Origin of the sequence: Cupriavidus pauculus (assembly GCF_008693385.1) — a bacterium.
In the GTDB taxonomy this organism is placed as follows: domain Bacteria; phylum Pseudomonadota; class Gammaproteobacteria; order Burkholderiales; family Burkholderiaceae; genus Cupriavidus; species Cupriavidus pauculus_D.
On sequence record NZ_CP044065.1, the window covers coordinates 1,196,805 to 1,254,078 of the forward strand.

Below are 57,274 nucleotides of genomic sequence, written 5' to 3' on the forward strand. Positions count from 1 at the left end.
TGATATGACGCGTTTCGCGCATATTTGCCAATTTGTTGCGTTGTAGGACGCCAGCGGACATCGGAGGCGCGCCCGCATGCCCACAATCGACTCGGGGGCGAGCAGACTTGGAGGGAGGGGGCGATTGTTGTTCAGGACATGGAGGGACTTCATCGGCGGCGGGTGGACGCCTTCGCCCGCCACGCTGCTGCTGTGGCTCGCGGTTTGCACGGTCTCGACGTCGGTGGCGCTGTGGATTGGCGCGCGCTACACGGACGACGTGATCGCCAGCCGTGAACGCGCGATCGCGTCCGATGTGGTGGGGGCCATCGCACGGATGATGGCGTCGGTGGAAACGCACGGAAGATCCCGGCTCGATACGCTGATCGGGCGGTCGTGCCCGGCCATCAGCGATGCCCTGAACGAGCGCCAGAGCTATATCCCCTATGTGCGCTCGGCCGCGACCGTTACCGATGGCGTGGCCTACTGTTCTTCCACGCGCGGCAGCATTCGCGTGCCGTTGAGCTGGTACTTCGGCAAGAACTTCGAGAAGGGCGGCAGCGCGGCAGGCGGGCGCCGCATCGCGCTCGTGGGTCACACGCCGTTTCGCGAGTCCGCGCCGACGCTCGTGCTGTTCGAGCCCTCGGCCGCGCAGGACGCGCGCCGCGGCATGCTGTATCTGGTCGATGGCGTCTACGTGGTGGACGCGCTCGCGCATGGGCAGGGCTTCGGCGCCGGCGTCGTTGCGGTCACCGTGGGCGGCGCGTCGATCTATCAGGATGGCACGTTTCGCGACGCGCCCGGTCCGCTCGGTTCCATCACGCGCGTGACGTCGCCGCAGTATCCGCTGACCGTCGCCGTAGTGGCGGCGCCCGAGTTCGTGGCCACCACTTCGCGCAAGTACGCGCTGATGTTCGGCGCGATCGGCCTGCTGGCCGGATTGCTCCTCGTGACGATGTTCCTGATGGTGGCCGCGCCGCGCCGGCTGCTGTTGCAGGCCGTGAGGCAGGGGCTGCGGCGCGACCAGTTCTTCGTGGTCTACCAGCCCATCGTCGCCGTGCGCACGCGCGAGCGCGTGGGCGTGGAGGCGCTGCTGCGCTGGCGGCATCCGCGCTGGGGCATGATCCCGCCGGGGTCGTATATCGAGACCGTGGAATCGACGCCGCTGATCGCCGACATCACGCGCTTCGTCATGCGGCGCGTGGTCGAGGATGTGGAGCGCTACCGGCCCGCCATGCCGATGCATATCGCGGTCAACCTGCCGCCGCTCAACCTGCGGCGCCGCGGTTTCGAGGCCGAAGCCGTCGCGTTGCAGGCGCGCATGCCGGACGGCGCCGCGCTCGTGCTCGAGATTACCGAGCGGCACCTGCTGGCCGATCGCGGCCAGGCCATGGAGGCATTCGAGCGCCTGCGGCGCGCGGGTATCCGGCTATCGGTCGACGACTTCGGCACGCGCAACAGCAACCTCGACCTCATTCGCAGCTTTCCGTTCGATTACCTGAAGATCGACAGCCAGTTCACGCAGTCGGTGGACGCCGATGCCAAGGCGCTGCTCGCGAGCATCGTGGCGATGGCCCATCATTTCCGGCTCGTGGTGGTGGCGGAGGGCATCGAGACCGAGGCCCAGCATGCGCTGCTTGCCGAGATCGGCGTCGATTGCGCGCAGGGTTACCTGTATCAGCGTCCGGCCAGCGCCGAGGTTGTGCTCGGCGCGGACGGCGAGGAGGCTTCGGCGCCCGAGGAGATGGCCGAAATTCGCTGATCCGGGGCTCGACGTCCCGAGGTTCAGGCCATAGCGCTTTGCGCGAGCAACACGACGTTGAGCAGCACGATGGCCCCGGCGGCAGACCACGCGGCGGCCAATGCGACACCCCGCACGCGCCACTCGCCCATCAGTTCGCGGCTGGCACCGAACGTCACGAGCGGAATCACCGCAAGCGGCAGCGAGAGGCTCAACACGACCTGGCTCGCCACGAGCAGTTCCGCCGAGCCATGCTCGCCGAACACCCCCACCGCCGCGAGTGCCGGCACGATGGCCACGGCGCGCGTGAGCAGGGCACGGCGCAGGCGCGACATGCGCAGGTTCAGAAAGCCTTCCATCACGGCCTGGCCGGCCAGCGTGCCCGTCACCGTCGAATTCAACCCGCAGGCCAGCAGGGCCACGGCGAACAGCAGGCTCGCGAGGTCCGAGTGGAGCAGCGGATCGAGCAGGCGGTGCGCGTCGGCCAGATCGCTGACCTGGGTCATGCCGTTGGCATGGAACACCGCGGCGGCGACGATCAGCAGCGCCGCATTGATCAGGAACGCGAAGCCGAGCGAGCCGAACGTGTCGAGGTTCACGCCGCGCAGCACTTCGAGCATTTCCGTCTTCCGGATGGCGCTGTACTCGGCGCGCATCTCGGTCGTGAGCCCGGGCGACGCATCGCCGGGTTCGGCGGCTGGCGCAAAGCGGCGCACGAGCGCGGAGTGCAGATAGAGGTTGTGCGGCATCACGGTCGCGCCGACGATGCCGGCGGCAAGCCAGAGCATGCCGGCATTGCGCACGAGTTCGGTCGAGGGCTTGAGCCCGCCGATGACATCGCGCCATTCGGGCTGGGCAAGGGCAAGCTGCGCGACGAAGCAGAGCGCGACGATCAGGATCAGCGCGGCCACGAGGCCTTCGAGCGTGCGCCGGCCTTCGCGCTGCACGGCCATGATCGCCACGGTAGCCACGGCGGCCATGAGCACGCCGACCCAGAGATTGACGCCAAGCAGCAGTTGCAGGGCCACGGCACTGCCGACGATCTCGGCGACGTCACAGGCGATGATCGCGATCTCGCTCGCGATCCACAGCACGATGCTGGTCCGGCGCGAAAAGCGTTCGCGGCTCAGTTGCGCGAGGTCGCGGCCGGTGACCACGCCGATGCGCGCGGCGATCCATTGCAGCAGCATCGCCACGATGCTCGAGGCGGCAATGACAAAGAGAAGCTGGTAGCCGTAGCTGGCGCCGCCGGCAATGGCCGTGGCCCAGTTGCCCGGATCCATGTAGCCGACGGCCACCAGTGCGCCCGCGCCCAGAAAGGCAAGCCGCGAACGCGGTTGCCCGATACGAAGCTGCGCGGGCTGGCGTGGCGGCATGGTGGCGGTGTCGAGGGGCGGCGGCATGTGCGGATCCGGTTCGCGGGTGTGCGGTTGATGACATTCTGTACACCCGCTGGCCGAAAGGCCAATTGGTTATCCCTAATGATGCAATTGATAATCATTATTATTTGACTATCGGAAGCGCCTCATCAGGCATGTTTCGCCGCCTTCTCCCCGGGGGGAGAAGGCGGCACTGGGAGCGTATGCCTCAGACTACGCCTGCCGCTTCATTGCGGCGAGCGTTTTTTCGGGAAGGAACGGTACCGACCGGAGCCGTGCGCCCGTGGCGGCGAACACGGCGTTGGAAATGGCGGCGGGAATCGTGGCGGGCGCCATCTCGCCAGCGCCCCAGGGCGGGGCTTCGGGGCGGTCGATCAGGCTGATGTGGATGTTGGGCACATCGGGGAAGCGGAGGATCGGATAGGTGTTCCAATCGACCGAGGTGATCTTCTGCCTGTCGAACTTCAGCTCTTCCATCAGCACGCGGCTGACGGTCTGGATGATGCCGCCCTCGATCTGGTTGCGCGTGCCGTCCGGATTGATGATCTGGCCGCAGTCGTGGCTGCACCAGATGTCGGTGACGCGGATCTGGCCGGTTTTGCGATTAACCGCCAGCTCCAGCACCGTGGCCACATACGTGCGATCGTTGTCGTAGCGCACGAACGCCAACCCGCGTCCACGGACGACGTCACGGGGGTCCCCCTTGCGACGGATGGCCTTGCTGGTACGGACATTCCAGTTCGACAGGCGCGCCACGTCCTCGAGCACCGCGCGGGCGCGCGGGTCGGGCAGGTAGTCGAGCCGCCATTGCAGCGGATCGGCGCCGGCCGCCATGGCCAGCTCGTCGAAGAAGGCCTCGTTCGCGAACGCGTTCTGCAGCCGGCCGGGCGAGCGCAGATGCGCGGTGCGAAACGCGCTGTCGGTCATGCGATTGACCCTGGTGCTGACGTTCGGCAGCGTATAGAGGATGTCCGCGTTCTTCGAGATATTGCCGGTGACGTAGGCGGGGCGCTTGATGCCGGACGTGACCGTGGCCAGCAGCGGAAACTCGGCGATCGAGCCTTTCTGCGCGGCCGCATAGAACTCGGACTGCCACGCCACGGGGCGCTTCTGCGCATCGAGGCCGCCCTTGAGGTCGATGACGGTGGGGGGGCTCTTGGGATCCCAGCCATGCTCGTCCGCGCGCATCCACTGCACGCGCACCGGCGCGCCCGCGAGCTGCGATACCAGCGCGGCGTCCGCCGAGCAATCCTCGTGGCCGTTACGGCCATAGCAGCCCGCGCCGTCGAGGTAGATCAGGCGGACCTTTGCCTTGTCCACGCCGAGCGTCAGCGCGATCTCGCCCTGCAGCGAGTGCGTCGACTGCGCGGCCGACCAGATCGTGCACTGGCCGTCGCGGAAGTCGGCGACCGCGCAGGCCGGGCCGATCGAACCGTGCGTGTTCGGCGGAAACTCGTAGGTGGCTTCCACGCGCTTGCTCGCGGTCGCCAGTGCGCCCGCGGCATCGCCCTTGTTGGCCGGCGTTTCGACGCTGGCCACGGGCAACGCGCGCCAGTAGCGATACAGATCGGCCTGCTCCGGAAAGTGGGGCGGGTCGTCCCATTGCACCTTGAGCGTCCGGGCGGCCTTGATGGCGCCCCATTCGGTGGGGCTCAGTACCGCGAGGAAGTCCTGCTTGCGGACCACGCGCACGCCCGTCATGCCGGCGACCGACGACTCGTCCACGCTCACGAGCTTCGCGCCCGGACCGGCGGGACGGATCACGCGCGCATGGAGCATGCCCGGCACGCGAAAGTCCTGCATATAGGTGAACTGGCCCGTGACCTTGCCGGGAATATCGACACGCGCGACGCTCTTGCCGACGAGCGCATGCTTTGCGGGATCCTTGAGCGGGACCTTGGGGTCGAGCGCGACTTCGATGGGCTTGCCCGCGAGCAGTTCGCCGTAGCCGATGCGATGCGCATTGTCGGGCGTGGCAATCACGCCGTCGCGGACCGTCAGGGTGGCGGGTTCCACTTCCCACTGCGCGGCGGCGCGCGAGACCAGTGCGCGGCGCGCGCTGGCGGCCGCGCGGCGCAGCGTGCCGCCGCCGTCCTGGATCGTCAGGCTGCCCGCGGTCTGGCCCTGGTCGAGCGTCAGCAGCGTATCGCCCATGACGAGATCGACCTGCGTGAACGCGACATCGAGTTCTTCCGCGACCATCTGCGCAAGCGCCGTGCGGGCGCCGGTGCCGAGGTCGACCTTGCCGCTGAACACCGTGACGCGGCCGTTGGGGGCGATGGCGAGCCACGCGTCGACGTCGCCCTTGGCGGCGGAAGGCCGTGTGACGGTCTGGCCGGCCGCATCGACGGCGCTCACGGATTGCGCGAGCGCCGGCGTGGCGGTGGCAACGAGCGTCGCGGGCAGCGAGAACGAGAGCAGCAGGCCGCCGGACTGCTTGAGGAAGGCGCGACGGTCCATGTCAGGCCTCCTTCGTGCCGGCGGCACGCTTGACCGCGCGGACGATGCGCGCATGCGTGCCACAGCGGCACAGATTGCCGGCCAGCGCGTCGCGAATCTGCGTCTCGGACGGCTTGGGGTTCTGCGCAAGCAGGCCCACGGACGTCATGATCATGCCGTTGATACAGTAGCCGCACTGCACGGCCTGTTCGTCGATAAACGCCTTTTGCACGGGGTGCGGCTGCTCCGGCGAGCCGAGGCCTTCGAGCGTCGTGATGCGCGCGTCGCCGACCGAGGACACCGGCAGTACGCACGAGCGCGTGGCCGTGCCGTTGAACAGCACGGTGCAGGCACCGCACTGGCCGAGCCCGCAGCCGAACTTGGGACCGTGGAGGCCGAGGTTGTCGCGGAGTGCATAGAGCAGGGGCGTATCGCTATCGGCGTCGACGGTCTGCAACTTGCCGTTGACCTGTAGCTGGTAGGTAGGCATGGGGTGCTCCTGTTGTTGTTGTCGTTGTTATGGCGCGCGGGAGGGCGCAGTGTCGAATCTAGGGCAGCGCGCGCGCGTCGAACAGCGAAATGAAGGGGTACAAGCGGTTTCAATTCCGTTTATCGGAAATACACCCGCATTCGCACGGGATTTTCTTCCTACACTGTGCGCACTCGACAACAGCGGGCTGGTCTTTCTTCATGCGTATTGCGATTCCCGACGATTATCAGGACTGCGTCCGCGGCCTCGACTGCTATGCGCGTCTGGCCGACCACGACGTCACCGTCTTCCATGACAACGTCAAGGAGATCGACGCGCTGGCGGCCCGGTTTGCCGATGCCGACGCCATCGTGCTGACGCGCGAGCGCACGGTCGTCACGGCGGCGCTGCTGGACCGGCTGCCGCGCCTGCGGCTGATCAGCCAGACGGGCAAGGTGGCCGGGCACGTCGATCTGCGCGCGTGTACGGAACGCGGGATCGCCGTGGCGGAAGGCAGCGGCTCCGGCGCGGCGACGGCCGAACTGACCTGGGCGCTCATGCTCGCAAGCCGGCGCCATCTGGTCAGCGAGGTCAATCGCCTGCGCGGCGGCCAGTGGCAGGGATATCTGGGCCAGCAATTGCGTGGCCAGCGGCTCGGCGTCTGGAGCTATGGCCGTATCGGCAAGCAGGTGGCGGGCTTCGGCAAGGCCTTTGGCATGAAGGTGTGGGTCTGGGGCCGGGAAGGCTCGATCGCCGATGCGCGCAAGGACGGATTCGAAGCGGCGCCCTCGCGCGAGGCGTTCTTTGCCGAGAGCGATATCGTCAGCCTGCATATCCGGCTCAACCGCGAGACCGAGGGCATCGTCGATGCGACCGATCTCGCGCGCATGAAACCCACCGCGCTGCTCGTGAACACGAGCCGCGCCGAGCTCGTTGCGCCGGGCGCGCTGGTTGCCGCGTTGCGCGCGGGCCGGCCCGGCTTTGCCGCGGTGGACGCGTTCGAGCGCGAGCCCATTCTCGGCGCGGACGATCCGCTGCTGAAGCTCGACAACGCCCTGTGCACGCCGCATATCGGCTTTGTCGAGCGCGACAACTACGAGGCGTATTACGGCGGCGCGTTCGAGAACATCAACAGCTTCTTCGCGGGGATGCCCGCCAATCTTGCGAATCCGGAGGTGCTGTCGCGACTGCGGCGCTAAGCCTTTTTTTCGTCCGAACACTCCTTGGGACGTCCGTGCGCGAACCGCGCGGACGTCCCTATTTTTTTGGTTCGCGTTCGTTTCCTGATTCCATGGGTTGGAATTGAAGGGGTGTGGGAAAAGGTCGGTTTGCTTACCCTGATCGCATAACGACAGGAGACATCCCGATGCAACAGATTTCCTTCCGCGCCGCGCTGGCAGCGGTATTCCTGATGTGCCTAGCGCCGCTTTCACAGGCGGCCAACGGCACGTTCCCCGACAAACCGCTGCGCCTCGTCGTACCGTTCTCGCCCGGCGGCGGCACGGACCTCGTGGCGCGCGCCGTGGGCATCGGCATGGCGCAGGAGCTCGGCCAGCCCGTGGTCGTCGACAACCGGCCCGGCGGCGGCACCATCATCGGCACGGACAACGTGGCCAAGAGCGCGCCGGACGGCTATACGCTCGTGATCGCGACGTTCGCGCATGCGGTCAATCCGAGCCTCCAGCCCAAGCTGCCGTACGACACCGACAAGGCGTTCGCGCCGGTGGTGCTGCTGGGCCGCTCGCCGAACGTGCTGGTCGTGCGCGCGGACAGCCCGTACAAGACCGTGCAGGACGTGATTCAGGCCGCGAAGAAGCAGCCCGGCAAGATCTCGTTCGCGTCGCAGGGGCCGGGCACGTCCGCGCATCTGGCCGGCGAACTGTTCAAGAGCCTGGCCAGGGTCGACCTCACGCATATCCCGTACAAGGGCGCGGGCCCGGCGATCACGGACCTGCTCGGCGGGCAGGTGGACCTGATGTTCGCCACCGCGTCGGCGGTCGGCAATCTGCTCGAAGGCGGCAAGCTGCGCGCGCTCGGCGTGACCACCGCGCAGCGTTCGACGAGCGCGGACCTCGCGCGCGTGCCGACCATCGCGGAGAGCGGCGTGCCCGGTTACGTGGCCGAGAGCTGGTACGGGCTGTTCGTGCCCGCCGGTACGCCCGCGCCCGTTATCGCGCGGCTCAACGCGGCCGCGACGAAGGCGGCCAATTCCGAAGCGTTTCGCAAGCGCGCCGAGGCCGAGGGCCTGACCATCGCGACGGGCACGCCCGAAGACTTCGCGCGTTACGTGCGCGCGGAAGAGGGACGCTGGAGCAAGGTCGTGAAGGACGCGCATATCTCTTTGAATTGAACACACCAAACGAACTGTCATGAGCGACTACACCCTGATTCAACTCGACGTACGCGACGGCATCGCCGTCCTTACCCTCAACCGTCCCGACAAGCGCAATGCGATCAGCGACGACATGCGCACCGAGCTGATCCACGCGCTCGAGCGCGTGACGGCCGACCGCAAGATCCGCGCGCTGGTGCTGACGGGCAGCGGCAAGGGTTTTTGCGCGGGCGGCGATGTGGCCGGCATGCAGAAGCGCATGGACGCGCCGCCGGGAGAGGTGGGCTTCAATGGCTGGACGCGCCAGCAGCGCGTGCATCATTCGGTCGGGTTGCTGCACAACATGCCGAAGCCCGTGATCGCGGCCGTCAACGGCGGCGCCAATGGCCTCGGCGCCGATATGGCGATGGCGTGCGACTTCGTCATCGCGTCCGACGCGGCCAGCTTTACCTGGTCCTATATCCATCGCGGCCTGATTCCCGATGGCGGCGGCATGTACTTCCTGCCGCGCCGAACGGGGCTCTCCACGGCCAAGGGCCTGATCTTCAGCGGCCGCAAGGTCGATGCCGCCGAAGCGCTGCAACTGGGTATCGCCGACCGCCTCAGCACCTCGGCGGAGACGCTCGTCGCGGAAGCGGTGGCGTGGGCCGCCGAGCTCTCGCAGGGTTCCGCCACGGCGCTCGCGCTCGGCAAGACGATCCTGAACCAGACGTTCGAGCTGACGGCCGATCAGGTCTTTGCGCAGGGCAGTCAGGCGCAGGGCATCTGCTATACGAGCGCGGAGCACCGCGCGTCGGTGGAAGCATTCCTCGCCAAGGCGGCTACGGCGGCGGCGGCAAAGGGGTAAGACGATGTCGGCGAATTCCCATCAGATTGCCCGTCTCGTCCGGCCGCGCAGCGTTGCCGTGATCGGCGCCTCGGCGGACCCCGCCAAGACCGCGGGCCGTCCAGTCTCGTATCTCACGCGCCATGGCTTCGCTGGCGCGATCTACCCGGTCAATCCGAAGGTCGAGACCATCGGCGGACTGCGCTGCTATGCCGATATCGGTTCGCTGCCCGAGGTGCCCGACGTGGGCATCGTGCTGCTGGGCGCCGAACGCGCGCATATCGCCGTGCGCGAGCTCGCGCAACGCGGCACCGGTGCCGCGATCGTGCTGGCCAGCGGTTATACGGAAACGGGCGAGGTGGGCGCGCGTCGTCAGGCGGAACTGCTCGAGGCCGCGGGCAGCATGCGGCTGCTTGGGCCGAACACCATCGGGCTCGTCAACGTGACGGACCGCATTCCGCTGTCGGCCAGTGGCGCGCTGGAGATGGAGAATTTCCCGGCCGGCAATATCGGCGTGGTGTCGCAGAGCGGCGGCATTCTCGGTGCGCTGCTGTCGCGCGCGGCCGCGCGCGGTATCGGCCTGTCCAAGCTCGTGTCGACGAGTAACGAGGTGGACCTCGATCTTGCGGACTTCGTTGACTACCTGGCCGACGACCCCGCGACGCAGGTCATCGCGCTCTATGTCGAGAGCGTGCGGCATCCCGAGAAATTCCGCGCCGCGGCGCTCAAGGCCGCGGCGGCCGGCAAGCCCGTGGTGGCGTTCAAGATCGGGCGCTCGGAAGCGGGCGCGCGCGCGGCCGTGTCGCATACCGGCGCGATGGCCGGTGCCGACCGCATGTACGACGCGCTGTTCCGGCAGGTGGGCGTGATTCGCGCGCAGACGTTTGCGGATCTGATCGACATTCCGGCCGCGCTGGCCACGGCGCGCACGCTGCGCGGCAATCGCGTGGCCGTGCTGACCTCGACGGGCGGCGCGGGCACGCTGGTGTCCGATGCGCTCGGCGTCTCGGGCTTCGAGACCCCCGCGCCCGATGCGGAAACCGCGGCGCGCCTGCGCGCGCTGCAGAAGGGCGACCATGCGGCGCTCGACCGCAATCCGATCGACGTCACGCTGGCCGGACTGCAGCCCGATCTTCTGCGGGGCGCCATCCGCGCGCTGCTCGCAAGCCCGAGCTACGACGCCGTGACGATCATCGTCGGCTCGTCGGCGCTGGCCATGCCGGAACTGATGGCCGATGCGATCCACGATTGCCTGCCCGAAAGCGACAAGCCCGTGCTGGCCTACGTGAGCCCCCATGCGCCGCATGTGGCCGCAGTCTTGAATCAGCGCGGCGTGCCGGCCTTCAGCGCGCCCGAGAGTTGCGCGGTGGCATTCGAGGCCATGCTTGCCGCGAGCCGGCTGAGTACCGTGCGCGATACGCCCGCGGGAGCGTTGCCCAACGTCGATACGCACGATATCCCGTCGGGCTCGCTCGACGAGGCCGCGGCCAAGCAGCTGTTCGCGCGCTTCGGCGTGCCCGTCGTGCGCGAGGCCGTGGTGGCCGGCGCGGACGAGGCGGTGGCCGCGGCACGGCCGTTCGGGGACCGCGTGGTGCTCAAGATGCTGTCCTCGACGATCACGCACAAGAGCGATGTCGGCGGCGTGGCGGTCGGCATCGCGCCCGATGCGCTGCCCGCACGCATGGCCCGCATGGCCGACGAGGTGCGCGCGCATACGGGCAGCGCGCCCGAGCGCTATCTGGTGCAGGAGATGGTGCAGGGCGGCGTCGAGCTGATTCTCGGCACGCATCGCGATGCACTGGGCACGGCCATTTTGCTCGGCATGGGCGGTGTGACGGCGGAACTCTTTCAGGACACCACGATGCGGCTGTTGCCCGACGCGGGGGGCTTGTCACACGATACGGCGGCGTCGATGATCCGCGAACTGAAGACGTGGCCGCTGCTCGATGGCTATCGCGGCCGGCCAAAAGCCGACATCGATGCGCTGGCGGATGCTATTGTCGCGTTCTCGAACATGGCGGCGTCGCTGGGCGCGCGCCTCGTCGAAGCGGAGATCAATCCGGTGTTCGTGCTGCCCGCGGGTCAGGGCGTGCGCGCGGCGGACGGTGTCGTGGTGATGGGTGAATAGCGGAGCGGAAGCATGGGAGTGTCCTCGGACGAGGCAGCAAAGCGGGCGGAAGCGCAGGCGGACAGGAGTTCGACGGTCCGCGCGAATATCGCGGAAGAGGGGCGCGCGATCTCCGGCGGTGCCGAAGCGGCGGCCGTGGTGGATCGGCTCGCCTCGCAGGCCAGGTATTTCCTGACCGATGCCGACGGTACGCAGATGGTCTGGCGCCGCTTTGGCGAAGGCCCGTCGGTGCTGCTCGTGCACGGCGGCCATGGCAGCTGGCTGCACTGGGTGCGCAATATCGAGGCACTGGCCGCGCACCACACGGTATGGGTGCCCGATATGCCGGGCTACGGCGAATCGGGCGATCCGCCCGGTGCGGAGTTATCGCAACTGGTCGAAGCGATTGCAGCCGGTTACGCGCAATTGCCCGATCCCGGCGATATCGACGTGGTCGGCTTCTCGTTCGGCGGGCTGACCGCCGCGCACCTGGCCACCGTGCTGCCGCGCGTGCGCCGGCTCGCGCTGCTCGGCCCCGGCGGTCACGCGGGCCCGCGCCGGCAGCAGCGCGCGCTGCTCGACTGGCGCGCGGCACCCGATGCGGAGGCGCTGGCCGCCGCGATGCGCCATAACGTCGAGGCGTTCATGATCTCGAACCCCGAAGCGATCGATGCGCTGGCGTTGCTCGCCTATACGGACTCGTGCCGCCATGCACGCTTCCGCAGCAAGCATATCTCGCGCGCGGGCGGCCTCGCCGAGGCGCTGGACCGGTTCCGCGGCCCCACGCTGCTGGCCTGGGGCGAGAACGACGTGACGGCGGATCCCGATATCGCGCTGGCGAAGCTGACCGACGGCCGTCCGCGCCGCGAGGGCGTGATCGTGCCGGAAGCCGGCCATTGGGTCATGTACGAATCCTATGCGTCAATCAATGCCATACTGCTGGACTGGTTCGAGCATTGATGGAGGTTGCACGTGGATTCGCAGGAAGCGCGCATCCGTGCCCGGGGGCGCCCCGCGAGCACGCAGGCCAACCGGTCGCTCGAACGCGGCATCGAGATTCTTCGCGCATTCCGTCCCGGATCCGAGATCCTCGGCAATGGCGAGCTCGCGGAACGCACGGGCCTCGCGCGTTCGACGGTCAGCCGGCTGACGCAAAGCCTCGTTGACACCGGTTTCCTGCAGTACGACACCACGCTGCGCGCCTACCGGCTGGGCGCGCCCGTGCTCAGCCTTGCGCATGCGATGCGCACGGGCTCCACGCTCCTGCAGGTTGCGGCGCCGCTGATGCGCGACCTCGCGCAGGCCGAGCACCTGAACGTCGGTCTCGCGCTGGCCGATCGCGACGAGATGGTCTATCTGGAGTCGATTCGCTACGGCCGGCGCACCTCGCTGCGCAATGTCGCGGCGGGGCAGCGGGTGCCCATGGCATTGACCTCGCTCGGCCGCGCGTGGCTGGCGGCGGCGCCCGACGACGAGCGCGAGGGGCTGATGCGGCAGTTCGCGCGGCGGTTTGCCACGCACTGGAACGCCCTGGCGTCGGAGATCGATGCGTCGATCGCGCAGGTGCGCGCGCATGGCTGGTGTATCGCGAGCTGGCAGCCGGAAGTCATGGCGATATCGACGCCGATGCGCCTGGGCCACTATCCCGTGCATGTGCTCAATGTGAGCCTGTCGACGAAGGCGTCGATGGACGATGCGGCGAAGGAACTGGCGCCGCATCTCATGCGGCTGGCCAGCGATATCGACGCCGCGTTCGCGAGTCAGCAAGCGTAGCCCGTTGTGCAAGCCCGGGGGCCTGTCCCCGCGGCGCACCTCCTGGGAAGGCGAACCGCGGGGCAGGGCCGGGGTACCACATACGACTGACCCCTCCTCCTTATCCTCCTCGTTGTATCTGGCGCGTTGCCGGCGTCAGTGGCTGATCATCCACGGCCGCCCGGCCGCGTTGCCCTTGACTGCATCCGCGCGCGCCGCATTGCCCGCCAGCTTGACCGGCGACGAACAGCACCCGCAGCCCGCGCCGTGGTTGCGCGACTCGCGCGGCGCGTGCGCGCTGCGTTCGTTGGTGGCATGCGCGGCGCGGGACGCGGCGGGCATGCTCGCGAACGCCGGGGCGGCGACCAGCGCGCGGGGCGCGGCGGCTCCGCACGACGGACACGTGCAGGGATCGTCGCGGCGCGAGATGGAACGCAGCACCGAAAAATCTCCGCACTCGGCGCAGCGATAGTCGTAGGTAGGCATGGCGGCTCCGCGGCGGGTTACAGGTCGGGCGACAGCGGCAGGTCGATACCGCCCGTGATCATCTTCGTCGGCCCCGACGCGCTCGGCCGGATATCGAAGTCGAAGATCTGCGTGGGCAGCCACAGCGTGGCGCACGCGTTCGGGATATCGACCACGCCGCTGATATGCCCCTGCACCGGCGCCGTGCCGAGAATCGAGTACGCCTGTGCCTTCGAGTAGCCGAACTTGGTCATGTACTCGATGGCGTTCAGGCAGGCCTGGCGATATGCGACGTGCACGTCGAGGTAATGCTGCTTGCCGGCCTCATCGACCGAGATGCCCTCGAAGATCAGGTAGTCGTTGTACTGCGGCGTAATCGGGCTCGGCTTGAAGATCGGGTTCTTGATGCCGTACTTGGCCATGCCGCCCTTGATCAGCGACACGCGCATATGGACCCAGCCCGCCATCTCGATCGCGCCGCAGAACGTGATTTCGCCATCGCCCTGCGAGAAGTGCAGGTCGCCGACGGACAGGCCCGCACCATCGACGTACACCGGGAAGTAGACCTTGGCGCCGCGCGACAGGTCCTTGATATCGCAGTTGCCGCCATGCTCGCGCGGCGGCACCGTGCGCGCGCCCGTGGCCGCGGCCGCGTCGCGGGCCTCGCCCTGCAGCTTGCCCATGTGCGCGGTGGCCGCGAACGGCGGATTGGCCAGCGGCGGCACGCGGTCCGGCTCGGTCGCGATAAAGTCCATCTCGCGCTTGTTCCACGTCTCGAGCATGGCCTTGTCCGGCAGGCAGCCGATCAGGCCCGGGTGGATCAGGCCCGCGAAGTTCACGCCGGGGATATGGCGCGACGAGGTAAACATGCCATGGAAGTCCCAGATCGACTTCTGGGCCTGCGGAAAGTGGTCGGTCAGGAAGCCGCCGCCGTTCTTCTTGGAGAAGAACCCGTTGAAGCCCCAGAGGCTGTCGGGCTTGGCGCCGATGTCGAGCAGGTCCACGACGAGCAGGTCGCCGGGCTCCGCGCCTTCCACGCCCACGGGGCCCGAGAGAAAGTGCACGGTGCTGAGGTCGACGTCGCGCACGTCGTCGGCCGAGTCGTTGTTCTTGATGTAGCCGCCGGTCCAGTCGTAGGTCTCGAGGATGAAGTCGTCGCCCGGCTTGACCCAGGTGGCCATCGGGATATCGGGGTGCCAGCGGTTGTGGACGTTGGGGTTCTCGTACGGCGACTCGGCCAGATCGACCTTGATCAGGGTATCCGTCATGACATGCCTCCTGTGAAAGATAAGGAAAAGTAGTTCAGACCGACAGTAGCTGCCGGATGTGGTCGTGGTCGGTGCCGTTGCGCTGCGTCTCGTGCACGAAGCGGCCGCCCTCGATGACGAACAGGCGGTCCGCCACGTCGAGCGCGAAGCTGAGCACCTGCTCGGAGAACACGATCGTGATGTCGCGCGTGCGGCGAATCTCGTTGAGCGCGCGCGCGATGTCCTTGATGATCGACGGCTGGATGCCTTCGGTGGGCTCGTCGAGCAGCAGCACCTTGGGGTTCGAGACCAGCGCGCGGGCGATGGCCAGCTGCTGCTGCTGGCCGCCCGACAGGTTGCCGCCCTTGCGGCGGCGCATCTCGAACAGCACCGGGAACATGGCGAAGATCTCGTCGGGAATGCGGCGGCTCGTGCCTTGTTCCATGCCGGTGAGGATGTTCTCCTCGACGGTCAGGTGCGAAAAGATCATGCGACCCTGCGGCACGTAGCCGAGGCCCGCGCGCACGCGGCGATAGCTCTCGTCGTGCGCGACGTCGCGGCCATCGACGCAGACCTGGCCCGAGCGTACGGGCAGCATGCCGATCATCGCCTTGAACAGCGTGGTCTTGCCCATGCCGTTGCGGCCCATGATGGCGACCGTCTCGCCCTGCGCGGCGGCGAACGAGATGCCGTGCAGCGCCTCGCTCTGTCCGTAGTTGACGACAACGTTGTCGACGCTCAGCATGATTTCTCCTCGGCTCGGCTCAGTGGCCCAAATACACATCGATCACGCGCGGGTCGTTCTGCACCTGGTCCATCGACCCCTCGGCGAGGATCTTTCCCTGATGCATGACGGTGACCTTGTCGGCGATCTCGCGCACGAAATCCATGTCGTGCTCGATGACGATGACGGCGCGGCCGCGGCTGATGCGCTTGAGCAGTTCCGCGGTCTGTTCGCGCTCGCGCACGCTCATGCCCGCGATCGGTTCGTCGAGCATCAGCAGTTGCGGCTCCTGCATCAGCAGCATGCCGATCTCGAGCCACTGCTTCTGGCCGTGCGAGAGTTGCGCGGCCTCGCGGTCGAGCGCATCGGACAGGCCGATCTCGGCGGCCACGTCGGCGACGCGCTGCCGGACCTCCGCGTCGGTCTTGAACGCCAGCGCGCCAAACACGCCGCGGCCGCGCGGAAACGACACCGCCAGGTTCTGGAACACGCTGAGGTTCTCGTAGATCGAGGGCGTCTGGAACTTGCGGCCGATGCCGGCGCGCACGATCTGGTATTCGGGCAGGCCCGTCATCTCGCGATTGACGAACTTGATGCTGCCCCCGGTGGCGCGCGTCTTGCCGCAGACCAGGTCGAGCAGCGTGGTCTTGCCGGCGCCGTTGGGGCCGATGATCACACGCAGCTCGTCGCGATCGACATACAGCGTGAGGTTGTCGATCGCCTTGAAGCCGTCGAAGGAGACCGTGAGGTCTTCCACGGCCAGCATGAAGTCGGTGTTGCTCATGGTCGCTCCTGTCCGTTAGCGCGTATCAGGCGGTCTTGCCGGGCACGCCCTCGGCCGGCGTTGCCGCATCTTCGGCCGGCTTGCGTCGCACGTACTTGCTGTAGAGACCCGCCAGCCCATCGGGGAAGGCAACCACCACGCCGATGAACAGCGCCGCCATCAGGAACAGCCACAGATCCGGAAAGCTCTCGGAGAAATAGGTCTTGCCCGCGTTGACGAGCAGCGTGCCCCAGATCGCGCCGACCAGGCTCATGCGGCCACCCACCGCGGCGAAGATCACCATCTCGATGGAGGGCACGATGCCGACGAACGACGGTGACATGAAGCCGACCTGCAACGCGAACATCGCGCCGCCGATGCCCGCCAGCGCGGCGGCCAGGCAGAACACGAATACCTTGAACATCGCCACGTCGTAACCGGAGAAGCGCACGCGGTCTTCCTTGTCGCGCATGGCCAGCAGCAGCACGCCGAGTTTCGTGCGCTGGATCCACCGGCACAGCGCGATGGCCGCGAACAGCAGGACGACGTTGGCGAAGTAGAGGATCATGCGCGCGCTGTCGGTGCGGATATCCCAGCCGAGCATGGTCTTGAGGTCGGTAATCCCGTTGACGCCGCCCGTGTAGCCCTGCTGGCCGATGATCAGCACCGAGAGAATCAGCGCGATGGCCTGCGTGATGATCGCGAAGTACACGCCGCCCACGCGGCGCCGGAACATCGCGAACGAGACGACAAAGGCGAGGGCGACCGGCACGAGGATCACGCCGATGAGCGCCACCGGCAGATGGCGGAACGGCTCCCACCACCAGGGCAGCGCGGTGAGCTGATTCCAGTCCATGAAGTCGGGAATGCCCGGCGTCGATTGGATGGCCGTGCTCTTGGCATCGGAGGCCTCGAGCTTGAGGAACATCGCCATGGCGTAGCCGCCCAGGCCGAAGAACACGCCCTGGCCGAGGCTCAGCACGCCGCCATAGCCCCAGAGCATGACGAGGCCGACGGCCACGAACGCATAGCTCAGGTACTTGCCGACGAGGTTGAGCCGGAAGATGTCCAGCGAAAGCGGCATGACGACCAGCAGCACGAGCGCCAGCAGCGCGTAGCCGCTCCACGACGATGAAATGATCGTTCTCACGCGGCCGGGCAGGGTGGACGAGGTGGACATGAATGGCTCCGGTAAAGGCAAATCGGCGTGAGTTTCAGCGACGGACGGCGGGCGCGAACAACCCTTGCGGACGAATCATCAGGATCGTCACGATCAGCAGCAGCGTCGTGACCCGCGCCATCGACCCGGTCATGAAGAACTCGGTAATGGACTGCGTCTGCGCGATGCCGAAGGCCGATGCCACGGTCCCCGCAAGGCTGGCCGCGCCGCCGAACGTGACCACGAGGAACGAATCGACGATGTACAACGCGCCGCTGGTGGGGCCCGTGGAGCCGATCGTCGTGAACGCGGCGCCCGCCACGCCGGCGATGCCGCAGCCGATGGCGAACGTCACGCGGTCCGTGCGCCTGGTATTGATGCCCGCGGCATTGGCCATGGCGCGGTTGAGCGTGGTGGCGCGGACGCGCAGTCCCCAGCGCGAGCGGTAGAGCGCGAGCCAGACCAGCCCCGCCACGCCGAGCGTGAGCGCCATCACGAAGAGGCCGTTGATCGGAATGTCGAGCCCTTCGGCCGGTGCCCACGAACCCATGAGCCAGTCAGGCAGCGTGGGGCTGACTTCCTTCGGGCCGAACGTCGAGCGGAACACCTGCTGCATGCCGAGGGAGAGGCCCCACGTGGCCAGCAGCGTGTCCAGCGGACGCTTGCAGAGATGCCGGATCAGCGCCCATTCGGCGAGCCATCCGGCAAGGAAGGCAAGCACGAACGCGACGGCGATCGCGAGCGGAAAGTAGTAGGGCATCCACGACGGCGCGAGCCGCTCCGTGAGCGTGGATGCGAGGAAGATCGTATAGGCGCCGATCGTCATGAACTCGCCGTGGGCCATGTTGATGACGCCCATCTGGCCGAAGATGATCGCCAGGCCGAGGGCCATCAGCAGCAGGACCGAGAACAGGCTCAGGCCGGCAAAGCCCTGCATGAGCCCGATATTGAGCATATCCGACAAGTTCATGACGTTACCTCTGCGCGTGGGGGGGGGGAATTACTGGTAACCCTTCGGGAACGGGTTCGGCGGAATCAGTTCCGGCGACTCGGCCACCACCTTGAACTGCCCGTCGAGCTGGGCCAGGCCCACGCGCGTCTTGCTCCACAGGTGATGGTTCGGATCGACCTTGACGTAGCCTTCCGGCGCGGTCTTGAGCTCGAGGCCCGGCGAGGCGGCCACGACCTTGTCCACGTCGAAGCTGCCGGCCTTCTCGACCGCCGCCTTCCACAGCCACGGGCCCAGGTAGCCGGCCTGCGTGACGTCGCCGATCACGGACTTGGCGCCGTACTTGGCCTTGAACGCCTCGACGAACTTCTTGTTGTTGGCGTTATCGAGCGACTGGAAGTACTTCATGGCCGCGTAGAAGCCCGCGATGTTTTCGCCGCCGATGCCGAGCACTTCGTCCTCGGTCACCGAGATCGTCAGCAGGAACTGCTTGTCGGCGGTAATGCCGGCCGCCTTCAGCTGCTTGTAGAACGCCACGTTGGAGCCGCCGACGACGATCGCGTAGATGCAGTCGGGCTTGGCCACCTTGATCTTGTTGATCAGCGAGTTGAAGTTGGTGTGGCCCAGCGGGTAGTACTCCTCGCCCACCACCTTGTTCTTCTGGAAGTTCTCGATGTGCTTGCGCGCGATCTTGTTCGACGTGCGCGGCCAGATGTAGTCCGAGCCGATCAGGAAGAAGCTCTTGGCGTTCTTCTGCTTGGCGGCCCAGTCCAGGCCCCAGATGATCTGCTGCGTGGCTTCCTGGCCCGTGTAGATGACGTTCTTCGACTGCTCGAGGCCTTCATAGAACGTCGGGTAGTAGAGCAGGCCGTTCTCTTTCTCGAACACCGGCAGCACGGCCTTGCGCGAGGCCGAGGTCCAGCAGCCGAACACGGCGGCCACGCGGTCGTTGACCAGCAGCTTCTTCGACTTTTCCGCGAAGGTCGGCCAGTCGGAGGCGCCGTCTTCCTTGATCACCTTGATCTTGCGGCCCAGCACGCCGCCGGCGGCATTGATCTGGTCGATCGCGAGCTGCTCGGCCTGGATCGAGCCGGTCTCCGAGATCGCCATCGTGCCCGTGGCCGAGTGCAGCTGACCCACCGTCACCTCGGTATCGGTCACGGCGAGCTTGGTCGTGTTGGCGGTGGCGGTCGGGATGTTGGCACCGTGAGCCATCCCGGCCATGCCAGCCATCCCGGCGATGGGCAGGGACGCCATGCCCTGCATCAGCCGCCGCCGCTGCAGCGAAACCGCATCGCCATCGGCGAGGGAAGGGGACCCGGTATGTTCTTTGTCACGCATGATCGAACGCTCCTTGGAAGCGAGGTGTTGGATGGAACGGTGTCAGGTACTGCGGTTGTGATGGGGCGGATGATGCGGTGCGGCATATGCGCACGCCTATACGTCATTCAACGTACGGATGCGTACGGTGCGACCGTGCATGGAGCGGGGGCCGCTGTCCAAGGCACACAACTTGCATCACGCCCCCGTCCACTCTCTGCCCAGAGCCCACATGTCGAGCGCCACCCAGCCCGTACAGCGCATCAGCAAGATCCGGCGCGACTACAACCGCTGGGTTGCCGACGAAACGCTCGAGGACTACGCGCTGCGGTTTGCACCAAGGTCGTTCCGCAAATGGAGCGCGTTCCGGGTCTCGAATACCGCTTTTGGTGCAGTCGCATTCCTGGCGCTGGAGGCGATCGGCGCCGCCATCACGCTGAGCTACGGTTTCACGAACGCGATGTGGGCCATCGGCGTCGTCAGCCTGGTCATCTTCCTGACCGGCCTGCCCATCTCGTACTACGCGGCCCGCCACGGCCTCGACATGGACCTGCTCGCGCGCGGCGCGGGCTTCGGGTACCTCGGCTCGACCATCACCTCGCTGATCTACGCCAGCTTCACGTTCATCTTCTTCGCGCTGGAAGCGGCGATCATGGCGCAGGCGTTCGAGCTCCTGTTCGGCATGCCAAGGCCGATCGGCTACCTGCTGTCCGCCATCGTGGTCATTCCGCTGGTCATGCACGGCGTGACGCTGCTGTCGCGCATCCAGGTCTGGACGCAACCGGTGTGGCTCGTGTTGCTGGTGTTGCCGTACGCGCTGATTCTCTGGCGCGAGCCGCATCTCTATGGAGAGTTCCTGTCGCTGAACGGCCGGCTGGCCGACGGCGACGGCTTCTCGTGGCACGCGTTCGGCGCGGCGGCCACGGTGGCGGCCGCGCTGATCGCGCAGATCGGGGAGCAGGTGGACTTCCTGCGCTTCATGCCGCCGCTGACCAGGCGCAACCGCGTACGCTGGTGGAGCGCGCTGATCATGGCGGGTCCGGGCTGGATCATCCTCGGCGCGGCCAAGATGGCCGGCGGCGCGTTCCTCGCGTTCGTCGTGCTGCAGGCCGAACTGCCGCTGGCCCACGCGCTGGAGCCCACGCAGATGTATCTTGTGGGCTTTGCCCGGGCATTGGGTGCGGGCTCGCCGGTCTGGCTCGCCGTGGTGCTGACCGGCGTGTTCGTGCTGGTCTCGCAGACCAAGATCAATATCACCAACGCCTACGCGGGTTCGCTCGCGTGGTCGAACGTGTTCGCGCGCCTCACGCATAGCCATCCGGGGCGTGTGGTCTGGCTCGCGTTCAACGTGCTGATTGCCGTGATGCTGATGGCGATGGGCGTGTTCGAGGCATTGGAGCAGGTGCTAGCGCTCTATGCGCACCTGGCCGTGGCATGGGTCGGCGCGATCTGCGGCGACCTCGTCCTGAGCAAGCCGCTCGGTCTGTCGCCGCGCGATATCGAGTTCCGCCGCGCCTATCTGTTCGATATCAACCCGTCCGGCTTCGGCGCGATGATGATCGCGTCCGCGCTGTCGATGCTCGTGCATCTGGGCGCGTTCGGCGATACGCTGCGGCCCGCGTCGGTCGCGGTGGGACTCGTGCTGGCCATCGTGCTGCCGCCGCTGATCGCGTGGGCCACGCAGAGCCGCTACTTCATCGCGCGCACGCCCGTGGACTTCGGCGCGCGCCACGCGGTCATCCGCTGTGCGATCTGCCGCAATCCGTTCGAGCGCGAGGATGTGGCCGCGTGCCCCGCCTATCGCGGCCCGATCTGCTCGCTGTGCTGCACGCTCGACGCGCGCTGCGGGGACCGCTGCAAGCCCGGCGCCAGCGCGCCCGAGCAGATTGCCACCGCGCTGACGCGCGTACTGCCGGCCGGCACGCCGCCCGTCATGGCGCGGCGGCTCGGGCAGTTCTGTCTGGTGCTGCTCGGCATGGTGTTCGCGTTCGGCACGCTGCTATGGCTGCTCTATACGCAGGAGCAGCTGTCGAGCCCGCTCGTCGCCGCGTTGCCGCGCGGCGGGCTGTTCATCAAGATCGGCGCGGGGCTGATGCTGTTCTCGGCCGTGGCGGCGTGGTGGCTCGTGCTGGCCAACGAGAGCCGTTCGGTCGCGCAGGAAGAATCGGAGCGGCAGAACATGCTGCTGCAGAAGGAAATCGACGCGCACAGGCAGACCGATGCGCTGCTGCAGAGCGCCAAGGAGGTCGCGGAAAAAGCCAATCAGGCCAAGAGCCGCTTTATCACGGGCATGAGCCACGAGATGCGGGCGGGATTGAACTCGATTCTCGGCTACTCGCAGTTGTTGCTTCGGGCGCCGACGCTGCCGCCCGTGTGCCGCGAGGACGTTCGCACGATCGGGCGCGCGGGCGAGCATCTGTCGAGCCTCGTCGATGGGTTGCTCGAGTTGTCGCGGATCGAAGCAGGAAAGCTACGCCTCGAGCAGGAGGCGGTGGGGCTCGAAGGCCTGTTCGACGATCTCGTACGGATGTTTCGGCCGCTGGCCGCCGCGCGCGGGTTGGCCTTTCACTATCGGGTCAGTGGCACATTGCCCGCGCACGTGCATGGCGATTCCAAGCGGCTGCGGCAGATCGTGATCAACCTGGTCAGCAATGCCATCAAGTTCACGGAGCAGGGCGCGGTCACGCTGAGCGTGCGGCACCAGCGCGAGCTTGCGACGATTTCCGTGGAGGACACGGGGCCGGGGATCTCGGCCGAGGATCAGGCGCGCATCTTCGATCCGTTCGAGCGCGGGACGCCGCACGACGATCGGGAAGGCATCGGGCTTGGGCTGGCCATCGTGCGGTTGCTCGCGGATCTGATGGGGGGCGAGATCCGGGTACGCAGCGCGCCGGGAGAGGGCAGCGAGTTTTCGGTGCGGCTGTATCTGCCGGTGGTGTCGGCCACCGCGCCCAAGCCGTCCGCGGTACAGCGGGTGCCGTTGCCCGACGATGCGCGCGTGCTCGTGGTCGATGACCGCGCCGCGCATCGGGCAGTATTGCGGGGCTTTCTCGGGCCGCTGGGGCTGACGGTGCACGAGGTCGGCGTCGGGGCCGAGGTCCTGCCCGCGGTACGGCGCGTGCGGCCGCATCTGGTGTTGCTCGATCTGAATTTGCCCGATGCGTCGGGGTGGGACTTGTGCCGGCATCTGCGCGCGCTGCCCGACGCGCCGCGCGTGGTGATCGTTTCGGCGAATGCGCACGAGAATACCGAGGAGGCGCGTGCCACGCATGGGTATTTTGGCTTTGTCAGCAAGCCTGTGCGGGAGGCGGAGTTGCTCGACACCGTGCGGCGGGCGTTGACCACGGCGATCACCGTCGCCACGCAGGGCGCGAGCCCCCATCGCCCGTCCGCGCGAGCGGGCGCTCCCGCCGCGATGCCCGGCGGCGCGGCGGTGCGCGGGCCAGCGAGCGGGCGCGCTGACGAGCCGGGTAAGCCGGGCGTCGCGCGGACGGGCAGTCTCGATGCCGCGCTGGCGGCAATGCCCGACGGCACGCCGGACGCCGAGCTCGTCCGCGAGTTGCTGCAGATGGGCGCCACCGGCCGCCTGCGCGCGCTCGAAGCCCAATTGACCGAACTGGCCGAGAGTGGCGGCGCCCTCGCGGCGTGGGCATCCCGTATGCTCGCGCTCGCGCGGACCGACGGCCATGCCCTCAACGTTTCCCTAGGCGAGGCTCTCCATGCGACCCGATCCTGAAACCCCGTGTCCTGGTTGTGGACGACAACGCCGACGCGCGCGGCTTCCTCACGCGCGCGCTCGGCAGCGAGGCAATGCTCGTGCATACCGCCGCGAGCGGCAATGCCGCGCTCGACGCGCTCGCGCATTTCGCGCCCGACGCCGTGCTGCTGGACGTCGATATGCCCGGCATGGACGGCTTTGCGACCTGCGAGGCCATCATGGACCGGCATGGCGACCTGGCCGTGATCTTCATGACGGGGCTCGGCGACACGGGCCATATCGTGCGGGGCTTCGAGGTGGGCGCGTGCGACTACGTGACCAAGCCCGTGGAAATCGCCGAGGTTGTGGCAAGGGTCCGCTCGCATGCGAGCAAGGCAAGACTGGCCCGCAGCGCGCGGGAGGCCGTGTTCGGCAGCACGGTGCCGATGCTCGCGGCGGCCGGCGGGCGCATCGCGTGGGTCAACGCGAGCGCGGTGGCATTGCTGGAAGCGGTGGGCTGGCCGCCATGCAAGGCCAACGACCCGCTGCCCGCGGGGCTGGCCTCCGCGCTCGCGGAGCCGGGGGCGCCATGGCATGGCCTGCGGCTGCGGCCGCTGACCGCGGAGACGGCCGACGTGGTGGTGGTGGAACTGGCCCGCGCGGACCTGCCCACGCGCGTGACCGAGGCATCGTCCCTGACGCCGCGCGAGGCGGAAGTCATGCTGTGGGTCGCCCGCGGCAAGACCAACCGCGACGTGGCCGAAATCCTCGGCATGAGCCCACGGACCGTGAACAAGCATCTGGAGCATGTGTACGAAAAGCTTGGCGTGGAGACGCGCACCGCGGCGGTGGCGGCCGCGCAGCGGTGCCTGCCGGTGAGCTGACGCAGCGCCTACGACCGCCCGGCCAGTTTCACGCCCCCCGACCCGCATCCGCAGGTCGCGCTATGCATATGCGCGCCCCCGCCATCGAGCGATCCCGCCGTGGTGCCCGCCAGCGACGGCGCCGCGACCAGCGCGCGGGGCGACGCCGCGCCGCAGACCGGGCAGTCGCACGGTTCATCGCGTTCCGAAATGCGCCGCATGCGCGCGAAGTCGCCGCATTCGGCGCAGCGGTAGTCGTAAGTGGGCATTGCGCGTCCGTCGGGGGAACAGGCCACTAGCTTAAAGCAGTCCGCCCCCGTCTTGTCGATTTCGCCATGGCAATTTCGGAAAGACACGATGAAACCGGCCATGCGCGGCAGCCTCCTATAATCGCCGGCATGGAGACGAACCTCGAAAAGCGCTTTGGCTTCCTCGTGGCCGATGTCGGGCGGTTGACCGGCAAGCGGTTCGACGACCTCGCGCGCTCATCGCTGGACCTCACCCGCGCGCAATGCCGCGCGCTGGCCTACCTCTCGCATTACGGGGAGGTCAATCAGGTCAGGCTGGCCGAACTGATGGAAGTGGCGCCGATCTCGGCCGGCCGCCTGCTGGACCGCATGGAAGAGGGCGACTGGATCGCCCGGCGGCCCAACCCCGCCGATCGGCGCGAACGCATGGTGCGCATGACGGACAAGGCCGCGCAGGCGCTCGACCAGGCCCGCCGCGTCGGCGACGTGATCGCGGCCGAAGCGCTGCGCGGCTTCACCCCTCAGGAGTCGGACCAGCTGATGGCGATGCTCCAGCGGGTACGCGGCAATCTCGTCGGGATCGTGGAGAGTTGAAAGGTGGCTGGGCTAAGATGGAAGACGCCTCGTCTGCATGAAAGGCATGCCATGCCCAAGATCCTGTCCCTGACCGCCATCGCGACCATCGCAACACTGACGTTCGCGGCGGCAACCTCCGCCACGGCGGCGACCGAGAGCAGCAACCCCGGTGCGCTGACCGTCACGTTCGTCCATCCGGAAGCCTATACGGATGCGTCGCGCACCGAGAACTACGGCAGCGATCCGCACGTGCTCGACGATATCCGCCGGCATCTGGAAAAGCTCGCGGCCCGGCAGCTGCCGCCCGGATACACGCTCGCGATCGACGTGCTCGACGTGGATCTCGCGGGCTATATCGACTGGCGCTACGCCAGCGGCAATATCCGCGTGATCCGCGACGCCACGTGGCCACGCATGACGCTCAGCTACGTGCTGCGGCATGGCGACGACGTGGTGGCCAGCGCGAACGCCCAGCGCATCAACAGCATGAACTTCGCGTGGGGCGTGAACGTCTACGGCTACAACGATCCGCTCCGGTACGAAAAGGCCATGCTCGACGAATGGTTCGCGCGCGCGGTGCTGGTGCGTTGACCGTTGCCTCGATCAGTCCCAGCCCGGATTCAGGCTTTCCGGGTTGGCCAGCCGCTCGCCGCGATCGAGCGTGGCGATCGCATCCATCTCCGCATCCGAGAGCTTCAGCCGCGCCGACGCAAGGTTGGCTTCGAGGTTCGCGCGTTTGGTGGACGACGGAATGACCGCATAGCCCTGCTGCATCAGCCAGGCGAGCGCCACCTGCGCCGGCGACGCCTGATGATCGGCGGCAATGCGCTTGAGCACGATGTCGTCCATGACCTTGCCATAGGCCAGCGGCATATAGGCGGTCAGATGGATACCCTGCTCGCGCATGAACGCGGCCAGCGTACGGTTCTGCAGGAACGGATGCACCTCCACCTGATTGGTGGCGATGGCATCCTTGCCGACCACGTCGATCGCCTGTTTCAGCAGCCGGATCGGGAAGTTGGACACGCCGATCTCGCGCGTCAGGCCCGCTTCGCGCGCGGCCAACAGCGCTTCCATATATTCGGGCAGCGGCACGGCCTGCTTCGGCGACGGCCAGTGGATCAGGGTCAGATCGACCTTGTCGGTGCGCAGCTTTTCGAGGCTGGTCTCGAGGCTCGCGCGCAGGGCATCGCGGCCGAGGTTCTCGGTCCAGATCTTGGTGGTCACGTAAATGTCTTCGCGCGGCACGGCGCTCTCGGCAATTGCCTTGCCGACTTCGGCTTCGTTGCCGTAGATCTGCGCGGTATCGATATGGCGATAGCCGACCTCGAGGCCGGTCAGGACCGAATCGATGACTTGCTGGTCCTTGAGGCGGAAAGTGCCAAGACCGAACTGGGGCATTTGCATAAGAGGCTCCGGGAAGGAAAGGGGATAGCGGCGGAAATCACAGCGTTGCCGTCACTGTCCTCGCAATCGTTTCGCGGAAAAAGCATGTGATTCGAATAAGATATTTGACTATAATTCAAGAATAACGCCGCCCTCCGCATGAAACTCACGCTCGAAGAACTCGCCGCATTCGTGACCGTCGTCGATCGCGGGTCGATCACGGCCGCCGCGGACTCGCTCGACCAGACGGTATCCGGCATCAGCCGCGCACTGTCGCGGCTCGAGGAAAAACTGGAAACCACGCTGCTGCGCCGGACCACGCGCCGGCTGGAACTGACGGAGGAAGGGCAGGCGATGCTCGCCCACGCGCGCGAGATCCTCGCCGCGACCGAGCTGGCCGAAGAGCAGATGGCCCTGCGGCGCCAGAAGCCGGCCGGCCGGCTGCGCGTGAACGCGGCATCGCCGTTCATGATCCATGTGATCGTGCCGCTGGTCGGCGCATTCCGCGCGTGCTATCCCGATATCGAGCTCGAACTCAATACCAACGACCAGATCATCGATCTGCTCGAGCACCGCACCGACGTGGCCATCCGCATCGGCGTGCTGCGCGATTCCACGCTGCATGCGCGCGCACTGGGCACGAGCCAGATCCGCGTGCTCGCGAGTCCGGCCTACCTCAAGCAGCACGGCCGGCCCAAATCCGTGGCGGATCTGGCGAGCCATACGCTGCTCGGGTTCAACCAGCCCGATCATCTGAACCGATGGCCGCTACGCAGCGAAGATGGCGATGGGGTGCAGATCACGCCACATATTTCGGCATCCAGCGGCGAAACCGTGCGCCACCTCGCGCTGGCCGGCCAGGGCATGGCCTGCCTGTCCGACTTTATGACCGAGACCGACCGCCGCGCGGGCAACCTCGTGCAGGTGCTGATGCGCGAGACCGTCGAGGTGCGGCAGTCCATCCACGCGGTCTACTATCTCAATACGCAGTTGTCGGCCCGGATCTCCGTATTCCTCGACTTCCTGTCGCGACACCTCGGGAGCGACTACGTCCCAAGCGTAAACCCTGAGCGACTGGTATAATTTTCGGTTTTTCCGCGATATTTCAGACCCCCCGGGACCGACGCACACTTCATGACTTACGCCGTAAAGGAAATCTTCTACACGTTGCAGGGCGAGGGCGCGAATGCGGGCCGCGCGGCGGTGTTCTGCCGCTTTGCGGGCTGCAACCTCTGGACCGGCCGCGAGGAAGACCGTGCGCGGGCCGTGTGCCAGTTCTGCGATACCGACTTCGTCGGCACCGACGGCACGCGCGGCGGCAAGTACCGCACGGCCGAGGAACTGGCCGACGTGGTTGCCGCCGAATGGCCGCAGGGCGCCGAGGCCGCGGGCGGCAAGCCGCTCGTGGTGTGCACGGGCGGCGAGCCGCTGCTGCAGCTCGATGCGCCGCTGATTGCCGCGCTCCATGCGCGCGGCTTCGAGATCGCGATCGAGACCAACGGCACCATCGCGGTCCCCGACGGTATCGACTGGATCTGCGTCAGCCCGAAGATGGGGTCGGAACTCGTCGTCACGAAGGGCGACGAACTCAAGGTGGTCATTCCGCAGGACGGCCAGGACTTCGCGGCATACGAGCAGCTCGATTTCCGCTATTTCATGGTGCAGGCCATGGATGGCCCGCTGGCACGGCAGAATACGGCTGCCGCGGTTGATTTCTGCCAGCGTCATCCGCGCTGGCGCCTGTCGCTGCAGACTCACAAGCTGCTGGGCATTCGCTGATCCATGACGAAACAAGTCTCCATCACCCGCCGGCTCGAATTCGATGCCGGTCACCGCATTCCGAGCCATGGCGGCCAGTGCCGCAATATCCATGGCCATCGCTATCGCCTGGACCTGACGCTGTCCGGCGAGGTACTGCATCGCGAAGGCGCGCCGGACGACGGCATGATCCTCGACTTCGGCGACATCAAGGCGCTCGCGAACGAGCATCTGGTCAACAAGTGGGATCATGCGTTCCTGATCTATCGTGGCGACACCGCGCTGCTGAATTTCCTGCAGACGATGGACAACCACAAGACCGTCGTGATCGAGTCGATTCCGACCGTCGAGAACCTCGCGCAGGAAGCGTTCGATATCCTCGCGCCCGTGTTCAAGGACTGCTTCGGCCACCAGCTGCAGCTGACGCGACTCGTGCTGTTCGAGACGCCGAACTGCTGGGCCGAGGTGAGCGCGCCCGTCCGGCTGCCCGCGCAGGACTGATGACCGCTGACGTTTTCCCCCCATCCGCCGACAACGTGGCGCGCGACCGCCGCTACATGGCGGCCGCGCTCGAGGAAGCACGGCTGGCCGAGGCGGCTGGCGAAGTGCCCGTGGGCGCGGTGGTGGTGTGGAACGACGAAATCATCGCGCGTGGACATAACCTGCCGATCCGTTCGGTGGATCCGTCCGCGCACGCGGAAATGCAGGCGCTGCGCGCGGCCGCGCGCGTGCTCGGCAACTACCGCATGCCGGAGTGCGAGCTCTATGTCACGCTGGAGCCGTGCGCGATGTGCAGCGGCGCGATCCTGCATGCGCGGCTGCGGCACGTGGTGTTCGGCGCCACCGATCCGAAGACGGGCGCGGCGGGCAGCGTGGTGGACCTGTTCGCGCAGGCGAGCCTCAATCACCAGACCACGGTCACGCGCGGCGTGATGGCCGACGAGTGCGGCCAGATGCTGCGGGACTTCTTCGGCGCGAAGCGGCGCGCGCAGAAGGCTGCCCAGAAAGCCGCCGCACTCAAGACGGATACCGACGCATGAGCCTTGCCGAGACCGCCGTTCGCCTGATCGCCCCCTCGGGCTACCCGCATGACGACGCCACCGCGGCGCGCGGCTGCGCGTGGCTTGCGGACCATGGCTATCGCGTGACGAACCCCGAGGTCCTCGCGCGCCGGCATTACCGCTTTGCGGGCACCGACGACGAACGTCTGGCGGACCTCCATGCCATCGGCACGGGCGGTGCGCATGAACTCGTGCTCGCGGTGCGTGGCGGTTATGGCATGGCGCGGCTGCTCGATCGCATCGACTTCGCGCGCATTGCCGACCAGGCGCGCGCGACGCGGCCGCTGATCGTCGGGCATAGCGACTTCACGGCATTCCACCTCGCGTATCTGGCGGCCACCGGCGGCGTCTCGTTCGCCGGGCCGATGCTGCTCGCGGACTTCGGTCCCGAGGCTGTCGATGCCTATATGTGGCGCCATTTCGAGGGCATCCTGCGCGATCCGGCCTACACGATCGACGTGAAGGCGCCCCAGTTGGCCGGGCAATCGTTTTCGGGCGCGATCGAGGGCACGCTGTGGGGCGGCAACCTCGCCATGATCGGGACGTTGCTCGGTACCCCTTATCTTCCGCGGGATTGTCCCCATATAGAGGGTGGCATCCTGTTCCTCGAGGACGTCAACGAGCCGCCATACCGCGTGGAACGGCTGCTGCTGCAGCTGCTGCAGGCCGGCGTGCTCGCGTCGCAGCGCGCCATCGTGCTCGGCGATTTCTCGAACTACCGCACGACCGACTACGACAACGGTTACGACATGGACACCGTGTTCGCGTACGTGCAGGACCGCGCGGGCATCCCCGTGGTCACGGGTCTGCCGTTCGGGCACTGCGCGCGCAAGCTCACGCTGCCCGTGGGCGCGCGGGCACGGCTGAGCGCGCGCGCCGACGGCTTTTCGCTGGCGTTATCGGGCTATCCGGTGCGCTAGCCACCACTCTGCTTACAGGGCGATCGACCGCGCGAGTGGTAAAATCGTCGTTTATTTTTCCCGGCGGACTGGCGCTGCCGCGCCATCTCTCCATACAAGGTTCCAGACGTGCTTTCTACCGCAAACATCACCATGCAGTTCGGCCCCAAGCCGTTGTTCGAGAATATCTCGGTCAAGTTCGGCGAAGGCAACCGCTACGGCCTGATCGGCGCGAACGGCTGTGGCAAGTCCACGTTCATGAAGATCCTCGGTGGCGACCTCGAGCCGTCGGCGGGCAACGTGATGCTGGAGCCCGGCGTGCGTCTGGGCAAGCTGCGTCAGGACCAGTTCGCGTACGAAGATGCGCGCGTGCTCGACGTCGTGATGATGGGCCACACCGAGATGTGGGCCGCCGCGGCCGAGCGTGACGCGATCTATGCGAATCCGGAGGCGACCGACGACGACTACATGAAGGCCGCGGACCTCGAGGCCAAGTACGCCGAGTACGACGGCTACACGGCCGAAGCGCGCGCCGGCGAACTGCTGCTGGGCGTGGGGATTCCGACGGACCAGCACCAGGGCCCGATGAGCGAGATCGCGCCGGGCTGGAAGCTGCGCGTGCTGCTGGCGCAGGCGCTGTTCTCGAATCCGGACGTGCTGCTGCTCGACGAGCCGACCAACAACCTCGACATCAACACGATTCGCTGGCTCGAGGATGTGCTCAACGAGCGCAACTCGACGATGATCATCATCTCCCACGATCGCCACTTCCTGAACTCCGTGTGCACGCACATGGCGGACATGGACTACGGCACGCTGAAGGTCTACCCGGGCAACTACGACGACTACATGGAAGCTTCCATGCAGGCGCGCGAGCGTCAGGTGGCCGCGAACGCGCGTGCCAAGGACCGCATCACGGAACTGCAGGACTTCGTGCGCCGCTTCTCGGCCAACAAGTCGAAGGCGCGTCAGGCCACGTCGCGTCTGAAGCAGATCGACAAGATCAAGGTCGAGGACATCAAGCCGTCTTCGCGCCAGAACCCGTTTATCCGCTTCGAGTTCGAGAAGAAGCTGCACAACCTCGCCGTGGAAGCGGAAGGCGTGACCAAGTCGTACGATCGCAAGATCCTCAACGACATGTCGATGGCCATCCAGGCTGGCGAGCGTGTGGCGATCATCGGCGAGAACGGCGCGGGCAAGACCACGCTGCTGCGCACGCTGCTGCACGGCGCGGTCAAGGGCGGTGTGCCGTCGGAACGCGGCACCATCAAGTGGGCCGAAAACGCGAACGTCGGCTACATGCCGCAGGATACGTACGAGGAATTCCCGGAAGACCGCGACCTGATGGACTGGATGAGCCAGTGGACGCAGGCCGGCGACGACGACCAGTCGCTGCGCGGCACGCTGGGCCGCCTGCTGTTCTCGGCCGACGACATCAAGAAGTCCGTCAAGGTGCTGTCCGGTGGCGAGAAGGGCCGCATGATCTGGGGCAAGCTGATGCTGGGCCGCCATAACGTGATGGCGCTCGACGAGCCGACCAACCACATGGACATGGAGTCGATCGAGTCGCTGCAGATCGCGCTGGACAAGTACGCGGGCACGCTGATCTTCGTCTCGCACGATCGTGAATTCGTCAGCGGCCTGGCCACGCGCGTGATCGAAGTGCGCACCGATGGCACGCTGACCGACTACCTCGGCACCTACGACGAATACCTGCAATCGCAGGGTATCGACGGCTGACCGGCGGCCGCACCGGGCGGACTACGGTTCGTCGTGCGGCACCGTCCGTTGTGCGGGCGATGCGGCGGGCAGATCCTGCCCGATATAAGCCAGCATCGTCGCGCCATGGCCCTGAACATGGTTGACGAAGGCGCGTATGGCAACAGCCGTGGCGCCGCGCACGGCAGCCTGCCGATACGTGACGGGCGTCAATGGCAGGGTGGGGAAAACGTTTCGCGCCGGGACAGCAATGGCGTGAATCTCGGCGACGGTGGGCGCAAAGCGCCCCACGGAGCCGTGCAGTACCGCTTCCACACCCCCCGCGAGGCGCACGATCACATACACATGACGTACCGAGGCCGTTGCCAGCGGCGCGCGCGCGGCTTCGCGCACGTTGGCGGCCTGCTGCCGGGCGACGCCCGCCAGGGTGCGAATCTCTTCGGGCAGGCCCAGATCCCGGTAAGGGGTGAACGGAGCCAGCCGCCACGTATCCATCTGACCCACGATGTACTGCAATACCGGGTGGTCCGAGAACGGCTGTGGCGCGCCCGCCGCGCGCGAGTCGAGGATCTGGGGCGTGAAGCTGTGGGCGAGGTCGGGCTGCCACGCCATGCCGTCCGGCGAGGCGCGCCAGCGTAGCGGCGGCCCCGGCTCGGGCCACGTCCGCCGCAGGTCCCAGCCATACACGCCGATCGATGCCGGGCTATCGACGTCCATACGGACGGCCGGCGGCGGGCCGTAGTGTCGATGCGCATTGGCGGCAGCGGACGGCGGATCGAGGTACCGGTCCACGGCGGTTTCGAGGCCGAGCGCGGCGATGGCGGAGACCGGTTGCCGCATGCGTGGATCGGACGCCGGGGTGACGCTGACATGGGGCACGGGCCCGTCGTCCGGCCGCAGCGTGCCGCGGACCGCCTCGACAAGCCCGATGCGCATGGCCGGCGGCAGATCGTCAAAGGGCACGTCGCCATTGCGCGCATTGCTGACGACCTGATCGAACCGGCGCGTGTCCCATCGGTAGTCCGGCGTGCTCCACCAGGGACGAATGATTTGCCCGAACAGCGCGAGGACCCATGCCACGCGTCTGGCGCAGGCGACGACGGGCAGGTCGGCGCCTAGCAGGCGCCGGCCGTGTGGGTGCGGGGCATCGCAGGCGGCAAGCGTGCCGGGGTGACTGGCTGGCGCCGTGCAGGCGATATCGAGAAACAGATGGACGGCCGCGCGTTGTGCCGGCGGGCAGCTTGCCGGTGGACTGGCATGCGCGGGAGTGGGGGCGGCGCCTGTCGAGGCGGCCGCTAGCAGCAGGATTGGCAGGCAGGCGTGCGGGCGGGTGGGCATAGGCCCACAGTACGCACGCGCGCCGCCACCCGCTATCGTAACGGCTCGAAACTGGCGAAACTGGCCAAACGCGCGAAGGGCGTCGGGGCACGGCCCCTATCGCACCACCCCTATCGCACCACCCCTATCGCACCACCCCTAGCACGCCGCGCTGCGCGAGCAACTGATCGAGCTCCGCGATGATCGCGTGCGCGGTCAGGTCGCCCTTGGCCTTCTGCAACGCCACGCCGAGTGTGTCGCGCAGCGCGGCCAGCTCCACGAGTGTCGCTGCTTTTTCCACCTTGACCTGCAGCACGTAGCCGCGCAGGCCCAGGTGGTGGCCGATGACATCGGTGTAGAAGTGATAGAGCTCGCGATATCCGTCGCCGCCCGCGACGTCGGCCGCCGATGTCTGCACGCCGACCGGCGCGGCGGAGGCGGCTGCGGTGGCAAGCGCGGCAACCGGTGCGGCCTCGGCCGTCGCGGACCCTTCGGATGGCGCGATGAGGCCGAGCGACAGCAGCGTATCGAGGGCCTCCTGTCCCACGCCCATGCCCGCCACCTGATCGAGCAGCGCCGACTGGCTCCGTTCCCCATTCACGATCAGCAGCAGCGCGCGCAGCTTGTGATCGAGCTTCCGGGCACGTGTGCGAATTTCCTCCTGTCCCGCTTCCGTCTTGTGAAACACCGGGTTGACCATGTCCCCTCCTTGACCCAATCCCGCCTGATCCCGTTATCTGGTTCTCATGACTCTTGTTTGCTCGCATGATCGCATCGTGCGGGCACGGTGTGCCCTCCCGGTTTGCCCGCCCCCCGAAAGTGGGATGTGCCAATCCGCTCTACAATGGCGCGTACGACGCAAATTGATCAAAAATATTGCAAACGCCTATTCACCTCTGGGAGAACTGTGGCCATGCAGCAACGAGACAAGCTTTTTATCAACGGCAGCTGGATCGCGCCGCACGGCTCCGGCCTGATCGACGTCATCCAGTCGAGCGACGAGACCGTGATGGGCCGGATTCCCGAAGGCCATGCGCGCGACGCCGAGGATGCGATCGCGGCCGCGCGTGCCGCGTTCGACGGCTGGGCCGCGACGCCCGTGGCGGTGCGCGCCGGCTACCTGCGCAAGATCGCCGAAGGCCTGCGCGAGCGGACCGATGAACTGGCCCGCCTGATCGCGGGCGAGGTCGGCATGCCGCTCAAGCTATCGCGCGCGATTCAGGTAGGCGGGCCCGTCTACAACTGGAGCCAGGCCGCCACGCTGCTCGAGACGTTCGCGTTCGAGGCGCAGGTGGGCAACTCGCTCGTGGTGCGCGAGCCCGTGGGCGTGGTGGCGGCCATCACGCCGTGGAACTTCCCGCTCAACCAGATCACGCTCAAGGTCGCGCCCGCGCTGGCCGCGGGCTGCACGGTCGTGCTCAAGCCGTCGGAGGTGGCGCCGCTCAATGCGTTCGTGCTGGCCGAGGTGATCGAGGCCGCGGGCCTGCCGCCGGGCGTCTTCAACCTCGTGAGCGGCTACGGTCCGGTCGTCGGCGAGGTGCTGGCCAGCCATCCCGAGGTCGATATGGTGTCGTTCACGGGGTCCACGCGCGCGGGCAAGCGCGTTTCCGAACTGGCCGCGCAATCGGTCAAGCGCGTGGCGCTGGAGCTCGGCGGCAAGTCCGCCTCGGTGATCCTTGACGATGCAGATTTTGCGCAAGCGGTGAAAGGCACCGTCAACGCGTGCTATCTCAACTCGGGGCAGACCTGCTCCGCGCACACGCGCATGCTTGTGCCTCGCGCGCGTTACGACGAGGTGCGCGAGATCGTGCGCAAGGTCGTGGCGGGCTTCACGGTGGGCGACCCGCTCTCGGACGCGGCCAAGCTCGGTCCATTGGTATCCGCCGCGCAGAAGCAGCGCGTGGTCAGCTATATCCAGCGCGGCCTCGATGAAGGCGCGGAGCTCGTGGCGGGCGGCCCCGAGAACCCCGACGGCCTCGACCAGGGCTTCTACGTGCGGCCGACCGTGCTCGGCAACGTCGATCCGAAAGCCACGGTCGCGCAGGAGGAAATCTTCGGGCCGGTGCTGTCGATCATCTGCTACGACACCGAGGACGACGCGGTGCGCATCGCCAACGACAGCGTGTACGGACTCGGCGGCGGCGTATGGTCGGGCGACGAGGACCGCGCGCTGCGCGTGGCGCGGCGTCTGCGAACGGGGCAGGTCGATATCAACGGCGGGCCGTTCAACATGAACGCGCCGTTCGGCGGCTTCAAGCAGTCCGGCAACGGACGCGAAGGGGGCGTCTACGGGCTCGAGGAATTCCTCGAGTACAAGTCGCTGCAACGCAGGGCAACTGTCTGAGCGGTCGGACCGATCGGACCGGGCAAGGATCGCGCATGCGCTGGATCAAACGGCTGGGATGGGTACTGGTCTCGCTGCTGGTGATCGCGACGACCGCGCTCATCGGCGGCTACGCGTGGTACCGGCAGGCGTCGCAACCCGATACGGCCGGCACGCTCAGGCTGGCCGGGCTCCGCGAACGCGTGGTGATCGTGCGGGACCGCAACGCGGTGCCGCGCATCGAGGCGAGCAACGCGCTGGACGCCTACTACGCGCTCGGTTTCGCCCATGCGCAGGACCGGCTCTGGCAGATGCAGATGAACAAGCGCATCGTCGCCGGGCGCGTGGCCGAACTCGTTGGCGAGAAGGGCCTCGAGACCGACCGCTTTCTGCGCACGCTTGGCATCCGGCGCAATGCCGAGGCGATCGTCGCGCAGGCATCCCCCGAGGTACGCGCGATCCTGCAGGCATATGCCGATGGCGTCAACGCGTATATCGACACGCGCAGGGGACCGCTGCCGCCCGAATTCCTGATCCTGCGCGCGCAGCCCGAGCACTGGGAACCGGCCGATACCATCGGCTGGCAGACGATGATGGCGTGGGACCTCGGCGGCAACTGGACGCAGGAGGTGCTGCGCATGGGGCTCGCGCAGCAGCTGTCCACCGCGCGCATTGCCGAAATTCTTGCGCCGTACCCCGGCGACGCGCCGCTGCGCACGATGGACTATGCTGCGCTCTATCGCCGGCTGGCACCGCTGGCCACGGCGATGGCAAGCGTCGTGCGGCAGGCGCCGTCCGGCTATGTCGAGGGCATGGGCTCCAACAACTGGGTCGTGTCCGGCGCGCATACGCGTTCGGGCAAACCGTTGCTGGCCAACGATCCGCATCTGGGATTGCAGGCACCGGCGCTCTGGTATTTCGCGCGCATGCGGGCGCCGGGGCTCGACGTCACGGGCGCCACGCTGCCCGGTGCGCCGATCGTCGTGCTTGGGCACAACCGCCGCATCGCGTGGGGCTTCACCAATACCGCGCCCGATGTGCAGGACCTGTATATCGAGCGCGTTCAGCCCGGCCGCCCCGATCGCTATCAGACGCCCGACGGATGGGCCGCGTTCGAGACGCGTACCGAGACGATCCGGGTCAAGGACGCGCCCGACGTCACGCTGACCGTTCGCACGACGCGCCATGGCCCCGTGATCTCCGACGTGACCGCGCCGGTCGCCGCTGCGGCCAAGCCGCTGGGCGCCCAGTATGTGGTCGCGTTCCAGTGGACGGCGCTGCGGCCCGACGACCGGACGTTCGAGGCGAGCTACAAGCTTGGGCTGGCCACCAACTGGGATACCTTCGTCGCGGCGCTGCGCAACTTCCATGCGCCGCAGCAGAACATCGTGTATGCGGACGTCGATGGCAATATCGGCTTTATCGCGCCGGGCAGGGTGCCGCTGCGCCGCGCCGACAACGACCTCATGGGGCTGGCGCCCGCGCCGGGATGGGAGGCCCGCTACGACTGGCAGGGCTTCGTGCCGTTCGACGCGTTGCCGCGCAGCTTCAACCCGCCGGAAGGCATGATCGTCACGGCCAACCAGAAGATCGTCGGCAAGGACTATCCGTACTTCCTCACGAGCGAATGGACGGTGCCGTATCGCTACGATCGTATTCGCGCGCTGCTCGGCGCGACGCCGCGCCATACGATGGACAGTTTTGCCGCGATCCAGCGCGATGTGGTCTCGCCGGCCGTGCGCGAAGCGCTGCCGTTGCTGCTGGCCGCGCCCGTCGCGAGCGATGCGGGGCTGCCCGCGCGCGAGCGCGCGCTGGTCGACGATCTGCGCAAATGGGACGGCAATATGCTGGCCAATCGCCGCGAACCGCTCGTGGTCACCGCATGGCTGCGCGAGCTGTCGCGGCTGATGTTCCAGGACAAGGTCGGCGACGCGCAGTTCCAGCGGCTGTGGGAGCAGCGTAACGTGCAGCAGCCGATGATGAACGCGCTGCGCGATCCCAACGGCCTCGGCGCGTACTGGTGCGACGACACGCGTACGCCGGATCGCGAGACGTGCGCCACGACCATCGGCCTTGCGTGGGCGCGGGCGGTGGCCGATCTCGATGCCCGCTACGGCAGCGACACCGCCAAGTGGAACTGGGGCCATGCGCACACCGCGCGCGCCGAGCACAAGCCGTTCGGCAAGGTGCCTTACCTGTCGAGCCTGTTCAATATCCGCGTGCCGACCGGTGGCGATACCTACACGATCGACGTGGGCCGTCATAGCCTGCGCGACGAGCGCGCGCCATTCGAGAGCACCCATGCGGCGAGCCTGCGCGCGATCTACGATCTGTCCGATCTGCAGGCATCGCGCTTTATGAGTTCCACGGGGCAATCGGGCAATGCGCTCTCGCCGAACTATCGCGACTGGACCGATAAATGGGCCGCCGTGCAATCGATCGTGATCGGCGGCCGCGAGCCCGCGGGCGGGAAGGTATTCGAGACGCTCGTGCTGCAGCCGCGCCAGGCGGCTGCCCAATAGCGCAAGGCGTACGTCGCCGCGTCTCATTCCCTGATGTTACCCGTGCGGTAAAAACCGGCGTCCACCTTTACCAGCGCCGAAGGCTCGGTGATCGCGGTGGACGTCACGCGTTGCAGGCCATGTGCGCGGCTGTACTCGAGTAGCTGCTGCAGTGCGTAGGCGCCCGCGCCGCGCAGCGCGCCCTCGGCGTCCGGCGTGATGACGTTGTCCGGCGCGCTGAGGGAATCGACGATACGCATGGTTTCGCTGTCCCCGTCGCGCTCAGTGCCGCGCCGCCCCTGCTGGATCGAGACGATGACGCCGCCATGCCGGACGACCACGAAGACCGTGCCGTCGCTGGTGCCGCCATGCGCGTCGCCATTGATATTGAAGGCGATCGAGACGGCGGCGCGGAGCAGGTCCTGGCGTTGCCGCTCGGCGCAGGGGATCAGCCCGCTCCGCGGCATCGTGCGCGCATACGCGGCATACCGTTTATGCCATGCATCGGTCGTGTTGATGATCTCCACCAGCGCGGCAAGATCGTCGGTATCGACGATCGTATGCGTGAAGGCGCCCGATTCCACCCACGTGCCGTGCTGCCGGATGCGCGGAACGATCGCCCGCGGCGTATAGCCTGCGAGGTCGATCGCGTACCGGCCGACCATGGCGGTGCGCGCGCGCGCCGCCATCGACGCGGGGGTCGCCGACGTGGCGGTGCAGCTTGCCGCCGAGGTAGATGGCGAGGCGGACGAGGCGGACGAAGAAGCGGACGAAGAAGCGGACGAAGAAGCGGACGAAGAAGCGGACGACAGTGGCGACCACGCGCCCAATGTCCCGAGCGCGGCGTTCGCGCGGTGAAACGCGCTCAGCGCGTCGGCGCGGCGCGTGTCGGTCGTGCCGGTCTGGTGCAGCACCGCGCCGACAAAGGCCGTGATGTCCTGCGTGTTCGCTGTGGTTTCGCCCACGCTGCCCCCACCGAGCACGTTGTCGATCGTGCGCGTGAAATGCGCGAGATCCCACTGGCGCGGGAATAGCACCTGATACAGCGTCACGATCAGCGTCGCGCGCGACAGGCAGGCGAGCGAGGGCACCGTGTCGCGTTTCATCCGCGGCGCGGCGGCGTAGTCGAGCGGGAAGCCACACGCATAGGCACCCGCCATCAGTCCCAGGGGATTGCGCCCATTGGCGAGGACGCTCACCAGATGGGCCGGTGGCAGGGCATCGCCGTCAGGCGTGACCGGTGCGGGCGGTGCGGTCGGCGCCAACGCCGGTTGCGCGGCCTTGCCGCACAAGCCCAGGAAGTAATTGACGACGTGAATCAGTTCGGGCGCCGCGTCGCAGGCAATATCCCGTCGCGGGCGATGCGCGGGCAAGTCCTCGTCCCGCGCGCTGCGGAGGATCGTATCCGTCAGCAATGGCGCGCCGCGGCGGTTGGCAGCCGTCTCGGGAACATACATGGACAGCCGCTCGGTCGGCGATTTCGGCCACGGCAGGCTCACGATCGGCGAAGACCGCAGGTAACCGCGTTTGGCATCGCTTTCGATCAATTGCAGATCGGTCGAACGGCCTTCACCGACGCTCAGCGCCACGCTGATATAGCGGGTGCCCGGCAGATAGCGCAGGTGTGACTGGATGCGCCGGGGTGCGCCGGCGATCAGGCTGACGTGGCGCTCGCCAAATGCGATCTGGACATCGTCGCCGTAGTTGAGCCGAAAGACGCGGCCCGCTTCAAGATCGTACGCGAGCAGCAGCTCTTTCGGCTGTGGATCCGTCCAGGCAGCGCCGAACGGCGACGACAGGTCGATGGTTTCGGCGAATGCTGGCGCCATCAGGCTTATTGCGGCCCCCAGCGCAACCACCATCGCGGTCCTCGGTGCGGTCCTCGGTGCGGTCCTCGGTGTGGTTCTCAGCGTGGTCTGCATTGCGACCCGCGACGTCATACGGCGGGCCATGGGCAATCGTGTTTTCATGCGCGGTCTCGGTGGTTGACGCGCACTCAGCATAAGAAAAGGCCTGCCGCCGACCTATCGCCTTCCTACGAAAGTTGCGGTCGCGCCGGCCGATACAGGCGAGATACAAAGATGTGGCACCATGACACTTTTTACGCAACCTGGAGTCACTACGATGGACCAGATCCGGCGGACCCTGCGCACCGATGTCATCCAGCATGTCGCCTTCGAGCATCCGGGCGTGATCGGCGATGTCCTGCAGGCGCGCGGTCATGCGTTGCGCGTGTTTCAGGCTGGCGTGGACGACCTGTCGCCGGTCGTGGCCGATCCGGCCGATCTGCTGCTGGTACTCGGTGGCCCGATCGGGGTCTATGAGTCGGACGTGTATCCGTGGCTCGATGCCGAGGTGGCCGTCATCGCCGAGCGGTTGCGGGCCGGTGGCGCGGTGATTGGCGTGTGCCTGGGCGCGCAGCTGATTGCGCGCGCATCGGGTGCGAAGGTCTATCCGGGGACGCGCGAGATTGGCTGGGCGCCCATCACGCCGACGGAGGCGGGCCGGGCGTCAGCGCTGGCCGCGCTGGGCGCGGCGGACTGGCAGGTGCTGCACTGGCATGGCGATACGTTCGATCTGCCCGAAGGGGCCACGCTGCTGGCATCGACGGATGCCGTCAAGCATCAGGCGTACGCGATCGGCGATCGGGTGCTGGCGTTGCAGTTTCACCCGGAAGTGCGCGCGGGCGATATCGAGACCTGGCTGATCGGGCATACGGTCGAACTCGGCAAGGCCGGGATCGATCCGCGCACGATCCGCGCGCGGACGCGCGAGATTGGGGAGTCGGTGGCCGCCGCCGGGGCGACGATGTTTGCGCGCTGGCTGGAGCAGGCGGGACTGTAGGCGCCGCCGACTGGTGTCGCTGCTGGTGCTGCTTACCGGAACCGCTTGCCGGTTCCCTCGGCGGTAATCCGCGCCCAGATCACGCGCTTTTCTTCTTCGCTGAAGAAAACCCAGTTGCTCACCTCGGCGGCCGTGCGGCCGCAACCCTGGCAAATTTCGTCGAACAGCGTCGAACAGATGCCAATGCACGGGCTATCGGGCCGATCGGGCGCGAGGCCCCGATCGGCATCGGCTTCAACATCGGCTTCGGCAGCGAGGGGCGTGGACAGGGCGGGGTCGGAAGGCAGGGCGGACATGCGGGCTATCGTCAGGCAACAGGCAGGCATTATACGGGCTCGGTCCGCGGCGCCTCCCGACGGCCATGCGCCGGAAGCGGTCAAATGCCCGCGATTGCGCCATGGCGTGCGGCATCGTCCATCGCGCGGTCACCCATCGCGCTGTCGCCCATCACACGGGCGGCTCGGTCCGGACCTCCGCGAGGTCGTCCAGTAATCGAAAGCCCGCGCGCTGATGGATCGTGGCGCTCGGTTCCGTGACCGCTTCGACGCGCACCGCGGTCATGCCACGCGCCTGGCAATAGCGCAGAAACGCCTGCAAGGCCGCGCTCCCCGCGCCCCGCACGGCGCCATCGCCATGGGGCGGCAGGACATTGGCCGGCGCGCTGACCATCAGCGTGATCTCGGCCTCCAGCGATCCATGCCGCGGAATCGTGCCAAGCAGCATGGCGGCCGGGACCCCTCGATAACGCACCAGCATGACGACGTTTTCCTCGCCGTCGTCGTCGCGTACCGCCGCCTCGATGCCCATGGCGGCCGAGAGGCCGGTCGAGGCCAGGAAGTCGCGCACGGTGTAGCCGTCGCTATCGGGGCAATCGTCGGCAAGCGCGGTGCGCAGGGCGTCGGGTCGCATGGCGAGCAGATACTCGCGTTGCCAGGTGTGCGCGATGTCGATGACCTGCCGCTGGCGTCCCATCTGACCGGCCTGCACCTCCGTGACCTCGAACGCGTCGTCCGCTTCGGTCCATTTGCCGTTGCGCCGCACGCGTGGCCGGACGTCCATCGGCGCGTATCGGGTCAGGTCGAGGTCGTACCGGCCCAGCGCGGCCCAGCGCAGGGCGGCGATCGACCGCTTGACGCCACCGCAGATGCCGGACGCGGATGTCTCGCCGGCGTGGCCCATCGCCGTTGCCCCCTCCATGTTCATCGTGCGCGCCACCGAGTAGGCACGGACCAGATTGGCATGATGGAATGCGGCCAGCGCTTCCGCGCGCCGCGTGTCTTGCGGACCGGTCTGCCAGCGCACGGCCTCGATCAGCGTCTGTTCGGCGCTGGCGTCCATCGTCCGGAGTCCGGTCGTGCCGCGCGCGAGGATATTGTCGATCACGGCGGTAAAGGCATCGAGGCGCCAGAGATCCTCGTACAAGACCTGGTACATCGTCACGATGGTCATGGCCCGGCTGACGCAATAGTCCTTGCCCGGCAGGCCGAGCGGGCGGCGTCCGCTCATCAGCGGGATGCGGCATGCGCGCTGTGCGGCGGCAACGGCCATCGGGTTGCCGTTCAGGCCGATATTGGTCAGCAGCAGCGCATCCGCGGGCGGCGGTGCCAGGGGCAGCGGCGAGCGCGGCAGTGCCGTCTGCGTCGGCGGCACCGGCAACGGCGCGATGGGCTGCGACGGCTCGGTGGTGCTGTCGTTGGCGCTGTCGTTGGTCGTGTCGTTGGCCGCGTCATGACACTGCTTGAGGGCGATCCGCTCGCAGTGCGCCGCGCGCACGCCCCGGTCATGGAAGGGACCGACCTCGAACAGCAGGTTCTCGAGCCGCACGGCCTTGGCGAACGACGCATTGCGGACCGATAGCACGGCATCCACGGGCTCGTCCCACGGGACATCGAGCCACGGTGTGGCCCCGATCAGGGCGTACTCCGCGCTCAACTGCATGACCATCACGGAGGCCGTATGTCCGGGCCGCAGTTCCATGGTGAACGCGTAGTAGCGCGTGCGTTTGTCGGACGGGAGCGACGCCATCGGGGCGATGGGATCGAGCATGCGTGCCACGGCGGACTGCTTGCGCATGCGCACCGAGATGCGCGCGCCGTATGTGACCTCGATATCGCGGCCCGGATCGGCGTCGAAGAGCATCATCACATACGGATTGCCATTGCCCGGGAACATATGCGGGCCGAAGATCGAGGCCAGGTCGTAGGCGTCGCCGGCCGGAATGACCACGGGCCCGAGCACCGGCGGTGGCTTCATGCGCGCGACATGGACCGAGCGGATGCGCTGGAGCATGTCGGCGCGCTGGAGGGCCTTGCCATCGAGGCTGCCGCGGAACGTCGCCATGGCGCCACGTCCCCGGAAATCCGTGAACGCATTGACGGTGAGCTGACTCGGGATGCGCATCGAGGACGCGAATGCAAAGAGGTCCGGCGTGTAGGTGCGCAGCGGCCCCGGGGGAAAGCACAGGCGCTTGCTCCTGAGCCGGGTGCCGCGATAGAAGCAGGCGGCCGGGAATACGGCCAGCACCGTGGCCGACGCCGGCGTCATGCCGCGCGCCTGCAGCGCCGACTCGCCGAGCGTGCCCCGCAACGCCCATATGGCGCCGTCGAAGGTCTCTTCGTCGGACACGTAGGCGACGGATCCCGGCGCCACCTCGATTTTGCCGATCGGGTAGTGGCCCGGCGCCTTGGGCAATCTTGCGTGCCGCGCCCGCAGGATGCCGTCGTCGGGTACGCACAGATACGGGTCGGTGGCCGCCTCGGTCTCGTACAGGCAGGCCTCGCCATGGCTCGCGGTGGGCAGCACGGCAAGTACCATGACGATCAGTGCGAACAGGGCGGCGCGCATGGCGTCAGGGCGCATCGGAAACTTCCGATGGGGGCGGTGGGGCCGAGGAGACCAGCGCGTTCCATTCGAAGCGATGGATCACCGGCGCCAGCGCAAGCGCGCCCTTTGCCGTGTTCCGCACCGAAAGCAACGCGTGAGCCGGCGCGGCGTTTGGCTCCTGCACGAGTTGCGTGGCGATCGGTGTCTCGCGTCTGTCCGACTGGATGATCTGGGCCAGCAGATCGGTACCGCCCGCCGTGGCGCCGATCTCCAGCGTGAGATAGCGGGTGCGCGCGTCGAAGCGGCGGTATTCGTCACGACGGGGGCGGCCGGTCGACACGATCATGCGGCCATTGCGTATATCCAGCCGCAGCACGCCGCCGTAGTCCACAATAAAGCTGCGGCCTGCCGCCAGAACGAACGTCAGGCGCGTATGGCCGGGCGTGCCCGGCGCCGCGCCCCGCACGGCATCGAGATCCCACGCATCGCTGGCCGCCACGGCACACCGCGCCGTGCACGCGGGGCGCGTGCGCAGGACCTGGACCGCGCGAATCGCGTCGTGGAGGCCGTCGCGCCGCAGCATGTCCGCATCGACATCGTCACGATACAACGCCGACTTGCCGATGCCGCTGTCGCTCCGGAACACGGCGACACTGTAGCCCGGCGGCACACGCACCGAAGAGACCGAGGAATCGAGCCTGGCCAGGTGCCTGCGCAGCGGTCCGGGCCCGAGGCACTGCGCCTTGCCGGCAAACGCGTCGTGTTCGTGGAAGCAGGCCATCTGGACCACGCGCGCCGACGCCAGCGTATGTCGCTGGATGCCTTGTGCGCGGAGTTCGGGGCCCTGCAGGGACCGCCGCAGACGCCAGATGCGTCCGTCGAAGTGCGTGCCATCGGTGACGATCAGGTCCTGGCCGGGCGCCACCTCGACGCGGTTGACCGGATAATGGTGCGCGGTGTCGGGATGTCCCATCGACAGATCCACGCTCTCGTCGGCACCGAGGCAGATGCGCGCGGGGGTGCCGGCGCCCGCGCCGTAGAAGCCCGTATCGCTGGCGATCAGGCAGCTTTTGGCGGGAAGCTCGCCGAAGTCGGCGGCCTCGGTCGCCCCGGCGGCTTCGGCCGATGCCGGTGGGCCATAGGACGTGCACAGGGCCAGCGCGGCCAGCCATGCAAGGCGTCTGGGTGAGCGTTCGGGTGAGCGTTCGGTTGAGCGGCCGGGTGAGCGTCTGGTTGAGCAGGGGAGTAGCGGGCGGATCATCGTCGCATCGGTCCGTGGCGGGTCTGGATGGATCCAAACTAACGCCGCCCCGGACGATGCGAAATCGCCGATGCGCGAAATCTTCCCCCTCCGCGCGGGAGGGGGCGTCAAACGATGACGATCAATACTTCCAGAAGATCTGCTGCAGCGCCTTCGTGTCGTTGGTACGCGTAAGGGCGAGCGCCATCAGGATGCGCGCCTTCTGCGGCAGCTGGTCGTCGGTGACGATCCAGTCGTACTTGTCGTCCGGCTGCTCGCCATTGCGGATGACCACGCCGCTGCCCGTGCGCGAGGCGCGGACGATCTGCACGCCCTTGGCCCGAGCGGCCTTGAGCGGCTCGACCATGTAGTCGCCGACGCTGCCGTTGCCCGTGGCCGCGTAGACGATGGCCTTCGCGCCGTTCTTCACCGCGGCATCGATGCTGGCCGGATTGACGTTGCCGTACGCGTAGACCACGGCCACCTCGGGCAGGCTGTCGATCCGGTCGATATCGAACTCGGTCTGCATCGTATGCGGACGCGCGGGCAGGCGGTAGTAGAGCGTGCGGCCTTCCACCACGTAGCCGAGCGGACCGAACGGCGAGCGGAACGTCTCGGTCTTGAACGTGTTGCTCTTGGTCACGTCGCGGCCGGTCTGGATCTCGTCGTTGAGCACGACCAGCGTGCCCTTGCCGCGCGAGGCGGGGTTCGACGCCACGAGCACCGCGTCGTAGAGGTTCAGCGCGCCGTCGGCGCCGAGCGCGGTGCCCGGACGCATCGAGCCGACCACGACCACGGGCTTGTCGCTCTTGAGCGTGAGGTTCAGGAAGTACGAGGTCTCTTCGATCGTGTCGGTGCCGTGCGTGATCACGATGCCGTCGACGTCGGGCTGCTTCAGCAGTTCGGAGACGCGCTTGCCGAGCTTCAGCAGGCGCTCGTTGTTGAAGCTCTCCGAGCCGATCTGGAAGATCTGCTCGCCCTTGACGTTGGCCACCTTCGAGATCTCGGGTACCGACGCGATGATCTTGTCCACGGGCACCACGGCCGATTGATAGGCGGCGGTGTTGGTGGCCGATGCGCCGGCGCCGGCAATGGTGCCGCCCGTGCCGATGATGACGATATTGGCCTTGCGGGCTTCGGTGGTGGCGCCCGGTTGCGCCACGGGCTGGGTGGCCGGGGCGAGTTGTGCGTGGGCGGGTGCGGTCAGCAGGCTTGCGGACAGCAGGGCTGCGGACAGCAGCGAGAGATGGATGGTGCGACGGATACTGCGGGTCTTGCGGTTCATGGTCCCCTCCTTGTTAGCGGAGGCACGCACTCTCGTGAAGCCGTGCCTCCGGGTTTTGGAGGGAGCACTATAGAGGAAAGATACCGGTTAGTTCAAGGTGTCCCCCGGCACGCGGATCCAGCCTTCCATCAGCACGCGCGCGCTGCGGCTCATGATCGCCTTGGTCACGACCCATTCGCCTTCCACGCGCTTTGCCTCGGCGCCCACGCGCAGCGTGCCCGACGGATGCCCGAAGCGCACGGCCTCGCGCTCGCCGCCGCCGGCGGCCAGGTTCACGAGCGTGCCCGGAATGCTCGCGGCGGTACCGATGGCCACGGCCGCGGTGCCCATCATCGCGTGATGCAGCACGCCCATGGAGAGCGCGCGCACGAGCAGATCGACGTCGCCGGCTTCCACGTTCCTGCCGCTCGATGCCACATAGCTCGCGGGCTTCGCCACGAACGCCACCTTGGGCGTGTGCTGGCGCGTCTTTGCCTCGGACGCGTCCTTGATGAGGCCCATGCGCAGCGCGCCCGCCGTCCGGATGGTCTCGAACATCGCCAGCGCCCTGGGGTCGCTGTTGATATCGCGCTGGAGCTCGGTGCCCTTGTAGCCGATGGCCTCGGCTTCGATGAAGATCGTCGGAATGCCCGCGTTGATCATCGTGGCCTTGAGCGTGCCGACGCCCGGCACCACGAGGTCATCGACCACATTGCCGGTCGGGAACATCGAGCCGCCGCCCGCGTCGGGTTCGTCGGCCGCCGGGTCCATGAACTCGAGCTGCACTTCGGCGGCCGGGAAGGTCACGCCGTCGAGTTCGAAGTCCCCGGTCTCCTGCACCTGGCCATCGGTGATCGGCACGTGCGAAACGATGGTCTTGCCGATATTCGCCTGCCAGATCCGCACGGTCACGGTGCCGTTGCGCGGAATGCGGCTGGCCTCGATAAAGCCGTTGCTGATCGCGAACGGTCCGACCGCCGCCGACAGGTTGCCGCAGTTGCCGCTCCAGTCGACGAACGGCGAGTCGATCGATACCTGACCGAACAGGTAATCGACGTCGTGGTCGGGCCGCGTGCTCTTGGAGATGATCACCGTCTTGCTCGTGCTCGACGTGGCGCCGCCCATGCCGTCGATCTGCTTGGCATACGGGTCGGGGCTGCCGATGACGCGCAGCAGCAGCTTGTCGCGCGCGGCGCCCGGGACTTGCGCGCGTTCCGGCAGATCCTGCAGGCGGAAGAACACACCCTTGCTGGTGCCGCCACGCAGATAGGTGGCGGGAATCTTGATTTGCGGTGCGTGTGCCATGTTGCGTCCTTGTCTTTGTGCCCCGGTCAGGCGGCCTGCGCCGATTCGAGGAAGTCCTGCGCGAAGCGCTGCAGCACGCCGCCCGCTTCGTAGATCGAGACTTCCTCGGCGGTATCGAGGCGGCATTGCACGGGCACTTCCACGCGCTCTCCATTCTTGCGAACGATCACGAGCGTGAGTTCGGCGCCCGGCCTGCGTTCGCCGATCACGTCGAAGGTCTCGGTGCCGTCGATGCCGAGCGTCGTGCGATTGGTGCCCGGCTTGAACTCGAGCGGGAGCACGCCCATGCCGACGAGGTTCGTGCGGTGGATGCGCTCGAACCCTTCGGCGACGATCGCTTCCACGCCCGCGAGCCGTACACCCTTGGCCGCCCAGTCGCGCGACGAGCCCTGGCCATAGTCGGCGCCGGCAATGATGATCAGCGGCTGCTTGCGCTCCATGTAGGTCTCGATGGCTTCCCACATGCGCGTGACCTTGCCCTCGGGCTCGATGCGCGCGAGCGAACCGGCCTTGACCTGTCCATCCACCACGACCATCTCGTTCTTCAGCGTCGGGTTGGCGAATGTGGCCCGCTGTGCGGTGAGGTGGTCCCCGCGGTGCGTCGCGTACGAATTGAAGTCTTCCTCGGGCAGGCCCATCTTCGCCAGATACTCGCCGGCCGCGCTGTTCAGCAGGATGGCGTTCGATGGCGACAGGTGGTCCGTCGTGATGTTGTCGCCCAGTACCGCCAGCGGACGCATGCCGCGCAGCGTGCGCTCGCCGGCCAGCGCGCCTTCCCAATACGGCGGGCGGCGGATATACGTGCTCTGCGGACGCCAGTCGTACAGCGGATCGGCCGTCTCGCCGTTGTCCACGGTCAGCGCGAACATCGGCTCGTACACGGCGCGGAACTGCGATGGCTTGACGCTCTGCGCAACGATCGCATCGATCTCTTCGTCGCTCGGCCAGATATCCTTGAGCGTCACGGGCTTGCCGTCCGCGTCATGACCGAGCACATCGCGCTCGATGTCGAAGCGGATGGTGCCCGCGATCGCATAGGCGACCACCAGCGGCGGGGAGGCGAGGAACGCCTGCTTCGCGTACGGGTGGATGCGGCCGTCGAAGTTGCGGTTGCCGGACAGCACGGCCGTGGCATACAGGTCGCGGTCGATGATCTCCTTCTGGATGACCGGATCGAGCGCGCCCGACATGCCGTTGCAGGTCGTGCAGGCAAAGGCGACGATGCCGAAGCCGAGCTTCTCCAGCTCCGGCAGCAGGTTCGAGGCTTCGAGGTAGAGCTCCACCGCCTTGGATCCCGGCGCCAGCGACGACTTGACCCACGGCTTGCGCGTGAGGCCGCGCGCGTTCGCATTGCGGGCAAGCAGCGCCGCCGCGATCACGTTGCGCGGGTTGCTCGTGTTCGTGCAGCTGGTAATGGCGGCGATGATCACCGCGCCGTCGGGCATCTGGCCCGGCACTTCCTCCCACTTGCCCGCGATGCCGCGCGCGGCAAGGTCGGACGTGGGCAGGCGCTTGTGCGGGTTCGACGGGCCGGCCATGTTGCGCACGACCGTCGACAGGTCGAAGTGCAGCGTGCGCTCGTACTCGGCATGGGCGAGGCTGTCGGCCCACAGGCCGGCCGTCTTCGCGTAGGTCTCGACCAGCGCCACCTGCTCGTCGCTGCGGCCCGTGAGCTTCAGGTAGTCGATGGTCTGGCCGTCGATAAAGAACATCGCGGCGGTGGCGCCGTATTCCGGTGCCATGTTCGAGATGGTCGCGCGGTCGCCGAGCGTCAGGCTCGCGGCGCCTTCGCCCCGGAACTCCAGATACGCGCCGACGACCTTTTCCTTGCGCAGGAATTCGGTCAGGGCCAGCACGATATCGGTGGCGGTGATGCCGGGCTGGCGGCGTCCGGTCAGCTCCACGCCGACGATATCGGGCAGGCGGATCCACGACGCGCGGCCGAGCATCACGTTCTCGGCTTCCAGGCCGCCCACGCCGATGGCGATGACGCCCAGCGCATCGACGTGCGGCGTGTGGCTGTCCGTGCCGACGCAGGTATCGGGATAGGCCACGCCGTTGTCGGCATGGATCACCGGCGACATCTTCTCCAGATTGATCTGGTGCATGATGCCGTTGCCCGGCGGGATCACGTCGACGTTGCGGAACGCCTTCTTGGTCCAGTTGATGAAGTCGAAGCGGTCCTCGTTGCGGCGGTCCTCGATGGCGCGGTTCTTCGCGAACGCATCGGGGTCGAAGCCGCCGCACTCCACGGCCAGCGAGTGGTCGACGATCAGCTGCGTCGGTACCACGGGATTGACGAGGGCGGGGTCGCCGCCTGCATCCGCGATGGCATCGCGCAGGCCCGCGAGGTCGACGAGCGCGGTCTGGCCCAGGATGTCGTGGCAGACCACGCGTGCGGGAAACCACGGGAAGTCGAGGTCGCGCTTGCGTTCGATGAGCTGGCGCAGCGACGCGGTGAGCGTGGCGGGGTCGCAGCGGCGCACGAGGTTTTCGGCCAGCACGCGGGAGGTGTAGGGCAGCCTGTCGTAGGCACCGGGCTCGATGGCCTCGACCGCGGCGCGCGTGTCGAAGTAATCGAGGTCGGTACCCGGAAGGCGCTTGCGATATTCAGTATTCATGATGTGGGGCCCTTCGTTGTACGCCCTCTCCCGTCGGGGAGAGGGCCGGGGTGAGGGCGGTGAGGGCAGGGAAGCTTAACGCTTCTCGATCGGCACGAACTTCAGGTTTTCGGGACCCGTGTAGTTGGCGCTCGGACGGATGATCTTGTTGTCGATGCGTTGCTCGATGATGTGCGCGGCCCAGCCCGACGTGCGCGCGATCACGAACAGCGGGGTGAACATCGCCGTGGGCACGCCCATCATGTGGTAGCTCACCGCGCTGAACCAGTCGAGGTTCGGGAACATCTTCTTGGCGTCCCACATCACGGTTTCCAGACGCTCCGCGATATTGAACATCTTCATCGAGCCCGCGTCCTTGGACAGCTTGCGCGCCACTTCCTTGATGACCTGGTTGCGCGGGTCGCCGATCGTGTACACGGGGTGGCCAAAGCCGATGACCACTTCCTTGTTCTCCACGCGGCGGCGGATATCGGCCTCGGCCTCGTCCGGCGTGTCGTAGCGCTTCTGCACTTCGAACGCGACCTCGTTGGCGCCACCGTGCTTGGGACCGCGCAGCGCGCCGATCGCGCCGGCGATCGACGAGTACATGTCAGAGCCCGTGCCCGCGATCACGCGCGCGGCAAACGTCGAGGCGTTGAACTCGTGCTCCGCGTACAGGTTCAGCGAGGTCTGCATCGCGCGTTCCCAGAGCTTCGATGGCGTTTTGCCGTGGAACAGCGTGAGGAAGTGTCCGGCGATCGTGTCGTCGTCGGTTTCCACTTCCACGCGGCGGCCGTTATGGCTGTAGTGGTACCAGTACAGCAGCATCGAACCGAGGCTGGCCATCAGGCGGTCCGCGATATCGCGCGCGCCCGGTGCGTTGTGGTCGTCCTTCTCCGGCAGCACCGTGCCGAGCACGGACACGCCGGTGCGCATCACGTCCATCGGATGCGCGCTGGCGGGCACCCATTCGAGCGCGGCCTTCACGTTGGCGGGCAGGCCGCGCAGCGACTTCAGCTTGGCCTTGTACGCGGCCAGTTCGGCCTTGGTCGGCAGCTTGCCATGCACGAGCAGGTGGGCGATTTCCTCGAACTCGCACGTGTCGGCGACATCGAGGATGTCATAGCCGCGATAGTGGAGGTCATTGCCGCTGCGGCCCACCGTGCAGAGCGCGGTATTGCCTGCCGCCACGCCGGACAGCGCGACGGATTTCTTGGGCTTGGGCGTGGCGAGCGGTTGTGCTTCGGACATGGGGGTCTCCTGTGTTGTGCTGGTGCTGGTCGATGTTGTGGTGGCGGGGCGGCGTGCCATCAGCGCCCCTTGCCCTTGGCGAACAGGGCGTCCAGCTTCTGTTCGTAATCATGGTAGCCGATGCGTTCATACAGTTCCTGACGGGTCTGCATGGTATCGACGACGTTCTTCTGCGTGCCGTCGCGGCGAATCGCCTCGAAGACATTCTCCGCGGCCTTGTTCATCGCGCGGAAGGCCGACAGCGGGTACAGCACCATCGACACGCCGACCGAGGCCAGTTCGTCGCGGGTGAAGTAAGGCGTGGCGCCGAACTCGGTGATATTGGCGAGGACCGGCACCTTCACCGCATCGACGAAGCGGCGGTACATCTCGAGGTCGGTCATGGCTTCCGGGAAGATCGCGTCGGCGCCGGCTTCCACGCAGGCTACCGCGCGCGCGAGTGCGGCATCGAAGCCTTCCACGGCCAGCGCGTCGGTGCGGGCCATGATCACGAAGTTCTCGTCGGTCCGTGCATCGACGGCCGCCTTGACGCGATCGACCATCTCGTCCTGCGTGACGATTTCCTTGTTCGGACGGTGGCCGCAACGCTTGGCGCCGACCTGGTCCTCGATATGCATGGCGGCCGCGCCGAACTTGATCAGCGAGCGCGTGGTGCGCGCCACGTTGAAGGCCGACGAGCCGAAGCCCGTATCGACATCGACCAGCAGGGGCAGGTCGCAGACGTCCGTGATGCGGCGGATATCGGTCAGGACGTCGTCGAGATTCGAGATGCCGAGGTCGGGCATGCCCAGCGAACCGGCCGCGACGCCGCCGCCGGACAGGTAGATGGCCCGATAGCCGGACCGCTTCGCGAGCAGCGCGTGATTGGCGTTGATCGTGCCAGGGATCTGCAGCGGACGTTCATCGGCGAGGGCCTGACGGAAGCGGGCACCGGCGGAGCGGGCGAGATCGGCGGCGGAGAAGGTCATGAGGTATGAGGTCGCTGTGAGTTGGGCAACTGCTGACAGGCGCAAGGGGTGTGCCATGTTTGACAGGGATTTCGAACGCTCGTGCGGCGTATCGCATAACCTGTTTCTAATCAATGCTTTAGCGGGCTTAGTTGATCTTGTGTCTCCGATATGGGGCCAAGCATATAGCACTTTGGTAGTCGCCGGATTTCAATATTGAAATGCGATTGAATTTCAGAATTGAAATATCGAGTGGACCGGCGCAGAATGATGCCAATCCAATATACGCCCGCCCCATGACGACACAGCAACCCGCGCCGGCGGTACCGGCGCCCATCACGGGGCGGCCCCGCATCTGGACCGTCGGGATCAGCCGCCTGACCCGCGCCTTCGCGGAGCTGATTCCGTCCTATACCGCGCAGGCCGAATTCCGGATCCTCGACAAGGGCTACGACGCCGCCGCGAGCGCGATCGCGCGCGATGGCCGCGTGGATGTGGTCGTCGCCGGCGGGTCCAACGGCGCGTATCTGCGCCAGCACGTCGATGTGCCCGTGGTGCTCGTCAAGGTGACGGGGTTCGACGTGATGAGCGCGCTGGCCACCGCGCGGCGCATCTCGCCGCACGTGGCGCTGGTCACGCATGCCTCCACGTACGCCGAAGTCGATGAATTCCTGCGCGCGTTCTCGCTGACCGTGGCCACCTACACGTACCTGACCGAGGACGATGCGACCGCGCGCGTGCGCGCGCTCAAGGAAGAAGGCGTGCGCGTGATCGTCGGCCCCGGCATGGTGACCGACCTCGCCGAGCGGTATGGGCTCGTCGGCGTGTTCCTGTACTCGGGCAATGCGGTGCGGCTCGCGCTGGAGGATGCGATCGAGGCCGCGCGGCTGCGGCGCATCGAGGCCACGCGGCGCGACTATGTGAACACGATTCTCGCGCACCTCAACGAGGGTGTGGCGGCCGTCGATGTGGAGGGGCGCATCCAGTCGTTCAACCCGGCCATGGAGCGGTTTCTCGGCATTACGGCGCCGGCCGCCGCGGGGCGCAAGCTGGCGGCGGTGGCACCGGGCCTTGGGCTCGAAGGCGTGATGCAGAGCGGCACGCAGGAGCTCGAGGCGATTCATCGGCTGGGCGACCGCATGGTCGTGGTCAACCGGATTCCGATCGTCGGGGAGGCGGGTACCACGGGGGCGGTGCTGACGATCCAGGACGCCAATGCGATCCATCGCGTGGACCGCAATCTGCGCTCGCGCAGCCGCGCGCGGCGGGCGGGCGTGCGCTATACGCTCGACGACCTGGCCGGTGCGTCCGCCGCGATGACCGATCTGCGCGCGCTGGCGCGGCGGTATGCGATGGTCGATTCCACCGTGCTGATCGGCGGCGAGAGCGGGACCGGCAAGGAAGTGCTCGCGCAGGGCATGCACGATGCGAGTCCGCGCCGGGCGTTTCCGTTCGTGGCGGTCAATTGCGCGGCGTTTCCGGAGACCCTGCTCGAGAGCGAACTGTTCGGCTACGAGGAGGGCGCGTTTACCGGGGCGCGACGGGGCGGGCGCGCAGGCCTGTTCGAGTCCGCGCATAACGGCACGTTGTTTCTCGACGAGGTGGGCGACATGCCGCCGGCGCTGCAGACGCGATTGCTGCGCGTGCTGCAGGAGAAGCAGGTGCTGCCGATTGGCGGGCTCGAAGCGATTCCCGTCAATGTGCGCGTGATTGCTGCCACCCACCGGGACCTGTCCGCGCTCGTGCGCGAAGGGTCGTTCCGGCAGGATCTGTATTACCGGCTCAATATCCTGCGCATCGACATGCCGCCGCTGCGCGAGCGCGCGCAGGACCTGCCCGATCTGGCCGAGCTGCTGTACCGGCGCGCGCAGGAGCGGCTGGCCATTGCGCGGCCGACGCCGTTGCCGGCGCCCGTGCGCAAGCGGCTGGCCGATTATGCGTGGCCCGGGAATATTCGCGAACTGGAGAACGTGACCGAACGCATCGCGGTCATGATCGCGGGGCGGAAGCTCGATGGGGCCGCGCTGCTGCGGGATTTGCAGGCCGCGGTGCCGGAGCTCTTTCCGGCGACGGTGGGAACGGATATCGACGCCGGCGACGCGCCGCTGCCGGCAACGATGCCGGTGCCCGAGCCGGGGCAGGCGGCGGGGCTCGCCGCCGGCGGCAGCCGGTCGCTGGCCGGGGTCTCCCGCGCGAGCCAGGCCGCGCATATCCGCCGCGTGCTGGCCGAATGCGGCGGCGATCGGGCGGCCGCGTGCCATTTGCTGGGTATCAGTCCCACGACGCTGTGGCGGCGGCTCCGGGAGCCGGTGGCTACCTGAAATCCGTCGCAAGTGGTCATTGGCCGGGACCGGCAGGCGGCCTATCGTGGGTGGGATATCCAACTCGATGCTCAAGCGATGCCTCTTCGGCTCGATGCCTGTCAGGCCAACCGTCCCGCCATGGACCTGCTGCTGCGGCTCGACCGCCGCAGTGACGGTTACCGGCTCGAACATTCGCTGGCGGACCTCGTGCGCCTGCGTGTGTCGCTGCTGAACGGCTGTCCGTACTGCATCGACCTCCACACCACGCGCGCGCGCCGCGCGGGCGAGATGGATGCGCGCATCGACTTGCTGCCCGCGTGGCGCGACAGCGCGCTGTACACCGATCGGGAGCGCGCGGCGCTCGCATGGTCCGAGGCCGTGACGCGACTGGCCGACCACGTTCCCGATGCCGCGTGGGACGCGGTGCGGCCGCATTTTTCGGACCGCGAACTCGTCGATCTGACGTTGCTCGTCAACGCGATCAATGCGCTGAACCGGTTCGGGATCGCGTTCCGCCGCGCGCCGGCATGGCGTTAGCGGACAAACAGGTCGCGATCCGCGTCCCCCTTGCGTTTGGGCCCGTCGCGCGCGTCGGTGTCTGCGCCGACCGGTGCCGGCAGCGGCGGCTGCGTTGCCGGATCGTCCTCGATCATCGCGACGAGGTACTGGCTATTCATCGCCCGCGCGTAGTTCGCGAACCGGCCGATCGCATACGGGATCGCGCCACGCACGGCATCGTCGCCATAGGGCGGCAGCAGCGATGTGGCCGGTATCGCGACCGCGTGAATGCGTGCAAGACTGCGGCCGAATGCGCCAAGGCTGCCATGCAGCACGGCCACCACGCGGCCGCGATGCCGCACCGCCACCAGTACCGTCGACCAGTACGCGGGAATCTGTAACGCGGCGATCGCGCTTTCCACGGCATGGAGCCCATGGCTGGCCACGCGCAGCTGGTCTTCCGACGCCAGTACGTGGCCGCGGTACTGCGCGCGCCAGCCGATCAGCAACTGTTCCAGTTGCTGGCGCGCCATGTCGTTGGCCCCGGAGGTCCGTGTCTCGAGCAATTCCGCCGTCAGCGAGGCCTGCATGTCGAGCGCCCAGCGCCCGCTTCCGCGTTGCCGGCGCAGCGGCGTCGGAAATGCCGGCCATGGGCGATCCTGCAGGCGCCAGCCATAGATGCCGAGCCACGGCATGCCCGGCAGATGGGTGCGGACCTCGGGCACGTTGTCGGCGCGCAGCGGCGCGGGCAGTATCGCCGAACGGTCCTGCGGCCACGCGCGGGTGGCCGCGGCTTCCAGGTCCAGCAGCCCGATGCGTGCGAGCGGCGGGAGCGGCGCGGTGGGATGGTTCTGCCGGATGACCGGCAGTTCGCCCGATATGGGCTCCGGGTGCGCGTCGTGCGTCACGGCCTCGACAAACGCGCGCGCCATATAGGGGTCCGCGCGCGGCATGCCGAGGTCGTGGTGGCGGACCGCCTGCGTGTAGGCAAAGTCGAACTGCGCGATATCCCACCGCTGGGTCGGCGAGATCGAGGCGATGACCCGGCGATACAGCGCGACGGCCAGCGCGATCTGCACCGTGCAGGCGACCAGCGCGGAGGGGAGGTCCCGCCGGATGCGCGCGCTGTCCGCCGGTGCATCGGTATCGCGCGGGCAGGCGTCCCAGGCTGGCGCGCAGGACATATCGAGCAGGTACATCGCGGCCGTCGCCATAGCGGCCGCGCAGTGGTAGCGGGGAATGGCGATATCCGCCGTGCGCGGCGGCAGTGCCGCCCCCTGGGAGGCGGTTGCCCGCGCGCTCTCCATGGTGAAGACGGCGGCCGTCAGGAGAACGGGAGCGAGATACGCCGACGGCGGCGGGCAAGACGGAGCATGCATGGCGAGGTGGCAAGACGGACACGCCTTGACCCTATGCCGCAAGGGCGCGCCTCGCCATCAAGCTTTTCCTAAACTCCCGCGAACCGGTTCAGACCGGCGTCTTGCGGAACGAAATCGCGAAACGGTTCCAGCTGTTGATGGTGGCCACCAGCAGCGTGAGGTCGACGATCTCGGCCTCGCTGAAATGCGGGTGGACCGCTTCCCAGACGGTATCGGGCACGTGGTCCCGCGCGACCAGCGTCACGGCCTCGGTCCAGGCGAGCGCCGCGCGTTCGCGCGCGGAGAAGAACGGGGTCTCGCGCCAGACGGACAGCGTGGCCAGGCGGCGGTCGTCTTCGCCGCCCTTGCGCGCATCGGCGGTATGGAGGTCGATACAGAACGCGCAGCCGTTGATCTGAGAGGCGCGCAGACGCACGAGTTCGATCAGCGACGGTTCGAGGCCGCTTTTGCCGATGCGGTCTTCCAGACCCATCATCGCCTTGATGGCTGCGGGGCTGGCCTTGTAGAAATCGAGACGGGGTGCCATGGTTTGCTCCGGTATGGGTATCGCGTGGATGCGGTTGACAGGAGCAAGAGTAGGCAGGACAGTGGCTTTCCGAAATGACCGCTTTCGCGTATTTTCAGGTAGCCACTGCCGCGGGCACGTTATGGGAACTCGCGTTCCGGAATGCTGACGTTGCGCGCCTTGCCCTCGACGCTGTACAGCGTGAGGATGTTCTTCGCGAAGCTCGTGCCCGTGGCCTCCTGGATCTCCTTGAGGTCGAATCGCTCCGAGCGGAAGATTTCGCCGGTGTCCAGGCTCCGGTATCGCACGTCGTAGC

The 57,274-nt window shown here is 67.3% G+C and carries 49 protein-coding genes (2 of these 49 only partly in view); 23 read left to right on the plus strand and 26 right to left on the minus strand.

What is annotated here, in order from left to right:
• Together FOB72_RS05480 and FOB72_RS05485 are read left to right on the plus strand one after the other, a co-directional pair.
• On the plus strand, window positions 1–3 hold the final stretch of the coding sequence (locus FOB72_RS05480) for a tetratricopeptide repeat protein (RefSeq protein WP_150371608.1). It extends 870 nt beyond the left edge of the window; 3 of the gene's 873 nt are visible here — the last part of the coding sequence; its start codon lies beyond the left edge, outside the window; its stop codon occupies window positions 1–3.
• Window positions 4–124: 121 nt separating this feature from the next.
• A complete protein-coding gene (locus tag FOB72_RS05485; protein WP_191002197.1) occupies window positions 125–1,741 on the plus strand; it encodes an EAL domain-containing protein in 1,617 nt (538 codons plus the stop codon).
• Between the two features lie 23 nt (window positions 1,742–1,764).
• On the opposite strand, the gene FOB72_RS05490 is transcribed toward FOB72_RS05485, so the two are convergent.
• The 3 genes from FOB72_RS05490 to FOB72_RS05500 form a co-directional block, all read right to left on the minus strand.
• Window positions 1,765–3,123 (minus strand): Nramp family divalent metal transporter, encoded by a 1,359-nt coding sequence (locus FOB72_RS05490; RefSeq protein WP_150371610.1) that lies wholly within the window; start codon window positions 3,121–3,123, stop codon window positions 1,765–1,767.
• Window positions 3,124–3,312: 189 nt separating this feature from the next.
• Window positions 3,313–5,559 (minus strand): xanthine dehydrogenase family protein molybdopterin-binding subunit, encoded by a 2,247-nt coding sequence (locus FOB72_RS05495; protein ID WP_150371611.1) that lies wholly within the window; start codon window positions 5,557–5,559, stop codon window positions 3,313–3,315.
• Between the two features lies 1 nt (window position 5,560).
• Window positions 5,561–6,028 carry a (2Fe-2S)-binding protein gene (locus tag FOB72_RS05500; RefSeq protein ID WP_150371612.1) on the minus strand — a complete coding sequence of 156 codons (468 nt, stop codon included), beginning with the start codon at window positions 6,026–6,028 and terminating at the stop codon, window positions 5,561–5,563.
• Window positions 6,029–6,228: 200 nt separating this feature from the next.
• On the opposite strand from FOB72_RS05500, the gene FOB72_RS05505 reads away from it, so the two are divergent.
• The 6 genes from FOB72_RS05505 to FOB72_RS05530 all read left to right on the plus strand — a co-directional run bounded on the left by FOB72_RS05505 (window position 6,229) and on the right by FOB72_RS05530 (window position 13,045).
• Window positions 6,229–7,206: a D-2-hydroxyacid dehydrogenase family protein gene (locus FOB72_RS05505; protein ID WP_150371613.1), complete on the plus strand. Its 978-nt coding sequence runs from the start codon at window positions 6,229–6,231 to the stop codon at window positions 7,204–7,206.
• 212 nt (window positions 7,207–7,418) lie between these two features.
• Entirely contained in the window at window positions 7,419–8,357 is a 939-nt protein-coding gene (locus tag FOB72_RS05510; protein ID WP_223851481.1) for a tripartite tricarboxylate transporter substrate binding protein, read from the plus strand.
• A 19-nt stretch (window positions 8,358–8,376) separates the two neighbouring features.
• Entirely contained in the window at window positions 8,377–9,186 is an 810-nt protein-coding gene (locus FOB72_RS05515) for an enoyl-CoA hydratase/isomerase family protein (RefSeq protein ID WP_150371615.1), read from the plus strand.
• 4 nt (window positions 9,187–9,190) lie between these two features.
• Window positions 9,191–11,293: an acetate--CoA ligase family protein gene (locus FOB72_RS05520; protein WP_150371616.1), complete on the plus strand. Its 2,103-nt coding sequence runs from the start codon at window positions 9,191–9,193 to the stop codon at window positions 11,291–11,293.
• Between the two features lie 12 nt (window positions 11,294–11,305).
• The gene (locus FOB72_RS05525) at window positions 11,306–12,232 is read left to right on the plus strand and encodes an alpha/beta fold hydrolase (protein WP_223851425.1); all 927 of its coding nucleotides are present in this window, start codon (window positions 11,306–11,308) and stop codon (window positions 12,230–12,232) included.
• A gap of 12 nt (window positions 12,233–12,244) precedes the next feature.
• A complete protein-coding gene (locus FOB72_RS05530) occupies window positions 12,245–13,045 on the plus strand; it encodes an IclR family transcriptional regulator (RefSeq protein ID WP_150371617.1) in 801 nt (266 codons plus the stop codon).
• A 135-nt stretch (window positions 13,046–13,180) separates the two neighbouring features.
• Here the strand turns inward: FOB72_RS05530 and FOB72_RS05535 are convergent, their stop codons facing one another.
• Genes FOB72_RS05535 through urtA form a run of 7 tightly spaced genes read right to left on the minus strand, consistent with a single transcriptional unit; the run spans window position 13,181 to window position 19,672 of the window.
• Window positions 13,181–13,510: an FmdB family zinc ribbon protein gene (locus FOB72_RS05535; RefSeq protein ID WP_150371618.1), complete on the minus strand. Its 330-nt coding sequence runs from the start codon at window positions 13,508–13,510 to the stop codon at window positions 13,181–13,183.
• Window positions 13,511–13,527: 17 nt separating this feature from the next.
• The gene (gene fmdA, locus FOB72_RS05540; protein WP_150371619.1) at window positions 13,528–14,757 is read right to left on the minus strand and encodes a formamidase; all 1,230 of its coding nucleotides are present in this window, start codon (window positions 14,755–14,757) and stop codon (window positions 13,528–13,530) included.
• Between the two features lie 34 nt (window positions 14,758–14,791).
• On the minus strand, window positions 14,792–15,481 hold the full coding sequence (urtE, locus tag FOB72_RS05545) for an urea ABC transporter ATP-binding subunit UrtE (protein WP_109580987.1): 690 nt from the start codon (window positions 15,479–15,481) through the stop codon (window positions 14,792–14,794).
• Between the two features lie 19 nt (window positions 15,482–15,500).
• Window positions 15,501–16,244, minus strand: a complete 744-nt coding sequence (gene urtD / locus FOB72_RS05550) for an urea ABC transporter ATP-binding protein UrtD (protein WP_150371620.1) — start codon at window positions 16,242–16,244, stop codon at window positions 15,501–15,503.
• A gap of 25 nt (window positions 16,245–16,269) precedes the next feature.
• A complete protein-coding gene (gene urtC, locus FOB72_RS05555) occupies window positions 16,270–17,403 on the minus strand; it encodes an urea ABC transporter permease subunit UrtC (RefSeq protein WP_150371621.1) in 1,134 nt (377 codons plus the stop codon).
• Window positions 17,404–17,437: 34 nt separating this feature from the next.
• On the minus strand, window positions 17,438–18,352 hold the full coding sequence (gene urtB / locus FOB72_RS05560; RefSeq protein ID WP_150371622.1) for an urea ABC transporter permease subunit UrtB: 915 nt from the start codon (window positions 18,350–18,352) through the stop codon (window positions 17,438–17,440).
• Window positions 18,353–18,382: 30 nt separating this feature from the next.
• Window positions 18,383–19,672, minus strand: a complete 1,290-nt coding sequence (gene urtA, locus FOB72_RS05565; protein ID WP_150371623.1) for an urea ABC transporter substrate-binding protein — start codon at window positions 19,670–19,672, stop codon at window positions 18,383–18,385.
• 211 nt (window positions 19,673–19,883) lie between these two features.
• Here urtA and FOB72_RS05570 point away from each other — a divergent pair, with 211 nt between their 5' ends.
• Together FOB72_RS05570 and FOB72_RS05575 are read left to right on the plus strand one after the other, a co-directional pair.
• A complete protein-coding gene (locus FOB72_RS05570; protein WP_150371624.1) occupies window positions 19,884–23,387 on the plus strand; it encodes an ATP-binding protein in 3,504 nt (1,167 codons plus the stop codon).
• Window positions 23,388–23,404: 17 nt separating this feature from the next.
• Window positions 23,405–24,232 (plus strand): response regulator transcription factor, encoded by an 828-nt coding sequence (locus tag FOB72_RS05575; protein ID WP_223851426.1) that lies wholly within the window; start codon window positions 23,405–23,407, stop codon window positions 24,230–24,232.
• Between the two features lie 8 nt (window positions 24,233–24,240).
• Here the strand turns inward: FOB72_RS05575 and FOB72_RS05580 are convergent, their stop codons facing one another.
• The gene (locus FOB72_RS05580) at window positions 24,241–24,480 is read right to left on the minus strand and encodes an FmdB family zinc ribbon protein (RefSeq protein WP_150371625.1); all 240 of its coding nucleotides are present in this window, start codon (window positions 24,478–24,480) and stop codon (window positions 24,241–24,243) included.
• A 129-nt stretch (window positions 24,481–24,609) separates the two neighbouring features.
• On the opposite strand from FOB72_RS05580, the gene FOB72_RS05585 reads away from it, so the two are divergent.
• Together FOB72_RS05585 and FOB72_RS05590 are read left to right on the plus strand one after the other, a co-directional pair.
• Complete coding sequence (locus tag FOB72_RS05585) at window positions 24,610–25,053, plus strand: MarR family winged helix-turn-helix transcriptional regulator (RefSeq protein ID WP_150371626.1); 444 nt, start codon at window positions 24,610–24,612, stop codon at window positions 25,051–25,053.
• Window positions 25,054–25,104: 51 nt separating this feature from the next.
• Window positions 25,105–25,626, plus strand: coding sequence for a DUF3016 domain-containing protein (locus FOB72_RS05590; protein WP_150371627.1), 522 nt, complete (start codon window positions 25,105–25,107; stop codon window positions 25,624–25,626).
• A gap of 12 nt (window positions 25,627–25,638) precedes the next feature.
• Here the strand turns inward: FOB72_RS05590 and dkgB are convergent, their stop codons facing one another.
• Window positions 25,639–26,442, minus strand: coding sequence for a 2,5-didehydrogluconate reductase DkgB (gene dkgB / locus FOB72_RS05595; RefSeq protein WP_150371628.1), 804 nt, complete (start codon window positions 26,440–26,442; stop codon window positions 25,639–25,641).
• Between the two features lie 138 nt (window positions 26,443–26,580).
• On the opposite strand from dkgB, the gene FOB72_RS05600 reads away from it, so the two are divergent.
• The 6 genes from FOB72_RS05600 to FOB72_RS05625 all read left to right on the plus strand — a co-directional run bounded on the left by FOB72_RS05600 (window position 26,581) and on the right by FOB72_RS05625 (window position 31,879).
• A complete protein-coding gene (locus FOB72_RS05600) occupies window positions 26,581–27,504 on the plus strand; it encodes a LysR substrate-binding domain-containing protein (RefSeq protein ID WP_150371629.1) in 924 nt (307 codons plus the stop codon).
• 51 nt (window positions 27,505–27,555) lie between these two features.
• On the plus strand, window positions 27,556–28,200 hold the full coding sequence (queE, locus tag FOB72_RS05605; protein WP_150371630.1) for a 7-carboxy-7-deazaguanine synthase: 645 nt from the start codon (window positions 27,556–27,558) through the stop codon (window positions 28,198–28,200).
• A gap of 3 nt (window positions 28,201–28,203) precedes the next feature.
• Window positions 28,204–28,680 carry a 6-pyruvoyl trahydropterin synthase family protein gene (locus tag FOB72_RS05610; RefSeq protein ID WP_150371631.1) on the plus strand — a complete coding sequence of 159 codons (477 nt, stop codon included), beginning with the start codon at window positions 28,204–28,206 and terminating at the stop codon, window positions 28,678–28,680.
• On the plus strand, window positions 28,680–29,219 hold the full coding sequence (tadA, locus tag FOB72_RS05615) for a tRNA adenosine(34) deaminase TadA (protein ID WP_150371632.1): 540 nt from the start codon (window positions 28,680–28,682) through the stop codon (window positions 29,217–29,219). The genes FOB72_RS05610 and tadA overlap by 1 nt, the downstream gene beginning before the upstream one ends.
• Complete coding sequence (gene ldcA / locus FOB72_RS05620; protein ID WP_150371633.1) at window positions 29,216–30,160, plus strand: muramoyltetrapeptide carboxypeptidase; 945 nt, start codon at window positions 29,216–29,218, stop codon at window positions 30,158–30,160. The genes tadA and ldcA overlap by 4 nt, the downstream gene beginning before the upstream one ends.
• Window positions 30,161–30,268: 108 nt before the next feature.
• Window positions 30,269–31,879 carry an ABC-F family ATPase gene (locus tag FOB72_RS05625; RefSeq protein WP_150371634.1) on the plus strand — a complete coding sequence of 537 codons (1,611 nt, stop codon included), beginning with the start codon at window positions 30,269–30,271 and terminating at the stop codon, window positions 31,877–31,879.
• Between the two features lie 21 nt (window positions 31,880–31,900).
• Here FOB72_RS05625 and FOB72_RS05630 read toward each other — a convergent pair whose 3' ends face one another.
• Entirely contained in the window at window positions 31,901–33,196 is a 1,296-nt protein-coding gene (locus FOB72_RS05630; RefSeq protein WP_150371635.1) for a hypothetical protein, read from the minus strand.
• A gap of 124 nt (window positions 33,197–33,320) precedes the next feature.
• Window positions 33,321–33,875, minus strand: coding sequence for a hypothetical protein (locus FOB72_RS05635; protein ID WP_150371636.1), 555 nt, complete (start codon window positions 33,873–33,875; stop codon window positions 33,321–33,323).
• A 213-nt stretch (window positions 33,876–34,088) separates the two neighbouring features.
• Between FOB72_RS05635 and FOB72_RS05640 the strand changes: the two genes are divergently transcribed.
• The gene (locus FOB72_RS05640) at window positions 34,089–35,519 is read left to right on the plus strand and encodes an aldehyde dehydrogenase family protein (RefSeq protein WP_150371637.1); all 1,431 of its coding nucleotides are present in this window, start codon (window positions 34,089–34,091) and stop codon (window positions 35,517–35,519) included.
• A 35-nt stretch (window positions 35,520–35,554) separates the two neighbouring features.
• Entirely contained in the window at window positions 35,555–38,020 is a 2,466-nt protein-coding gene (locus tag FOB72_RS05645; protein ID WP_150371638.1) for a penicillin acylase family protein, read from the plus strand.
• Window positions 38,021–38,043: 23 nt separating this feature from the next.
• On the opposite strand, the gene FOB72_RS32130 is transcribed toward FOB72_RS05645, so the two are convergent.
• The gene (locus FOB72_RS32130) at window positions 38,044–40,002 is read right to left on the minus strand and encodes a hypothetical protein (RefSeq protein ID WP_191002198.1); all 1,959 of its coding nucleotides are present in this window, start codon (window positions 40,000–40,002) and stop codon (window positions 38,044–38,046) included.
• A 121-nt stretch (window positions 40,003–40,123) separates the two neighbouring features.
• On the opposite strand from FOB72_RS32130, the gene FOB72_RS05660 reads away from it, so the two are divergent.
• Window positions 40,124–40,843 (plus strand): glutamine amidotransferase, encoded by a 720-nt coding sequence (locus tag FOB72_RS05660; RefSeq protein ID WP_150371641.1) that lies wholly within the window; start codon window positions 40,124–40,126, stop codon window positions 40,841–40,843.
• Between the two features lie 32 nt (window positions 40,844–40,875).
• Here FOB72_RS05660 and FOB72_RS05665 read toward each other — a convergent pair whose 3' ends face one another.
• The 8 genes from FOB72_RS05665 to prpB all read right to left on the minus strand — a co-directional run bounded on the left by FOB72_RS05665 (window position 40,876) and on the right by prpB (window position 52,294).
• The gene (locus FOB72_RS05665) at window positions 40,876–41,139 is read right to left on the minus strand and encodes a DUF1289 domain-containing protein (RefSeq protein ID WP_150371642.1); all 264 of its coding nucleotides are present in this window, start codon (window positions 41,137–41,139) and stop codon (window positions 40,876–40,878) included.
• Window positions 41,140–41,290: 151 nt separating this feature from the next.
• Entirely contained in the window at window positions 41,291–43,702 is a 2,412-nt protein-coding gene (locus tag FOB72_RS05670) for a hypothetical protein (protein WP_150371643.1), read from the minus strand.
• Complete coding sequence (locus FOB72_RS05675; protein WP_150371644.1) at window positions 43,692–44,927, minus strand: hypothetical protein; 1,236 nt, start codon at window positions 44,925–44,927, stop codon at window positions 43,692–43,694. Before FOB72_RS05675 ends, FOB72_RS05670 begins: the two co-directional genes overlap by 11 nt.
• A gap of 121 nt (window positions 44,928–45,048) precedes the next feature.
• Window positions 45,049–46,191, minus strand: a complete 1,143-nt coding sequence (locus FOB72_RS05680; protein ID WP_191002199.1) for an asparaginase — start codon at window positions 46,189–46,191, stop codon at window positions 45,049–45,051.
• 87 nt (window positions 46,192–46,278) lie between these two features.
• Entirely contained in the window at window positions 46,279–47,475 is a 1,197-nt protein-coding gene (prpF, locus tag FOB72_RS05685) for a 2-methylaconitate cis-trans isomerase PrpF (RefSeq protein ID WP_150371645.1), read from the minus strand.
• Between the two features lie 26 nt (window positions 47,476–47,501).
• Window positions 47,502–50,096 carry a Fe/S-dependent 2-methylisocitrate dehydratase AcnD gene (gene acnD, locus FOB72_RS05690; RefSeq protein WP_150371646.1) on the minus strand — a complete coding sequence of 865 codons (2,595 nt, stop codon included), beginning with the start codon at window positions 50,094–50,096 and terminating at the stop codon, window positions 47,502–47,504.
• A 75-nt stretch (window positions 50,097–50,171) separates the two neighbouring features.
• Window positions 50,172–51,326, minus strand: a complete 1,155-nt coding sequence (prpC, locus tag FOB72_RS05695; RefSeq protein ID WP_150371647.1) for a 2-methylcitrate synthase — start codon at window positions 51,324–51,326, stop codon at window positions 50,172–50,174.
• Window positions 51,327–51,385: 59 nt separating this feature from the next.
• Window positions 51,386–52,294, minus strand: a complete 909-nt coding sequence (gene prpB, locus FOB72_RS05700) for a methylisocitrate lyase (protein ID WP_150371648.1) — start codon at window positions 52,292–52,294, stop codon at window positions 51,386–51,388.
• Window positions 52,295–52,569: 275 nt separating this feature from the next.
• Between prpB and prpR the strand changes: the two genes are divergently transcribed.
• Both prpR and FOB72_RS05710 read left to right on the plus strand, forming a co-directional pair.
• Window positions 52,570–54,594 carry a propionate catabolism operon regulatory protein PrpR gene (gene prpR, locus FOB72_RS05705; protein ID WP_150371649.1) on the plus strand — a complete coding sequence of 675 codons (2,025 nt, stop codon included), beginning with the start codon at window positions 52,570–52,572 and terminating at the stop codon, window positions 54,592–54,594.
• A 78-nt stretch (window positions 54,595–54,672) separates the two neighbouring features.
• Window positions 54,673–55,113, plus strand: a complete 441-nt coding sequence (locus FOB72_RS05710) for a carboxymuconolactone decarboxylase family protein (RefSeq protein WP_150371650.1) — start codon at window positions 54,673–54,675, stop codon at window positions 55,111–55,113.
• On the opposite strand, the gene FOB72_RS05715 is transcribed toward FOB72_RS05710, so the two are convergent.
• From FOB72_RS05715 to FOB72_RS32420, 3 genes are all read right to left on the minus strand, one after another.
• Window positions 55,110–56,453, minus strand: coding sequence for a hypothetical protein (locus tag FOB72_RS05715; protein WP_150371651.1), 1,344 nt, complete (start codon window positions 56,451–56,453; stop codon window positions 55,110–55,112). The genes FOB72_RS05710 and FOB72_RS05715 overlap by 4 nt on opposite strands.
• Before the next feature lie 88 nt (window positions 56,454–56,541).
• Window positions 56,542–56,979, minus strand: coding sequence for a carboxymuconolactone decarboxylase family protein (locus FOB72_RS05720; RefSeq protein ID WP_150371652.1), 438 nt, complete (start codon window positions 56,977–56,979; stop codon window positions 56,542–56,544).
• Window positions 56,980–57,098: 119 nt separating this feature from the next.
• Window positions 57,099–57,274 carry the end of a J domain-containing protein gene (locus FOB72_RS32420; protein ID WP_223851483.1) on the minus strand. The gene runs 1,108 nt beyond the window's last position, so only the last 176 of its 1,284 coding nucleotides appear in the window; its start codon lies off the right edge, out of view — the gene reads right to left on this strand; the stop codon is at window positions 57,099–57,101.

Excerpts from the sequence above, each read along its gene's own strand:
- FOB72_RS05645 (WP_150371638.1), top strand. The coding sequence starts at position 35,555 with ATGCGCTGGATCAAACGGCTGGGATGGGTACTGGTCTCGCTGCTGGTG.
- FOB72_RS05500 (WP_150371612.1), bottom strand. The coding sequence starts at position 6,028 with ATGCCTACCTACCAGCTACAGGTCAACGGCAAGTTGCAGACCGTCGAC.
- FOB72_RS05635 (WP_150371636.1), bottom strand. The coding sequence starts at position 33,875 with ATGGTCAACCCGGTGTTTCACAAGACGGAAGCGGGACAGGAGGAAATT.
- prpB (WP_150371648.1), bottom strand. The coding sequence starts at position 52,294 with ATGACCTTCTCCGCCGCCGATCTCGCCCGCTCCGCCGGTGCCCGCTTC.
- urtB (WP_150371622.1), bottom strand. The coding sequence starts at position 18,352 with ATGAACTTGTCGGATATGCTCAATATCGGGCTCATGCAGGGCTTTGCC.
- FOB72_RS05610 (WP_150371631.1), top strand. The coding sequence starts at position 28,204 with ATGACGAAACAAGTCTCCATCACCCGCCGGCTCGAATTCGATGCCGGT.
- FOB72_RS05490 (WP_150371610.1), bottom strand. The coding sequence starts at position 3,123 with ATGCCGCCGCCCCTCGACACCGCCACCATGCCGCCACGCCAGCCCGCG.
- FOB72_RS05675 (WP_150371644.1), bottom strand. The coding sequence starts at position 44,927 with ATGATCCGCCCGCTACTCCCCTGCTCAACCAGACGCTCACCCGGCCGC.
- FOB72_RS05585 (WP_150371626.1), top strand. The coding sequence starts at position 24,610 with ATGGAGACGAACCTCGAAAAGCGCTTTGGCTTCCTCGTGGCCGATGTC.
- FOB72_RS05670 (WP_150371643.1), bottom strand. The coding sequence starts at position 43,702 with ATGCGCCCTGACGCCATGCGCGCCGCCCTGTTCGCACTGATCGTCATG.
- prpC (WP_150371647.1), bottom strand. The coding sequence starts at position 51,326 with ATGTCCGAAGCACAACCGCTCGCCACGCCCAAGCCCAAGAAATCCGTC.
- FOB72_RS05720 (WP_150371652.1), bottom strand. The coding sequence starts at position 56,979 with ATGGCACCCCGTCTCGATTTCTACAAGGCCAGCCCCGCAGCCATCAAG.
- urtD (WP_150371620.1), bottom strand. The coding sequence starts at position 16,244 with ATGAGCAACACCGACTTCATGCTGGCCGTGGAAGACCTCACGGTCTCC.
- urtA (WP_150371623.1), bottom strand. The coding sequence starts at position 19,672 with ATGCGTGACAAAGAACATACCGGGTCCCCTTCCCTCGCCGATGGCGAT.
- FOB72_RS05665 (WP_150371642.1), bottom strand. The coding sequence starts at position 41,139 with ATGTCCGCCCTGCCTTCCGACCCCGCCCTGTCCACGCCCCTCGCTGCC.
- FOB72_RS05640 (WP_150371637.1), top strand. The coding sequence starts at position 34,089 with ATGCAGCAACGAGACAAGCTTTTTATCAACGGCAGCTGGATCGCGCCG.
- dkgB (WP_150371628.1), bottom strand. The coding sequence starts at position 26,442 with ATGCAAATGCCCCAGTTCGGTCTTGGCACTTTCCGCCTCAAGGACCAG.
- urtE (WP_109580987.1), bottom strand. The coding sequence starts at position 15,481 with ATGCTGAGCGTCGACAACGTTGTCGTCAACTACGGACAGAGCGAGGCG.
- FOB72_RS05510 (WP_223851481.1), top strand. The coding sequence starts at position 7,419 with ATGTGCCTAGCGCCGCTTTCACAGGCGGCCAACGGCACGTTCCCCGAC.
- FOB72_RS05680 (WP_191002199.1), bottom strand. The coding sequence starts at position 46,191 with ATGAACCGCAAGACCCGCAGTATCCGTCGCACCATCCATCTCTCGCTG.
- prpR (WP_150371649.1), top strand. The coding sequence starts at position 52,570 with ATGACGACACAGCAACCCGCGCCGGCGGTACCGGCGCCCATCACGGGG.
- FOB72_RS05630 (WP_150371635.1), bottom strand. The coding sequence starts at position 33,196 with ATGCCCACCCGCCCGCACGCCTGCCTGCCAATCCTGCTGCTAGCGGCC.
- FOB72_RS05535 (WP_150371618.1), bottom strand. The coding sequence starts at position 13,510 with ATGCCTACCTACGACTATCGCTGCGCCGAGTGCGGAGATTTTTCGGTG.
- queE (WP_150371630.1), top strand. The coding sequence starts at position 27,556 with ATGACTTACGCCGTAAAGGAAATCTTCTACACGTTGCAGGGCGAGGGC.
- FOB72_RS05660 (WP_150371641.1), top strand. The coding sequence starts at position 40,124 with ATGGACCAGATCCGGCGGACCCTGCGCACCGATGTCATCCAGCATGTC.
- FOB72_RS05505 (WP_150371613.1), top strand. The coding sequence starts at position 6,229 with ATGCGTATTGCGATTCCCGACGATTATCAGGACTGCGTCCGCGGCCTC.
- FOB72_RS05580 (WP_150371625.1), bottom strand. The coding sequence starts at position 24,480 with ATGCCCACTTACGACTACCGCTGCGCCGAATGCGGCGACTTCGCGCGC.
- tadA (WP_150371632.1), top strand. The coding sequence starts at position 28,680 with ATGACCGCTGACGTTTTCCCCCCATCCGCCGACAACGTGGCGCGCGAC.
- FOB72_RS05710 (WP_150371650.1), top strand. The coding sequence starts at position 54,673 with ATGCCTCTTCGGCTCGATGCCTGTCAGGCCAACCGTCCCGCCATGGAC.
- FOB72_RS05600 (WP_150371629.1), top strand. The coding sequence starts at position 26,581 with ATGAAACTCACGCTCGAAGAACTCGCCGCATTCGTGACCGTCGTCGAT.
- FOB72_RS32130 (WP_191002198.1), bottom strand. The coding sequence starts at position 40,002 with ATGCTGAGTGCGCGTCAACCACCGAGACCGCGCATGAAAACACGATTG.
- FOB72_RS05590 (WP_150371627.1), top strand. The coding sequence starts at position 25,105 with ATGCCCAAGATCCTGTCCCTGACCGCCATCGCGACCATCGCAACACTG.
- fmdA (WP_150371619.1), bottom strand. The coding sequence starts at position 14,757 with ATGACGGATACCCTGATCAAGGTCGATCTGGCCGAGTCGCCGTACGAG.
- FOB72_RS05570 (WP_150371624.1), top strand. The coding sequence starts at position 19,884 with ATGTCGAGCGCCACCCAGCCCGTACAGCGCATCAGCAAGATCCGGCGC.
- FOB72_RS05520 (WP_150371616.1), top strand. The coding sequence starts at position 9,191 with ATGTCGGCGAATTCCCATCAGATTGCCCGTCTCGTCCGGCCGCGCAGC.
- FOB72_RS05525 (WP_223851425.1), top strand. The coding sequence starts at position 11,306 with ATGGGAGTGTCCTCGGACGAGGCAGCAAAGCGGGCGGAAGCGCAGGCG.
- FOB72_RS05715 (WP_150371651.1), bottom strand. The coding sequence starts at position 56,453 with ATGCATGCTCCGTCTTGCCCGCCGCCGTCGGCGTATCTCGCTCCCGTT.
- prpF (WP_150371645.1), bottom strand. The coding sequence starts at position 47,475 with ATGGCACACGCACCGCAAATCAAGATTCCCGCCACCTATCTGCGTGGC.
- acnD (WP_150371646.1), bottom strand. The coding sequence starts at position 50,096 with ATGAATACTGAATATCGCAAGCGCCTTCCGGGTACCGACCTCGATTAC.
- ldcA (WP_150371633.1), top strand. The coding sequence starts at position 29,216 with ATGAGCCTTGCCGAGACCGCCGTTCGCCTGATCGCCCCCTCGGGCTAC.
- urtC (WP_150371621.1), bottom strand. The coding sequence starts at position 17,403 with ATGTCCACCTCGTCCACCCTGCCCGGCCGCGTGAGAACGATCATTTCA.
- FOB72_RS05495 (WP_150371611.1), bottom strand. The coding sequence starts at position 5,559 with ATGGACCGTCGCGCCTTCCTCAAGCAGTCCGGCGGCCTGCTGCTCTCG.
- FOB72_RS05515 (WP_150371615.1), top strand. The coding sequence starts at position 8,377 with ATGAGCGACTACACCCTGATTCAACTCGACGTACGCGACGGCATCGCC.